Genomic DNA, 57,671 nt, shown 5'->3' with positions numbered 1-57,671 from the left:
CAAAACAGCCACCTGGTCGAACCGGCCGAGCGCGACGGCGGCCTGAGCCACCTTGACGAGTGCCCTGGGGCGTCTGACCGGCTCGATCTGGTCGACGTGCTGTGCGGCACGGTCGAGGGCGGCGCCCGCCCGGTCGAGATCGCCTGCACCGGCCAGCACACCCGCCATCACGGTCAAGGCACGCAGCTGCCCGCCGGAATGTGCCGCCTGGGCACGTGCTTCGGCAACTCGCACCACGTCGGCCACGATGTCCGGCCTGTCGAGTGCGCGGGCAGCATCGACCGCCGCGATGTGCACTTCTGCCGACGCGCACGGACTGCCCCACCAGGCAACGACCTGCTCCGCCTTGGCCAAGGCGCTGGCGGCGCGCTCGGCCTGGCCGGCCCCTGCTGCCGCGATCGCGATCGACAGCAACGCTCTCGCCTTTTCCCTGCGGAGATATGCGGCATCGATCAGCTGCCCGCCACGTCCCATCGCCGCCTCGGCGAAGTCGAGGTGACCCGCCTCCGCCGCCGATCTGATGAGCCGCGTCCATGTCGTCGCCCGGGTGTGTGGGTCGGCGATGGAGTGAGCGATCCGCTCGGCGCGGTCATGCCGTCCCACGAGTGCCGCCACCACCGCCACGGCCGGCAGTGTGCCCGTCTCGTTCAGCACCGAACCGGGCATCGCGGAGGGAGCGCACTGTTCAGCACTGTCGAGCGCCTCGTCGACAAGACGGGTCCGACCGGCGCGCTCAGCGGCTTTCGCGATGGCCAGCAGCGCGGCGGCCCGGTGGCCGCCGCTGACGACGGACTGAACAGCCGTCTCCGCGAGGTCGAGCCGGCCGACAGCGGCGGCGGCGGCCGCCACTGACGCCAGCGCCGACTCCCGACGGCCGGGATCACTGATACCGCGCGCGATCTTCTCCGCACGGGAGAGCTGTCCAGGCACACGATCCGCCTGCCCGCTCTCCGCGCAGGACACGGCGACCAACGACAGCGCTCTCGCACGGCTGCGGAGGTCCGTGATCGAGTTCGCGACGGACTCGGCCTTCTCCGTCCGTCCGATCCTCGCCCAAGCCGCGGGCAGATCGGCCGGCGTGTTCGCGTTGCGACCGCTGACGTGATCCCGGTGGACGGCCAGCCTGGCCATCGTTACCAGGTCAGGTTCGTCCTGGACCGCGACGGTCTCCAGCGCTGTGGTGATCTCCGCGAGCGCGGCTGCGTCCGAGCCGGTGGCCTGGAGCATCCGCTCGCGTCGCGCGGGGTCGGTGGCACAGCCGACCATGCGAGCGAGACCGTCCGAGGTCGTGAGCATGCGGAAGTACCCGCGCAGTAAGAACTCCGGCGTGTCGGACGGCCACTGACGCTCCCGGTACCCCTTGGCCCACGCGTGCAGCCGCTCGCGGTACACCGACAGCTCAGGCCCGAGCATCTCCTGGGCCATGACCTGTAGTTCTTCGTGTCCCAGCAGGTAGGCGTCAGTACCGGACCGGCGGAAGCTGCGTCCGGTCACGCCGTGCAGCCGCCGCTTGATCTCCCACTCCGCGCTGCCCGTCAGGTGCGCGAGGTCTGCCGCTGACAAACCGCCACCAGCCGCAGCCATCAGGCCTAGCAGATCCTTCTCGGCCGGGGTGCCGGTGAGCAGGGTGACGAGTTCCTGTTCGCACAGGTCACGGATCCGGGCCGCGTGCTTGGACGGTTCGAGGGCGGTGACCTGGGCCCCGGTGCGCAACGGGTGGTGCGCGGGCACGTCGCCGGGAATCGGCGGGTCCGGCCGGCTCGCGACGACCACGCGCATGCCCGCCGGCGGGTTCGCGGGCAGCAGGGCGGCGATGCTGTGCCCGGCGGGCACGCCCCTGTCCTCGTCAAGACCGTCCACCAGCAGCACGAACTGTTCGCCGCGGGCCTCACACACGGCAGCGGCCTCCGCCAGCAGGCTGAGCAGGTGTGCCTCGCGGATGGCGGCGGTCAGCGGGCTCGGGGTCCTGCCGAGGACGGTGTGCAGCTGGTCCATCAGGTTGTCGATGAACGCGACACGATCGCTCTGGTCGGCCAGCCGCGCGGTGACGAAGAACGACACGACCCGCACCCCGGCGGGCGGCGCCAGCACGAACCTGGACATCAGTGCCGACTTGCCGGCCCAGGCCCCGGCACGCCACCACCAGTACGTGCCGGCGGTCGAGGGGTCGACGCAGAACGTCGCCAGCGCGGCGAGTTCGGGTTCGCGGTCCAGCAGCTGCGCGGGCGCGATCCGCTTCACCTGTTCGTGGTACCGCAGCGGTTCGGGCGGCAACACGGGGAGCGTCCCGAGCGGTCGCGGAGTGTGCGCTGGTTGCCTGGTCAGCATGCGCAGCAAGGGTTCCGCGCCGACGATTGTGCACTCCCGCACGTGGTAGACCGTCGTGCTCGCCGGAGCCAGGAAGTCGGGCACGCCGTCCACGGACTGGCCGGGCAGCACCACCGGCACGAATCGGTCGAGCGCGTCCTGGGCGGCGTAGAAGGCGTCGCGGATGAGCCGTGCCTCCCACTGCACACCACGGCCTTCGTCCGGCCCCGCCTGTCCCTGAGCGCGCACGCGGTAGGCCGGTGAGGCGATGACCAGCACGTGGTCGGCCTTGCTGATCTGGTCGCCCATCCACAGCGTCCAGTCCACCCTCTGATCAGCCACGTCCTGGTCGAGGTGCGCGTCGATGCCCTGCGAGCGCAGGAAGTCCGCCAGCTCTCGCACCGCGGCGCGGTGGTCTTCGCACTCGGGCTCGTGCGCGTAGGAGATGAACACCCGAGGTGATCTCACCTCAGCAGGGTGCCAGACGGGGCCTGCTCAGCACCCGAAGCGCACGGAGCGTGTTCCAGCGGCTGGGGCCACCTCGCGGTTCCAGTTCGAACCAGACCTTGCCGGGGTACGGGGCTGCGACCTTCCAACGGCCGTCTTTGCCGCGCTTCGACGTCAGCACGTCCAGCGCATCCGTCAAGCGTTCGTCATCCAGTTCGCCGACCGACCAGAAGTGGTCCAACGCGCGCAACACGTCATAACGCCACCGCGGCGGGAACACCGGCCGCAGGAACTCGGGCTTCACCACCTCGCCCGTCCGGTGCGAGCGGTACAGCCGGTGGACCAGCAGGAACTCCCTGGCCCTGGCCGCCGCCGCGACGTCCGGCACGCCTTCCAGCACGTTGATCGTCGTGTGGAACGAACTGTGCTGTCCCGACTGGCAGTTCCAGCCGCCATCGGGACGCTGCCCGGCGAGGACGAACTCCAGCACCTCGTCGTGCGGCAGGCCGGCCCAGGTCAGCAAGGTCAGCGCGAATCCAGCGATGCACATGTCCGCACGCCAGATGTCGTCGGTCAAGAACAACGCGCACGAGTCGCGCACGACCTCGCCCTGCAACCCGTACTGCCGCAACTCCAGCAACGAGTACGTCGTGGAAACCCACTTCTCGCCGTACAGCTTTCGGGTCCACCGCCCGGAGGTGTCCCGGTGCGACAGCAACTCGGCACCCCAGCCCTCGCGAGCCACCCGAGCGCGTTCGGCCTCCCACTCGGCCGCGGGCGCGCCGCACAGATCGCGCAACACCTGCCACCGAAGCGCCGGATCCGAGTCCAGCAACCAGGAAAGGACCTCCTCGTCCACCGCCGCAACGGTAGTCGAGGAGGCCCTTCGAGGCCCAGCGATCAGTCGGCGACGATCAGTCGACGGTGACCAGCTGCTCCCGCGCCGGCCCGACCGGCTGACGCGACTTCACGAAGCGCCACCCGAGGAACAACACCAGCGCCAGCACCGGAATCGACCAGAACGCGATCTTCTCCGCGGTCCCGGCGAACGCCATCTGCCCGATCACCAGCGCGAGGAACGCCAACGTCCCGTACGAGGTGTAAGGCGCACCGGGCATCCGGTACGAAGGCCGCTGGATCTCGCCCGCCAAAGCCTTACGGCGCAACCGGAGCTGGCAGATGATCAGGGTGGCCCAGGTGGACACCACGCCCAGCGACGCCACCGCGATCGCGATGTCGAACGCCTCCTTGGGCACGATGTAGTTCAGCACCACGCCGAACAGGTACGCGACACCGGTGAACAGGATGCCGCCGTACGGCACGTGCCGGGAGTTCATCTTGCCGGTGAAGGCTGGAGCCTCACGCTTCTGCGCCAGCGAACGCAGGATGCGGCCGGTGGAGTACAGACCCGAGTTGCACGAGGACAGCGCGGCCGTCAGCACCACGGCGTTCATGATGTCGCCTACCACCGGGATTCCCAGAGCCGAGAACACGGTCACGAACGGCGACTCGGTACCGGTGAAGTGGTCCCACGGCAACAACATCGTCAGCAGCAGCACGGAACCGACGTAGAAGATCGCGATCCGGTACACCACGCCGTTGATGGCGCGCGGCATGATCTTCTCGGGGTTCTTCGTCTCGCCGGCGGCGATACCGACGAGTTCAATGGCCGCGTAGGCGAACACGACCGCCTGCAACGTCATCAGGGCGACACCGATACCAGCCGGGAACAGGCCGCCGTGGCCCAGGGTGTTCGAGACGGAAGCCGTTGTGCCGCCGATGTCCGCGTTGCCGATGACCAGGGCCGCACCGACCACCAGGAAGACCACGATCGCGGTCACCTTGATGACGGAGAACCAGAACTCCAGCTCACCGAAGAGCTTGACGGACAACATGTTGATGGCCACCAGCACCACCAACGCCACCAGGGCGGTGATCCACTGCGGCAGGTCGGGGAACCATTTGTGCATGTAGATCGCGATGGCGGTGATCTCGGCAATGCCTGTCATCGCCCAGTTCAGCCAGTACAGCCAGCCCGAGGTGAAGCCAGCCCACGGACCGATGAACTCGCGGGCGTACTCGACGAAGCTGCCGGACACGGGCCGGTGCAGCACCAGCTCGCCCAGCGCGCGCATGACGAAGAACGCCGCGAGGCCGCACACCGCGTACGACAGGATCAGCGACGGCCCCGCTGTGGCGAGGCGTCCGCCCGCACCGAGAAAGAGGCCGACGCCGATCGCGCCACCGATTGCGATCATCTGCACCTGACGCTTGCTCAGCGCCTTGGTGTAGCCGTCCGCATCAGTTTCCACAGAACTCACGAGGAGGTTCCTTCCGAAACGGAAAAATGCTCGCGTCGGAACCTCCCGCGCCCCGACGCGCTGATGCGTTGGGACCTTAGTGAGTGGCGGTCATCACCAAGTAATCAGTTGGGGAAGGCTTAACGTAAGCGACGTCACAGAGCGCCGCGTTTAGATCGTCCCAAATGTCCTCGACGTGCTCAAGCCCAACTGAAATGCGCAGCAAATTGTCCGGAACTCCCGATGCACGCAGTTCTTCTCCGGGCACCAGGCGATGGGTCAAAGCCGAGGGATGCTCGATCAGGGTGTCGACCGAACCCAGCGACACGGCCGGCGTGACCAGCCGAAGCCGCCGCACCACCGACGTCGGATCGCCGTGGACGCCGAACGCGATCATCGCGCCCGTTCCCCGCATCTGCAGCGACGTGGACGGGTAGCGCACGAACTCGACCGCGTCGTGCTCAGCCAGCCGCACCGCCAGGACCGCGGCCGAACGCTGTGCGGCCTCGACGCGCAACGGCAGGGTGGCCAGCCCGCGGTGCATCAGGTAGCCGCCCAACGGGTGCAGCACGGCGCCCGTGATGATCCTGACCTGCCGCAACGCCGCCGCGCGTTCCTCAGAACACGCCACCACGCCACCCAGCACGTCGCCGTGCCCGCCGAGGTACTTGGTGCCCGAGTGCAGGACGTAAGAAGCGCCGTGCAGCGCCGGGTTCTGCAGAATCGGGGTCGCGAACGTGTTGTCGACCATCACCGGCACCGACCCGGCCTGGCGCACGACGTGCTCGATGTCGACCAGGTCCAGGTTCGGGTTCGCCGGCGTCTCGACGACGATCAGCCCGGTGTCCGGCCGGATCGCGGAGGACACCAGGCCTGCTTCGACATAGGTGGTGGAAACGCCCAGGAGACCGGACGACAGCAGGTGATCCGTGCCGCCGTAGAGCGGCCGCACGGCCACGACGTGCGGCTTTCCCGCCAGCACGCACGCTGCCTGGATCACCGCGGTCACCGCCGCCATGCCGCTGCCGAACGCCACGGCGGCCTCGGTGTGCTCGAGCCCCGCCAGCGCCTGCTCGAACCGGGCGACCGTCGGGTTGTGCAGCCGCGCGTAGACAGGCGAGCTGGCCCGTGCGGCGCCGGTGGCCCACTCACCCAGTGCTTCCCCGCCGAGCGCCTGGTCAGGCACGGGGTAGGTGGTGGACAGGTCGATCGGGGGTGCGTGCACGCCGAGCTCCGCGAGGTCGCCGCGGCCGCCGTGCACTGCGATGGTCTCGATGCGCGTCATGGCCCGAATGGTGGAGACTTCCTCGACAGAACGGGCGGACAACCGCAGCAGATTCGGCAGAGCGGAGAAGAGCCGTGCTGGATTCGATCGACGAGGCCATCGTGCGGGAGCTGCGGAAGGACGCGCGGCTGCAGAACAAGGACCTGGCCGAACGCGTCAACGTCGCGCAGTCCACGGCGGTGGTCCGGCACCGGGCGCTGCGGGACCGCGGCGTGATCACCGGCTACCACGCAGAGGTGGATCCCAGCGCGATCGGGCAGCACGTCCAGGCGATGCTCGCGGTGAAGATCCGGCCGCACACCAAGGAGATCGTCGACCCGTTCATGGCGTACGTTCTCTCGCTACCCGAAACGCTCGCGCTCTCGCACGTGACCGGCCCAGAAGATTTCCTGGTGCACGTCGCGGTATCGGACGTCGGTCATCTGCAACGGCTCGTGCTGGACAAATTCACCAGTCGGCGAGAGGTGACAGAGGTTCACACAAACCTCCTCTTCTCGCACGTTCGCAAGCATTAGTGCGGCACTAACTCGCCAGTCGCAATGCGGGTGCGAGCTGGTCGCGCCCGTCAATGCCGAGCTTGCGATAAACCTTCGTCAGATGGATCTCGACGGTCCGCAGCTGCACGAACAGCGCGGCGGCGATCTCGCGGTTCATCTTGCCCGCGGCCGCCAGCGCGGCCACGCGGCGTTCGGACTCGGTCAGCCCCGCGGGACCGGCGGCCAGCTCCTGCCGGATCTCCTCGGCCAGGTCCTCGACCCCGCAGTCGTCGGCCAGGTCGACCGCCACCCGCAGCTCGGCGCGCGCCGGCTTGACCCGCCCGGCCAGGTGCAACGCGCGACCCAACGCGAAGTGGCTGCGCGCCCGTTCCAGCAACGCACCCGTCGAGGAGAGCAGCCCGACCGATTCCTCAAGCAGCGCAATGCCTTCCACGCCTCTGAGGACGCCCTGTACACGCAGAACCGCCGCCAACGGCAGCACCGCACCCGTCGCGCGCGCCAAGAGCTCCTCCGCCAGAAGGTGGTCACCTCCGAGGTGCAGCCGCCACGACGTGTTGTCACGACCGCGCGCACGCAGGCGTTCACCGCAGTCCAGCAAGTCGCGCACGCCGTCCTTGCGCCGCTCGGCCGCGATCCGCACCTGTCCGCGCGCGGCCAGCAACGCCGGTGCGCCGAACAGGTCTGGCACCTCGCCCGGCACGACCTCGAACACCTGCGACGCCACCTCGATGTCGCCCATCTCCAGCAATGCCAGCGAAAGCTCGGTCAGCGCCGCGAAGGCCGGCGTCGACACCCGCGCGGCGCCGCAGTTCTCCAGCACCGCCAACGCCTCGCGCGCGTCGGACTCGGCGCCCACCAGTCGTCCTAGATCGCGCAGGCACGCCGAACGCGCCGTGAGTGCCGCCGCCACACACGGCCGGTGCTGCCAACGACGGGCCACGGTCAACGCACGGTCCGCACGCGCGTACGCGGCCGTCAGTTCGCCACGCACACGAAGAAACCCGATCGCCCGCAGGTACGGGTCGAACTCCCCAGGCGTGGCCGGCACGACGTCCGGGTCGCCGACGGCGTCCGGCTCGAACTCCGGCTCCTCCCCCAGCAACGCCAGCAGGCCCGGCAGCGCGGGGTGCGCGGGATCGGCCTCGCCCAGGTGGTCCACGGCCGCCGGTACGTCCACATAGGACTCAACCTCGCCGAGTTCCGCGAGCAGGTCCCGGGATCCCGGCTCGCCCATCGCCCGGCGCAGGTACCGGACCGCGTCCACGACCCGGTTGCGCGCACGGGCCCGTCCGGCGGCCGACACCAGCACGTCGGTCGCCCACTCCTCGCCCAGCGGCCGGGTCTCGACCAGGTGCTCGGCCACCGCCTCGGCCGACGCGCCCGTCTCGGTCAGCAGCCGGGCGGCGGCGGTGTGCAGGTCCTGCCGTTCGGTGATGGTCAGCTCTTCGCGCAAAGTGTTGCGCACCAACGGATGCACCAGCGAACCCTGCGCGGACAGCAGGCCCATCCGGTGCAGCGCGGCGATCGTCCCGGCCAGCTCGCACGGCTCGGTGCCGATCAGCTCGGCAACGCGCGGCAGCGTCACCTCGCCGCCCAGCACGGCCAGCGCGTGCAGCGCGTCGGGGGCGTGCGGGGCGAGGCGACGGAGGCGGACGTTGACAGTCGGCAGCAACGCCGGTGCGGTGAGCCCTTCGATGTGGTCGTCGTACGCGCGCACGAGGTTCAGCAACAACAACGGGTTGCCACCGGCTTCCGCGCGACAAAGCGACACGAAGTCGTCGTCGACCCGGTGCCCCAGCTCGTGCTCGACCAACGCGCGCGAGGCGTCGAACGACAGTTCGTCCAGACGGATCTCGGTGGTGCTGGCGGCGAGCAGTTCCTCCAGCGTCTGGGGCCCGGCGCACACCTCGCCCGCCCCGATCCCCGCGAGCGCGAACACCGGCAGGTGCTCGATGCGGTGCGGGAGAGTGCTCAGCCACTGCAGCGACGGCTGGTCGGCCCACTGCGCGTCGTCGACCACGACCGCGATGGGACGTTCGGCGGCCATCCGCGCCAGCGCCCGGTGCAGGACGTGCAGCTCGGGCAACGTCACCGGCCCCGGTTCGGCCAGCGAGTCCGACTGCCCCAGAGCGGCGGCGATGCGCGGCAGGTGCTGGACCTCCTCGCCCGGCTGCACGCAGACGAACAGGCGGCTCACGACCCCGAACGGCAGCTCCCGTTCCAGATAGCTGCCGCGCGCCGCCAGCACCACGAACCCGTGCTGCGCGGCCAGTTCCCGCGCGGTGGTCAGCAATGCCGTCTTGCCGGCTCCGAGTCCCCCGGTGGCCACCACGAGGTGCCCGTCGCCGCCCGCCGCCGCGGTCAGCGCGTCCCTCAGCTGGGTCGTCTCCCGGTCCCGCCCGACCAGTCCAGGTTTCGCAGCCATGGGTCCATCTGAGGCCTGTCCCCCATCGGTCCCCTATCGCGGAGGCATCGCCCCCTATGCCACCCCGACGAGCCTGAGCCCCGCGGTGGTGGCCGCGGCCAGCACGATGACGGCCACGAACGGCAGCTTCCGCCACGCCGCGAGCCCTCCGACGACGACGCCGATCGCGAGCGCCCAGCCGCCGAACTGCTTGCCGTTGGTCAACGCCGAGACCGCTACCAGCGCCAGCAGCAACACGGTCGCACTCGCGGAGATGATTTCGCGGGCCTTGTCGGGCAACGTGAAGCGGTCGCGCAGCAGCGGACCGGCGATCCGGATCGCGAACGTGCCCGCGGCCAGGATCAGGACTGCGGTGACGGGCACGGTTCCTCCTTTTTCGTCCTGAACACGAACAGTCCGGCCAGCGCGAGCAGCACCGGCAGACCGGCGGGCAGGAACGGTGTGGTCGCGAGCGCTGTCGCGGCACCGGCGAGCGCCGCGTTGCGCGTGGCCGCGTCTTTCAGGGCCGGGAGCGTGAGCGCGAGCATCGCCGCCGGGAACGCCGCGTCCAGCCCGAACGTCATCGGGTCGCCGATCGCCTGGCCGACGAGCGCGCCGATGAGCACACCCGTGTTCCAGCTGAAGAACAGCGACACGCCGCACGCCCAGTAGGCCGCACGTGCTCTCGCGGGGTCCTTCTGCGCCATCGCGAAGGCCGTCGACTCGTCGATGAGCAGGTGGCTGCCGACGATCCGCGCCAGCCACCCGTTGCCCAGCACGTCGCCGACCGCCAGCCCGAACGGCAGGTGCCGCGCGTTGAGCACCAACCCGGCCAGCACGGCCGCCGCAGGGCTGCCACCAGCGGCGACGATGCCGACGGCCATGAACTGCGAGCCGCCCGCGAAGATCACCACCGACATCAGCACCGGCATCCACCACGGCAACCCCGACCCGACCGAGATCGCGCCGAACGAGGCGCCGGTGACCGCGGCACCAAGCGCGACCGCGGCCACGTCACGCAGAAGCACACCATCAAGGGTTCGCCATATCGAACGCATCACCCATTACGATGAACACCTGAACGGGTGTTCGTCAAGCCGAACGGATGGACTTCTGTGTCGAACGCACCACTCGACCTCATCGCGGCCAACCTCCGCCGCGAGCGCGAACGCACCGGCCTGTCGCTGACCGAGCTGGCCAAGAAGGCCGGAATCGCGAAGTCGACGCTCTCCCAACTGGAGTCCGGCGCCGGAAACCCCAGCGTGGAGACCCTCTGGGCACTGGGCGTGGCGCTCGGTGTCCCGTTCAGCCGGCTCGTCGAACCCGCCGTGCCGCGCGTGCAGGTCATCCGCGCCGGCGAGGGCCCGGTCATCCACTCCGAGCGCGCGCACTACTCCGCCACCCTGCTGGCCGCCTGCCGTCCGGGAACCAAGCACGACATCTACTGGCTGGCGCTCGAACCCGGCGGCGCCCGCGAGTCCGAGCCGCACGTGCCGGGCAGCGTCGAGCACATGATCGTGGCGTCCGGGCGGTGTCTCGCGGGACTGGCAGAGGACCCGGTCGAACTCGGGCCGGGCGACTACATCGTCTATCCGGGCGATCTGCCGCACATCTGCAAGGCGCTGGAGCCGGGGACCACGGCGATGATGGTCATGGAGCACACGGCCTGACCCGCCGTTTCTTCCCACTCAACCGTATAGCAGAGAGGGGGCCTTGCCACAAGACCCCGTGCATCGTTCACACTCATCGCCTCATGCCAGAACACAGGCGCACTGGGGAGCACGTGGGGTACGAAGAAGAACTGCAGTCCGAGCGTGAATACGTTGCCGATCTCTACGCACGGCTCGATGCCGAACGTGCGCGTGTGAAAGCCGCATATCAGGCTGCGCTGGGTGGCACCGGCGAGACGGTCATGGAACGTGACAACGAGGTGCGCGCCCGGCACCGCGAGATGAAGCGGCTGAACGTGGCCGACTACGGGCTGTGCTTCGGCCGGCTCGACAGCGTCGACGGTGACGTGTCCTACATCGGCAGGATCGGTCTGTTCGACGAGTTCGACGACTTCGAGCCGGTGCTGCTCGACTGGCGGGCACCGGCGGCGCGGCCGTTCTACACCGCCACCGGCGCCAACGCGGAGGGCATGGCTCGCCGCCGGCAGTTCCTCACCCGCCGCCGTGCGGTGGCCGCGTTCACCGACGAGGTGTTCGGCAGGCTCGGCGAGGAACAGGGCGACGTGGCTCTGCTGGAGGCGTTGAACGCGCCGCGCGGCGAGGGCATGCGCGACATCGTGGCGACCATCCAGGCCGAGCAGGACGCGATCATCCGGCTCGACCACCCCGGCGTGCTGGTGATCGAGGGCGGCCCCGGCACCGGCAAGACCGTTGTCGCGCTGCACCGCGTCGCGTACCTGATGTACACGCAACGCGAGCGCATGGAACGCCACGGCGTGCTCGTCGTGGGCCCGAACCCGGCGTTCCTCAACCACATCGGGCGGGTGCTGCCGTCGCTGGGCGAGTCCGACGTGGTGTTCTCGACCGCCGGCAGCCTCCTGCCGGGGCTGAACGCGGTCCTGGAGGACACGCCGGACGTCGCGCGGCTCAAGGGCTCGCTGAAGATGCTGGACGTGCTCACGGCGGCCGTCGCGGACCGGCAGCGGCTGCCGGAGCGGCCGATCCCGATCACGATGAAGGACGTCGTGGTGCAGATCGGCCCGGACGTCGCCGAGTGGGCCCGGCAGGAGGCGCGCGACAGCGGTCTGCCGCACAACGAGGCCCGCAAGGTGTTCCGCGAGATCATCACGTACGTCCTGACCGAACGGGCGCTCGGCCGGATCGGCAAGGGCTGGCTGTCCCGGTCCGACAAGCAGGGCTGGGAGGACATGCGGTCCGGCCTGGTCAAGGAGCTCGCCGACGACGAGACGTTCACCGGGGCGCTGGACTCGCTGTGGCCCGTGGTGACGCCTTCGGAGCTGCTGGGCTCGCTGTACTCGTCACCGGAGCGCCTGGCGGCCGCCGGCGGCGACCCGTTGCTGCGGCGGGCCGACGGCGAGGCGTGGACGGTGTCCGACGTGCCGTTGCTCGACGAGCTGCACGACCTGCTCGGCCGCGACGGCACCGTACAGGCGCAGGACCACGCGCTGTCCGAGGAACGCAGGGCCGAGGCGCGTTACGCCGCCGAGGTGCTGGACAGCATGGTCGGCCGCCAGGACCACATGGACGACGAGGACCACCTCTTCGCCACGGACATGCTGGAGGCCGAGGACCTGGCCGAGCGGTTCGAGGAGCACGACCAGCGCACGCTCGTCGAACGCGCCCAGGCCGACCGGAGCTGGACCTACCGGCACGTGGTGGTCGACGAGGCCCAGGAACTGTCCGAAATGGACTGGCGGGTGCTGATGCGACGCTGCCCGGGCCGTTCCTTCACGGTGGTGGGCGACCTCGCGCAGCGTCGTTCGGAGGCGGGCGCCAGGTCGTGGGGCGAGATGCTGGAGCCGTACGTGCCGGGCCGCTGGGAGTACCGTTCGCTGACGGTCAACTACCGCACGCCCGCCGAGATCATGGCCGTCGCCGCACGGGTGCTGGCCGAGTTCGCGCCGGACGTGCAGGCGCCGGAATCGGTGCGCTCCAACGGTGTTCAGCCGTGGTCGCGGCAGGTTTCGGAGTCGGATCTGCCTGCGGCGATCGAGGAGTTCGTGAGCGCGGAGGCCGGTTTCGAGGGCACCAGCGTCGTGATCGGGCCGCCCGGCGTGCCCGGCACGGTGCCCGCCTCGGAGACCAAGGGCCTGGAGTACGACTCGGTGCTCGTCGTCGCGCCGGAACAGATCCTGGCGCTCGGCCCGCGCGGCGCGGCGGAGCTGTACGTGGCGCTGACCCGTGCCACGCAACGCCTCGGCGTGCTGCACCACGGTCCGTTGCCCGCAGCCCTGTCCGGACTGGCGGAGCCGGTGCCTCTGACCAGCTAGGATGGCCCCCGGAACTTCTGGGGGGAACCATCCGATGAGCACACCGAACGACCCTGCGCGGCCCAAGTCCGCCGATCTGTACGAGCCGTCCGCCGCCGACCCGTTCTCGGCGTTCGCTCCGCCACCCGCGGAGCCGCCGCCCAGCACGGGCGGCGGGCGGCCGATCGGCGTCTACGACGTGCCGGAACCGATCCTTCCCGTGGCGCCGCACCGCGAATCCGGTGCGGGCGTGAAGATCGTCGCTGTGCTCGCGGTGTTCGCGCTGGCGTTGGGCGGTCTGATCTTCTGGCTGTCCACGAAGGACACGATCAAGTTCGGCAGCGGCAGCGCGCCGACGTCGGCCGCCGTTCTCACCACGACCCCGCCGACGACCACGTCGAAGCCGGCGCCGTTCGCGACGGTCGGCGACTGCGTGCTGATGACCGGCTTCGCGGCCAAGCCGGACTACCAGAAGGTTCCGTGCGGCGAGAACAACAACTACACGGTCAGCAAGGTCTCCTCGTCGTCGACTGAGAAGTGCGGTGAACCTGCCGACGGGTACATCGAGTTCCGCAGGCTCAGCGTTCGGGAGTCCATGACGGTGTGCCTGATCCCGGTGTTCGTCGACGGCCAGTGCTACGACTTCACGCTCGCCGAACTGAAGGCCGACGTCCCGAAGGCGGCGTGCGGCGGCGGACTCCAGGTGTTCAAGGCGACGGTGCTGGCGAACACCGTGGACAAGGCGGCGTGCAAGGTGAACCAGGCGCTGGCGCTGGCGTATCCGGAGATCAGGACGACGTACTGCTTCTCGCAACCGTCCTGACACGACGAAGGGGCGCACCCGTGGCGGGTGCGCCCCCATTTCGTTCCGAGCCTTACCAGCCGCGCTCGGCCAGGCGGTGCGGCTCCGGGATCTCGTCGACGTTGATGCCGACCATGGCCTCGCCCAGGCCGCGCGAGACCTTGGCGATGACGTCGGGGTCGTCGTGGAAGGTGGTGGCCTTCACGATGGCCTCTGCTCTCTGGGCCGGGTTGCCGGACTTGAAGATGCCGGAACCGACGAACACGCCCTCGGCGCCGAGCTGCATCATCATCGCGGCGTCGGCCGGGGTGGCGATGCCGCCCGCGGTGAACAGCACGACGGGGAGCTTGCCGTTCTGCGCGATCTCCTTCACGAGCTCGTACGGCGCCTGGAGCTCCTTGGCGGCGACGTAGAGCTCGTCCTCGGGGAGGTTCTGCAGGCGGCGGATCTCCTGGCGGATCTTGCGCATGTGCGTGGTGGCGTTGGAGACGTCACCGGTGCCGGCCTCGCCCTTGGAGCGGATCATGGCCGCGCCCTCGGTGATGCGGCGCAGGGCCTCGCCGAGGTTCGTCGCACCGCACACGAAAGGCACGGTGAACGCCCACTTGTCGATGTGGTTGGCGTAGTCGGCCGGGGTGAGCACCTCGGACTCGTCGATGTAGTCGACGCCGAGCGAGGCGAGGACCTGGGCCTCGACGAAGTGACCGATGCGGGCCTTGGCCATCACCGGGATCGAGACGGCGTTGATGATCCCGTCGATCAGGTCGGGGTCGCTCATGCGGGCGACGCCGCCCTGCGAACGGATGTCGGCGGGAACGCGCTCGAGCGCCATGACGGCGACGGCGCCGGCGTCCTCCGCGATCTTCGCCTGGGTGGCGTCGACCACGTCCATGATCACGCCGCCCTTGAGCATCTCGGCCATGCCGCGCTTGACGCGGGCGGTACCCGTGACCTGATCAGTGCTCACCGGGGCAACCTTTCACGAGGGGAAGTCTTGGTGAACTCATCCTACGTCTGACGTGGCCCTCTCACCCAAGCCACTGGAGCCCGGAACCAGAAGGCCACTTCACGATCAACCGCAGGTCGTGGCTGCGTTCATGGCCACTCCTTCGGAGATGGCGGCTCGGTCGCCTGGCAGTCGGTCGTCCGGCCGAATCGCTCGCGCCGAATTGGGCTTCGCCGAATTCGGCGCGAGCGGTTGACCGGACGACCGACGCGACCTCGCGGAAGGAAAACGCCCTGCCCACGAGCGCGGAGGCGTCCGGTCGGGTCTCCGGGGTTGTACCGGGAGGTGAACGGGTGTGAGATCGAACACTACGACTTGACGGAGGTCGACATGGGAAGCAAGAACTCCGACAACGGGACATCGGCAGGCGCGGTCGCTGTAGACGACCCGGCCAAGGTCCGCAACGTCGTTCTCGTCGGTCCGTCCGGCGCGGGCAAGACAACGCTCACCGAGGCCCTGCTCGCCGCCTCCGGCGTGCTGACCCGCGCGGGGTCGGTCACCGAGGGCACGACCGTCTGCGATCACGATCCGGCGGCGGTGCGACAACAACGATCGGTCGGCCTCGCCGTAGCCCCGATCCAGCACGGGGACATCAAGATCAATCTGATCGACACCCCCGGATACGTCGACTTCGTGGGTGAGCTCAGGGCAGGACTACGGGCCGCGGACGCGGCCCTTTTTGTTGTCAACGCTTTCGAGGGCGTCGACGCCGCCACCATCGCGTTGTGGGAGGAGTGCGCTCTCGTCGGCATGCCGCGTGCCGTCGTCATCACACGCACCGACCACCACCGCGCGGACTTCATGACCGAAGTCATTGCCTGCCAAGCCGCTTTCGGCGCGGGCGTGGTGCCGCTGTACATGGCGGAAGAAGACCAACTGGTCGGATTGCTCACGTCAGGTGATGCCTACCCGGACGAACGCGCCGCGCTGATCGAGGGAATCATCGCCGAGAGCGAGGACGAGACCCTCATGGACCGCTACCTGGCGGGCGAGGACATCGACCAGGACACGCTGATCACCGACCTGGAGACCGCCGTCGCACGCGGTTCGTTCCACCCGGTGATGCCCGTGTGCGCCGCAACCGGCATGGGCCTGACAGAGCTGTTGGACGGCATCGCGCGCGCGTTCCCCTCACCGCTGGAGCACGAGCTTCCTCTCGTGACATCAGTTGACGGCATCCCGCAGCCCCGCCTGGCCGCCGACCCCGACGGGCCACTGGTGGCCGAGGTCGTCCGCACGGCCGTGGACTCCTACGTCGGCCGCGTGTCGTTGGTCCGCGTCTTCTCCGGCACGCTGCGCCCCGAACGCCCCGTGCACGTCTCCGGCCACGGCATGGCCGACCGAGGACACGAGGACCACGACGCCGACGAACGCGTGGCCCACATCTACTCCCCGCTGGGCGCGTCGCTGCGCGAGGTCCCCTACTGCGTGGCCGGCGACCTGTGCGCGCTGACCAAGCTGACCACCGCCGAAACCGGCGACACCGTCTCCGCCCCGGAGAAGCCACTCCTGATGGTCCCCTGGGACATGCCGGAGCCGCTGCTCCCCGTGGCCGTGGTCCCGCGCACCCGCAGCGACGAGGACAACCTGGCCCGCAACCTCAACCGCCTCGTGGCCAGCGACCCGACCCTGCGCCTGGACCGCAACGCCGAAACGCACCAAATGGTCCTGTGGTGCATGGGCGAGGCACACGCCGACGTGGTGCTCGCCCGCCTGCGCGCAGGCGGTGCCGAGATCGACACCGAACCCGTCCGCGTAGCCCTGCGCGAAACCTTTGCGGGCTCGGCAAAAGGTCACGGCCGGCACGTCAAGCAATCCGGAGGTCACGGCCAGTACGCCGTGTGCGACATCGTCGTCGAACCGCTCCCCCGCGGCTCCGGCTTCGAGTTCGTCGACAAGATCGTCGGCGGCTCGATCCCGAACCAGTTCATCCCGTCCGTGGAAAAGGGCGTGCGCGCCCAACTCGAACGGGGCCTGCACGACAACACCCCCGTCGTCGACGTCCGGGTCACTCTCGTCGACGGCAAAGCACATTCCGTCGACTCGTCCGACGCGGCCTTCCAGACCGCCGGCGCCATGGCTCTGAAAGAAGCCGCCGCCGCGGGCCGCACCACCCTGCTGGAGCCCACGGACGAAGTGGCCATCCGACTGCCCGACGAACATCTCGGCACCGTGCTGGGCGACCTGTCCGGCCGGCGCGGGCGAGTGCTCGGCACCGAGGCCGACGAGGGCGGGTGGACGATGATCCGCGCCGAGGTGCCTTCGTCCGAGCTGCTCCGGTACGCGATCGAACTCCGGTCGCTCACTTCGGGCACCGGCACCTTCACGCGCCACTTCTCCCGCTACGACCCGCTTCCGGAGGCCTTGGCGGCACGCGCCAGCAGGTAGCACCGGTCACTCGGGTGCTCGGCCCGCGGGTCGGGGACGCGGTCGAGGCGGGCCGTCACGGTGAGGCCCGCCTCCGCCAACGCCTGCGTCTCCACGCCGGGGTCGAGGAACCGGAAGGTCAGGTCGACCTCGTTCCCCCACCACTCGGTCAGCGTCTTCGCCTGCCCCGCCTCGGTTTCCGCGTCCCGCACGTGGAACGCCACCAGCGCGTGCCCGCCGGGCCTCAGCACCCGCGCGAACTCCGCGTAGGCCGCCGCGCGTCCTGCCACGTCCAGGTGGATGACCGCGTACAGGCACACCAGCGCTGAGACCGAGTGTGAACGGAACGGGAGCGCCGTCATGTCGCCCGCGCACACCGGTACGGAAGCGTGCGCGCACATCTGCGGTGACAGGTCGACGCCGACGACGGGCACGCGGTCCGCCAGGTAGGCCGCCACATGGCCCGGCCCGCAGCCGACGTCGAGCACCGGACCGTCCGCCAGCTCGGCGACCACGCCGAGCAGCGCACGGTCCAGCGGCTTCCCGGCGAGCTCGCCGCTCAGTTCGGACGCGTAGCGCGCGGCCACGCGGTCGTACGAGCGTCGAGTGGTCACCGAGCCACTTTAGGTGTTCTGCGGGAAACCCAGGTTCACGCCGCCGTGCGACGGATCCAGCCACCGGGAGGTGATCACCTTCGAGCGGGTGAAGAAGTGCACGCCGTGCGGTCCGTACGCGTGGGTGTCGCCGAACAGCGATTCCTTCCAGCCACCGAACGAGTAGTAGGCGACCGGTACCGGGATCGGCACGTTCACGCCGACCATGCCGACCTCGATCTCGTTCTGGAACCGGCGCGCCGCACCTCCGTCGTTGGTGAAGATGGCGGTGCCGTTGCCGTACCGGTTGGAGTTCACCATCTCGACGGCCTCGTCGTAGCTGTCCGCGCGCACCACCGACAGCACCGGGCCGAAGATCTCGTCGGTGTAGATCGTCATGTCGGTGCCGACGTGGTCGAAGAGCGTCGGGCCGAGCCAGAAGCCGCTCGCCTCACCGTCGATCGGGTGGTTCCGGCCGTCGACGACCAGCGTGGCGCCGGCCTCGACGCCGGCGTCCAAATAGGACGTGACCTTGTCCCGGTGCACGCCGGTGACCAGCGGGCCCATCTCGCACGAGGGCCCGGAACCCACCTTGACGTCGGCGATCCGGGACTTGATCTTCGAGACCAGCTCGTCGCCGACGGTGCCGACGGCCACGACGACGGAGATCGCCATGCACCGCTCCCCCGCCGAGCCGAACCCGGCGGACACCGCGGCGTCCGCGGCCAGGTCCAGGTCGGCGTCGGGCAGCACGACCATGTGGTTCTTGGCGCCGCCCAGCGCCTGCACGCGCTTGCCGTGCGAGGTACCGGTTTCGTAGACGTACCGGGCGATCGGCGTCGAGCCGACGAACGAGATCGCCTTCACCGTCGGGTGCTCCAGCAAGCGGTCGACGGCCACCTTGTCGCCGTGCACGACGTTCAGCACGCCGTCCGGCAACCCGGCCTCCGCGAACAGCTCGGCGAGGAAGACCGACGCCGACGGGTCCTTCTCCGACGGCTTCAGCACCACCGTGTTGCCGCAGGCGATCGCCGTCGGCACGAACCACAGCGGCACCATCGCCGGGAAGTTGAACGGCGAGATCACGCCGACCACGCCGACCGGCTGCTGGATCGAGTAGACGTCCACGCGCGTCGAGGCGTTCTCGCTGAACCCGCCCTTGAGCAGCTGCGGGATCCCGCACGCGTACTCGACGCTTTCCAGCGCCCGCTGGATCTCGCCGCCGGCGTCGGACACCACTTTGCCGTGCTCCGCGGAGACGATCCGCGCGAGATCACCCTTGCGGTCGTTCAGCAGCTCGCGGAACTTGAACATCACCGTCGAGCGCTGCGCCAGCGAGGCGTTGCGCCACGACGCAAACGCTTCCGCGGCGGCCGTGACGGCAGCGTCCACTTCGGACACCGACGCGAACGCGACCTGCGAGGCGACCTTGCCGGTCGCCGGGTCGTAGACGTCACCGACACGTTCGGAAGCGGATTCCCAGGGCTTGCCGTTGATGCGGTGTTTGATCAGATTCTGGGCGTTGATCACGCGATCTCCACCGCCTGAGCGAGAATCCCCAGAGCCTCTTCGAGTTCGTCCTCGGTCAGCGTCATCGGGGGCGCCAGCCGGATCACGTTGCCGTACAGGCCTCCCTTGCCGACGAGCAGCCCGCGCGCCTTCGTCTCGCTCAGCACCGTGGCCGCGGCACCGGCGTTCGGCTCGCCCTCCGGACCGACGAACTCGATGCCGACCATCAGGCCCTTGCCACGCACGTCCCCGACGACCGGGTGCTTCTCCGCGAGTTCGCGCAGGCCCCCGAGCAGCCGCGAGCCGAGCTTGGCCGCGTTGGCCTGCAGGTCGTGGTCGAGCAGGTAGTTCACGGTGGCGAGCGCGCCGGCCGTGGAGACCGGGTTGCCGCCGAACGTCGAGATCGAGTTGGCGTTGATCGAGTCCATCAGGTCGCCGCGCGCGACCACGCCGCCGATCGCGAGACCGTTGCCGAGGCCCTTGGCGAACGTCATCGCGTCCGGCACCACGTCGTGCGCCTGGATGCCCCAGAAGTGCTCGCCGGTGCGGCCCCAGCCGGTCTGCACCTCGTCGGAGACGAAGAGGATGCCGTACTCGTCCAGGACGTCCTTGAAGGCGCGGAACAGGCCGTCGGGCGGGGAGGTGAAGCCGCCGACGCCCTGGATCGGCTCGGCGATCATGCAAGCGACGTCGCCGGACGTGGTGGTCTCGATGATCTCGCGCAGGTCGTCGACGCACGCCTTGATGTAGTCGGCGTCGGAGAACGTCTTGAACGGCGAACGGTAGCGGTAACCGCCGTGCACCCAGCTGACCTTGATCGGGGACAGCGCCGACGCGGACCAACCGCGGTTGCCCGTGATGGCGACCGTGGCGAACGCACGGCCGTGGTAGCTGTTGCGCAACGCCAGCACCTGCTCGCTGCGACGCGCCGTGGTGGCGAGCATCAGCGCTGTCTCGTTGGCCTCGGTGCCGGAGTTCGTGAAGAACACCTTGGCGTCCGGGATGCCGCTCAGCTCCGCGATCTTCTCGGCGAGCTCGACCTGCGAGCGGATCAGGTAGAGCGTGGAGCTGTGCAGGACGCCGGTGTCGAGCTGCGACCGGATCGCGTCGCTGATCTCCGCGACGTCGTAGCCGATGGCGTTGGTCAGGATGCCCGCGAAGAAGTCCAGGTAGGTCGTGCCCTCGCGATCTGTCACCCGACGCCCGTTGGCGCTCGCGATCTCGATGGGCTCGTCGTAGTAGAGGGCCAGCCACTCCGGCATCACCGCGCGGTGTCGTGCCAGCAGCTCTTTGTGGGCCATCACGTCCTCCAGGGGTCTACGCCTGCCCTCGGAGTCTGGTGCCGCGCCAGGTCCACCGCCATGCACAACCTGTACCCGGATCGGCTGGTTGGCATTACGTTGTGTCCATGTACCCGACCGTCGCCGAAGTCGTCGCTCTTCCGGTGATCCGGCAGGGAAAGCCGCGTTTGGTGGCCGGGTCGGCCGGACTCTCCCGCCGGGTGCGGTGGGTGCATGTGGCGGAGATCGCAGACATCGCGCCGCTGCTGCGCGGCGGCGAGCTGGTGCTCACGACGGGCGTGATGCTGCCCGAGTCCGGCCTCGCCCGGTACATCGAGGAACTGGCCGCGGTGGGCTGCGCCGGGCTGGTCATCGAGCTCGGCCGACGGTGGCGTGACGACGTGCCTGCCGCGCTGGTCACCGCGGCGGAGCATCACGGGTTGCCGCTGCTCACGCTCGCCGAGGAGACGAAGTACGTGGCCGTGACGGAGGCGGTGGTGGCGTTGATCGTGGACGCCCAGCTGGCCGAGCTGCGGGCCGCGGAACAGGTGCACGAGACGTTCACCTCGCTGACCGTCGCCGGGGCCGAGCCCTCCGAGGTGCTGCGCGAGGTGGCCCGCACGTCCGGGCTGGCCGTGGTGCTGGAGACGCTGGGGCACGACGTGCTGGCCTACGACGCCGCCGGGCACGATCCGGTGACGCTGCTGGACGACTGGGCGGCGCGCTCGCGGGCGGTCACGGTGACCGAGCGGACCGCGTACCACGTCGGGTCCGGCTGGTTGATCACGATCGTCGGGGCGCGCGGGGCGGACTGGGGACGGCTGGTGATGGTGTCGCCGGAGCCGCCGCCGCACCGGCACGTGGTGGTCGCCGAGCGCGCTGCTTCTGCTCTGGCCGTGCACCGGCTGGTGGCGCGTGATCGTGAATCGCTGGAACGGCAGACGCACCGGACGTTGCTCGCACAGCTGTTGGGGCAGTCCGCCCAGTCGCCTGATCTTGGCGCACGAGCAGCTGCGTTGGGTGTGCCGCTGGAACGCCGGCAGCTCATCGGGGTGGCGATCCGGCCGGTGTCCGTGCTGCAGGGGCAAACGCTTGCCACCCAGGAAGTCCTGCGTGATCTTGCCGAGGCGACCGCGCTGGCCGGGCGGCGGGTGACGGTCGCGGCGCTGGTCGGCGTCGTGGACGACACGTCGGTGCGGGCGCTGCTGTCCGTGCCGATGACCGTTGGTGTGGAAGGTGTGTTGCGCAAGGTCGCGCGCGAGATCCACCGCACGGCGGCCTCTCCGGTGGTGATCGCCGTCGGCACCACCGTCACGTCCACAACGGACGTTCGCCGGTCGCTCGGCGAGGCCGCGCACGTGGCCGGTGCGGCGTTGCGGGCGCCGGGATCGCAGCTCTACCACCGGTTGGACGACGTGCGGTTGCGCGGGCTCCTGCACCTGCTGCGCGAGGACGAGCGGGTGCGGGCGTTCGCGGACCGCGAGCTGGGGCCGTTGCTGGCGCGGGACTCCGCGCAGGGCTCACGGCTGGTGGAGCTGTTGCGGTGCCTGTGCGAGAACGGCGGCAACAAGTCGGCGGCCGCGGGCGCCGCGCACCTGTCGCGGACCGCCTACTACCAGCAGCTGGCACGGATCGAGCAGGTCCTCGGGGTGTCGCTGGAAGACCCGGAGTCCGTGCTGTCGCTGTACGTCGCGCTGCTCGTGCACGAAATGGGCCCGTGAGGTTCCCACGGGCCCATTTTCGGCGTGCGAATCAGCCGTTGATCGTCGGCAGCGTGCCCGACAGCACGTTCGGGTTCGGCACGACACCGTTGGTCGGCAGGTCGGACAGGCTCGGGGCCTTGACGTCACCGACGTGCGCGTTGCCGGCCAGCGCCTCCGGGTTCGGCAGGGTCGGCAGGGTGCCGAGCTCCGGCGCGATGGGGTTCGGCGCGGTGCGCTCCTGCGCGCCCGGCACGGCCGGGACGGCGGGCAGCGGCAGGTCACTGACCACGGGGGCCTGGAAGTCGCCGAGGTGGACGGCGCCGACCGACTCGAGCGGGTTCGCGTGCTGCGTGGCGTCGGTGATCACGTTGCCCGCGCCGACCTCGGGCAGGCCACCGGGCAGCTGCGGCGCCTCCACGGCGTTGGCCGAGCCCGCGAGCAGCGGGGCAGCACCGGCGGCGAGAAGAGCGGCGGCGCGGAACAGTCCGGAACGAGACACAGTTTTCCTCAATCTGGTTTTGGGGACCGATCTTCGTATTCATCGGCTGGTTTGGTTCGCCGATTAATCCGCTCGATCGGGTGTTGAGGGACTTGAACCTCACGCAGCGAGAGGTCCTACGGTCGTGATGTGACCCGTTGGAGCATCGGTGACCTGGCCAAAGCGAGCGGACTGACGGTCCGCACGCTGCACCACTACGACGAGATCGGCCTTGTCGCCGCGTCCGAGCGCACGGCATCCGGTCACCGTCGGTACACACCGGACGACGTCCGGCGCCTCTATCAGGTGAGATCACTGCGCCAGCTCGGTCTTTCCCTGGAAGAGGTCCGATCGGCACTGTCCCGATCGGACTCGCTGCGGCCGCTCTTCCAGGCCCAGCTGGCCGCGTTGACCACGCAGGCCCGGCAGGTGGAGGCGCTGCGGTCGCGGCTCACCTCGCTGCTGGACGGGCACACCACCGAGTCCCTGCTGTCCACTTTGGAGATGATGTCCGTGTACGAGAGCTACTTCACCGCAGATCAGCTCACCGATCTGCGGTCCCGCGCCGCCGCGATGGGCCCGGAGGCGGTGGAGGCGTTGAAGACCTCCTGGCTGGAGCTGGTCAAGCAGCTGCGTCAGCACATGGCGGACGGGACGCCCGCGAACGACCCACGCGTCGTTGAGCTGTCACGGCAGTGGGACGCCCTCGGCGCCAAGTTCACCAACGACGATCCTGCGATCAAAGCCGCGGCGCAGCGTTCGTGGGCGGAGAACAAGACGTCGATCAGCACCCAGATCGGGTGGCCTGCCGACGACGGCCTGGTCGACTACGTCAATCAGGCACGCACCGCTCAGTGAGATGAAAAAATGTCGTCATGTCAGCTGATGACGACACACGCCGCCTGCAAGCCGCCAATCCGACCGGTTGGTTCGAAGATCTCTACGCGGAGGCCGACGCCGGCACGGCCTCCGTCCCCTGGGACCAGCCCCACCCGCAGCGACACCTCGTCGAGTGGGCCTCCGGCGTCGACGGCACCGGCCGCCGCGCGCTGGTCGTGGGCTGCGGGTACGGCCGCGACTCGGAGTTCCTGGCCTCGCTGGGTTTCGAGGTCGTCGCGTTCGACATCTCCCCCACCGCGATCGCGGCCGTTCAGGCGCGCTACCCGGACTCGAAGGTCTCCTACGTCGTCGCCGACCTGCTCGACCCGCCCGCCGAGTGGCACCACGCGTTCGACCTCGTCGTGGAGAACATGACCGTGCAGGCACTGCCCGTCGACCTGCACGCTCGAGCCACCGAACGCGTGGCCTGGCTGACCGGATCGACGCTGCTGGTGCTCGCCGTCGCCCGCGCGGAGGGCCCGGCTCCCGACGGCCCGCCGTGGCCGCTGACGCCCGCGGAGATCATGGCGTTCGAGACGGACGGGTTGCAGGCGCTCAAGGTGCACCGTGACGAGGCCCGCTGGACCGCGGAGTTCGTGCGCTAACTGGCCATGAACTGGCCACTTATGCCGGACTTCCGGCGCATAGCGTGAATCATGCTCGTTCGTCGGCTGATCGCCCGCCTGCTCGACTGGCTTCTGGTGCTGGTCGTGGCGTGGCCGTTGGTCCACGAACCCATGCTGGTGGTGCTCTGTGCAGCCGTGTACGACGCACTGCTGCTGCGCCTGAACACCCTCGGCAAAGCCCTCACAGGGCTACGGGTCGTGGGCCCCGCGTCCGGCCTGCGTCACCGACGAGCACTGGCCCGCACGCTCATCACGACCGCGCTCCCCGGCGCGGGCGCGGTGCTCGTGCTGACCGGCCTGGGCTGGCGGGAACCGGCGCTGATGACGAGCCTCGGCTGGCAACAGCCGTGGGTCGTCATCGGCGAGCACGTCTCGGTGGCGTCAGCGGGGTGGCTCGCGTCGTTGCTACTAGTGAGCGGCCTCGTGATGCTCGTCCTTTCCGCCGTGGAGTCCTTGGACCTGCGCGGGACACGAACTTGGCACGACCGCAAAGCAGGCACGGCCGTGATCCGCGTTCCAATGGCAAAATCCCGTTTGTGAACAACGAGATCCACGACAATCGCGGCAACGCGGTCCAGGCGGGTCACGTCGGTTCCATCCACCTCAGCGCACCCGAGCCACCTCCGACCGCGCTGAACGGCCTGCGGGACGCGACCGAGTCGTTCACCGGCCGGGAAGCGGAACTCGCCGAACTGTCCGGTGCCACCGGCCTGACCGTCGTGTCGGGCCTGGACGGCGTCGGCAAGACAGAACTGGTGCTGCGCCTCGCCGCGAGCCGGGAGTTCCCCGGCGGCAAGCTCTTCGTCGATCTCCAGGACTACGACGACAAACGCCGTGTCACACCCGCACAGGCGTTGGAGGAGTTCCTGTCCGCGCTGGGCGTGCGGCAGATCCCGCCGACCGAAGCGGCGCGCGCGGCGTTGTTCCGCACCATCACCGCTTCTCGTGAGCCGATGCTGGTCGTCATCGACAACGCTCGGTCCGTGCAGCACGTACGGCCGTTGCTGCCCAACAAGCACCGCACGATCGTCACCAGCAGGCACCGGCTCACCGCCCTCGACGACGCCCACCACCTCGAACTGGGTCTGCTGTCCGCCGGCGAGGCCACTTCGCTGGTAGGTGATGCAGAGCTGGCCGAGCTGTGCGGACGGCTGCCGCTGGCGTTGCGGATCATGGCGGCACTGCGGCGCACCGACCCCGGCCACGACTGGGCGGCCGAGCTGCGCGAGGTGAAGCTGGACCTGCTGGACGACGGCGACGAGCGATCGGTGCGCGCCGCGTTCGAGCTCTCCTACCGGGCCCTCACCGAGGAGCAGCGCCGGTTGTTCCGGATCTCGATCAGCTGGTCAAACGCGATTCCCGATGAACCGCAACGCTTCCGGCAGCACCCGGCGCCAGTAGCCGCCATCGTGGAACGGATCCTCCTGCCCGCACCAGATGCCGACAGGTGACGTGGTCGCGGACGCGTGCCGCAGCGGTTCGTGCCGCGCCCAGACCTCCTCGGAGGCGAACCCCTTGATCCGCCCATCGACACGCCCAGAGCAGCCTCGAACGGCACCGGCGGCGTGAGGTTCACCCAGTAGTCCTCGCCGCCTGGGCCCGTCCAGCCGAGGAGACGGCGGCCGCGCGGGGTCAGCGCGCCGTACGTTCCCGCTGCCCCGGCACGCCCGCGCCGCCGAGCAAAACGGCTCGCCGCGAGATCCCCGTGCAGCTGAGCGAAACACAATGTGCGCGGATCATGACAAGCGTGGACACTCTGACACTGCCAGACCCGCGAGCCCGGACCCAGGATTCTCCGATGGAACCGACCGCGTTCGCGTTGTTTCAGCAGCGTAACAGGGGGTTGAACGATGGCAGTTGAGTCCTCACCGCCCCAGGTCACACCTGACGGCCGCGTCGAACTGAGCGACGTGGGTCCCATTGAAGACAGCCGGTTCTACAACCCCGAGCTCGCGCCCGTGCCCATCGAGCAGCGGACGTGGACGACGTACAACTTCTTCGCGCTGTGGATGGGCATGGCGCACAACATCCCCAGTTACACGCTCGCCGCGAGCCTGATCGCGCTGGGCATGGACTGGATCCAGGCGTTCCTCACGATCACCCTGGGCAACCTGATCGTGCTGGTCCCCATGCTGCTCAACAGCCACGCCGGCACGAAGTACGGGATTCCGTTCCCGGTGTTCGCCCGCGCTTTCTACGGCATCCGGGGCGCCAACCTCGTCGCGTTGCTCAGGGCGTTCATCGCGTGCGCCTGGTTCGGCATCCAGACGTGGGTCGGCGGCAAGGCGCTGCACGTGATCATCGGCCGGCTGGCGGGTGACGGGTGGACGAAGGCGTCCGTGGTCGGCGGGCAGCCGTGGACGTTGTGGTTGTGCTTCTTCGGGTTCTGGGTCGTGCAGATGCTGGTGATCTGGCGCGGTATGGAGGCGATCCGGCGGTTCGAGAACTGGACGGCGCCGCTGGTGAGCGTCGGGTTCCTCATCCTGCTGGGCTACGTGCTGGTCAAGGCGGGCGGGTTCGGACCGATCCTGCACCAGGGCAGCACGCTCGGCTGGGGTCCGGACTTCTGGAAGGTCTTCTTCCCCTCGCTGATGGGCATGATCGCGTTCTGGTCCACGCTGAGCCTCAACATGCCGGACTTCACGCGGTTCGGCGGCTCGCAGAAGAAACAGGTGACCGGGCAGATCCTCGGTCTGCCGACCACCATGTCGTTCATCGCGATCGTGGCGATCCTGACGACGTCCGGCGCGCAGGCGCTGTACGGCGAGGCGATCTGGGACCCGGCGGATCTGGCGTCCAGGTTCGACAACACGCTGCTCGTCCTCATCGCGCTGATGTCGCTGGTGCTGGCCACCATCTCGGCGAACCTCGCGGCGAACGTCGTCAGCCCCTCCTACGACTTCTCGAACGCGTTCCCCAAGCGCATCACGTTCGCGATCGGCGGCCTGATCACCGGTGTGGTCGGCATCCTGATCCAGCCGTGGCGGCTGATCTCCGACCCGAGCATCTACATCTTCGCGTGGCTCGGGTTCTACGGCGGTCTGCTGGCGAGCGTGGCCGGTGTGTTCGTGGCCGGGTACTGGGTGATCAAGAAGACCGAGCTCGAGCTCGCCGACCTCTACCTCGACGGGCGGGGCGCGTACTGGTTCAACGGCGGCTGGAACTGGCGTGCCGTCGTGGCGACGCTCGTGGGCTCCGTGCTCGCGGTCGGTGGCGCCTACGGTGGACCGTTCCCGGCTGATGGCTTGATTCCGTTCCTCAAGCCGCTCTACGACTACAACTGGGTGATCGGTTTCGCGGCCGGTTTCCTCGTTTTCTTTGCTCTCAGGGGCAACACGGAGAACACCGCAAAGGAGAAGACCAGGTGAGCAACATCATCCGAGCGGCGCTCGTCCAGCAGAAGTGGACGGGCGACAAGGAGTCGATGATCGCGAACGCGGTCGAGCACATCCGCAACGCCGCTTCCCAAGGCGCGCAGGTGTTGTGTCTCCAGGAGCTCTTCTACGGCCCGTACTTCTGCCAGGTGCAGGACGCGGACTTCTACTCCTACACCGAGTCGATCCCCGACGGCCCCACGACGGAGCTGATGAAGGAGGTCGCGGCGCAGAACAACATCGTGCTGATCGTGCCGATGTACGAGGTGGAACAGCCGGGCGTCTACTACAACACCGCGGCCGTGATCGACGCGGACGGCACCTACCTCGGCAAGTACCGCAAGAACCACATCCCACAGGTCAAGGGGTTCTGGGAGAAGTTCTACTTCAAGCCCGGCAACCTCGGTTACCCCACGTTCGACACGGCGGTCGGCCGGATCGGCGTCTACATCTGCTACGAACGCCACTTCCCCGAGGGCTGGCGTGCCCTGGGCCTGGCCGGCGCGAAGATCGTGTTCAACCCCTCGGCCACCAGCAGGTCGCTGAGCGAGTACCTGTGGAAGCTGGAACAGCCCGCCGCGGCCGTCGCGAACGAGTACTTCGTCGGCGCGATCAACCGCGTTGGCGTGGAGCCGTTGGGCGACAACGAGTTCTACGGGCAGACGTACTTCGTGTCGCCGCGCGGGCAGCTCGTCGGAGAAGCCGCGTCCGACACCGAGGAAGAGCTCGTGGTGCGCGACCTCGACCTGGACCTGCTGACCGAGGTCCGCGACACGTGGGCGTTCTACCGCGACCGCCGTCCCGACACCTACGAGGGCCTGGTGACGCCGTGAGTGTTCTGATCCGCAACGGCCTGGTCGTCAACGCGACCGGCTCGCACGCGGCCGACGTGCTGATCGACGGCGAGCACATCGCCGCGCTGGTCACGCCGGGGTTCGAGGTGCAGGCCGACGAGGTCATCGACGCCGCGGGGAAGTACGTGATCCCGGGCGGCATCGACGTGCACACGCACATGGAGATGCCGTTCGGCGGCACCCAGTCCGCGGACACCTTCGAGACCGGCACGACCGCGGCGGCGTGGGGCGGCACCACCACGATCGTCGACTTCGCCGTGCAGCCCAAGGGCAGCAGCCTGCTGTCCACTCTGGACAAGTGGCACACCAAGGCCGACGGCAACTGCGCCGTCGACTACGGCTTCCACATGATCATCTCCGATGTGAACGACCAGTCGCTCAAGGAGATGGAGTCCTGCATCGCGCAGGGCGTGAACAGCTTCAAGATGTTCATGGCCTACCCCGGCGTCTTCTACGCCACGGACGGCGAGATCCTGCGCGCCATGCAGAAGGCGCGCGAGACCGGCGCCACGATCATGATGCACGCGGAGAACGGCATCGCGATCGACCAGCTCGTCGCGCAGGCGCTGGCGAACGGCCTGGGCGACCCGGTGCAGCACGGCCTGACCCGGCCGCCGGAGCTGGAGGGCGAGGCCACCTCGCGGGCCATCCAGCTGGCGAAGGTGACCGGTTCCCCGTTGTACATCGTGCACCTGTCGGCCGCCCAGGCGCTGGACGCGGTGACAGCGGCACGGGACACGGGCCAGAACGTGTTCGCCGAGACGTGCCCGCAGTACCTGTACCTGTCGCTGGAGGATCTGGCCAGGCCGGGCTTCGAGGGCGCGAAGTACGTCGCCTCGCCTCCGTTGCGCCCCAAGGAACACCAGTCGTCGCTGTGGCGCGGCCTGCGGACCAACGACCTGTCCGTCGTGAGCACCGACCACTGCCCGTTCTGCTTCAAGGACCAGAAGCAGCTGGGCGTCGGCGACTTCTCCAAGATCCCCAACGGCATGCCCGGCGTCGAGCACCGCGTCGACCTGCTGCACCAAGGAGTCGCGAAGGGCGAGATCACCCGCGAGCGCTGGGTCGAGATCGTGTCCACGACCCCGGCGCGGATGTTCGGCATGTACCCCCGCAAGGGCGTGATCGCACCGGGCGCCGACGCGGACGTCGTGATCTACGACCCCTCCGCGACCCAGACGATCTCCGCCGAGACCCACCACATGGCCGTGGACTACTCGGCCTACGAGGGCTTCGAGGTCGCCGGCAAGGTCGACACCGTGTTCTCGCGTGGCCGCAAGGTGATCGCCGACGGCGCCTACCACGGCTCGACGGGGCACGGCCAGTTCGTGTCCCGCGACCTCAACCAGTACCTCGTCTGAGGAAGGGCGTCATCCGTGGACTTCGGCATCGTGCTGCAGACCGACCCGCCGGCGCGGGACGTGGTGGAAGGCCTCCGTGCCGCCGAGGACTGCGGCTTCCGCTACGGCTGGACGTTCGACTCCTGCGTGCTGTGGCAGGAACCGTTCGTCATCTACTCGCAGGTGCTGGCCGCGACCAAGGACCTGGTCATCGGCCCCATGGTCACCAATCCGTCCACTCGGGACTGGTCGGTGACGGCATCGCTGTTCGCGACGCTGAACGACATGTTCGGCAACCGCACGGTCTGCGGCATCGGCCGGGGTGACTCGGCCCGCCGCGTGATCGGCCAGAAGCCCGCCTCGCTCGCGACCCTGGGCGACGCGATGCACGTGATCAAGGAGCTCGCCGAGGGACGCGAGGTCGAGCACCACGGCACACCGGTGCAGATTCCGTGGGTGCGCAACGGAAAGCTCGAGATCTGGATGGCCGCGTACGGTCCCAGGGCGCTGAAGATGGTCGGCGAGCAGGCCGACGGCTTCATCCTGCAGACCGCAGACCCGGACATCGCGCGCTGGACGATCGGCTCGGTCCGCGAGGCCGCGGTCGCCGCCGGGCGCGATCCGTCGGCCATCACGACGTGCGTGGCGGCACCGGCCTACGTCGGGACTGATCTCCCCCATCAGCGGGATCAGTTGCGCTGGTTCGGCGGGATGGTCGGCAACCACGTCGCGGACCTCGTGGCGCGGTACGGGGATTCGGGCGCCGTGCCCAAGGCCCTGACCGACTACATCAAGGACCGCGAGGGCTACGACTACTCCCACCACGGCAAGGCGGGCAACCGGTCGACCGACTTCGTGCCGGACTCGATCGTCGACCGCTTCTGCCTGGTCGGGCCGGAGTCGGCGCACGTCGAACGGTTGCAGGAGCTCAAGGAGATCGGCGTCGACAACTTCGCGTTGTACCTGATGCACGACGAGAAGGACAAGACCCGCGACGCCTACGGCTCGTCGGTGATCCCCGCCGTCTAGCACCCCGAAAACTGTCAGACCCTCCCCGTAACGTGCTCCGCATGACCGATTCACTGGCAGTGGTGCACTGCGAGGGGTGGGATCCCGTCGAGCGGAAGATCGTGGGTCTGCTCCCGGTCGCGGTCGCGCGGCAGCGTGACCGCGCCGGGGAGCAGTACGCGTTCTGCTTGGTGGAAATCGAATCCAGACGTGTCGTCAGAGTCGGCGAGATCGCCTGGGCCGCGGGCTTCGCGCGCCTGTGGTTCGTCGACGCGGAGGGCAGACGCGAGCAGGTGGTCGAGTACCGCGTGCTCGACGGCCGGTTGTTCCGTCTGAACAGTCACGTGTGGACGTACGCCTCCCCAGAGCAGCCCGAGTTCGACGACAGCGCGGCGCACTCGTCGAAGTCGCACCAGCCGAGCGGCTGGACGGAGTTCGTCTCGGAACCGCAGGGCAAGCGCGGCGGCGCCTTCTACCACCAGTCCGCGGTCGACGTCGCCGAACTGTTCAGCGAGGTGCCGCGGTTACCCGACTGGGCGACGTTCGCCGAGGTGCCGCCCGGCATCGCCCTGGTGCTGGAGGACCCTGCCGAGGAGTCCGCCGAACCGCCGTGGCGTCCTTCCACACCCCTGGCGGCCGACGGCGCCGAAGCCGCGTTCGTCCCCGGCCGTCGCTGGAGGGTGTCGGACCGCGAGGTGGTGACCGAAGTGGCGCACGCGGGCACGGTGCGGATGCCGAGCGGCCAGGTCATCGCGGCCGAGCCCTCGTTCCTGAACGAGGACCTCAAGCCGTTCACCGTCTCCGTTCCGCCCGGCGACTACCGCGTCGAACTGGGCCTGATCCGGTTCGAGGACGACCCCGCGCACGTCCGCGTCACAGCGGCCAAGCTCGTCGTGTCCGCCGAGCCCGTCGCGACGTGGGAACCGGCACTGGAGGCCGGCCTGGACCCGCGCTTGCTCGGCCACGACGAGTACTACGGCTTCGGTGTCGACGCCGGCACGGGCTGCTTCCTCGACGCCGCCGCCCGCGAGGCGTTCGAGCGCGTCCTCGACTGGGAGAACGACGAGGCCGCCCTGCTCGACGACATCACGGGAGCCCACGCGGTCGAGGTGCCCGACCCCGGATCGGGAGCCACTCTGGTCGCCTACGCCTCGGGCTGGGGCGACGGCTCGTACCCGACCTGGATCGGCCGCACGGCGAGCGGCGAGGTCGCCTGCTTCGTCTCGGACATGCTGATCCTGCGCCACTGCGAGCCCGTCGCCGAGGAGATGATGAGCTGAGCTGACTGCTCCGTCCGGGGTACCTTCGCGTTGCTCTCGCCGGAAATCGCGGGCGGCGAACCGATAATGCTTCGATGCCGCACGACCACGTGTCCAACCGCACCGAGGCCGTTTCGGGGCAGGTCGTGCAGGCCGGTGTCGTCAAGGGCGACGTCCACCTGCACCAGCACTCCGCGCCACGTCCCGCGGCCCAGCTGCCGTTGAGGGTCGGGCTGGTGCCGCAACGGGCGGCGTCGTTCCAGGAGCGCGCCACCAGCGAGCAGCTGACGGCCGCGCTGGACAGCGGCCACACCGCGATCCTGACGTCGGACGGCGCCCAGGCCACCGTGCTGTCCGGGCTGGGCGGGGTCGGCAAGACCCAGCTGGCCGCGGACCACGCCGAACGCACCTGGGCAGCCGGAGAGGTCCAGCTGCTGGTCTGGGTGACCGCGGGCTCGCGGGAAGCCGTCATGTCCAGCTACGCCGACGTGGCCACGAGGCTCACCGGGCAGGAGCAGGACGCGCGAGGCTTCCTGGAGTGGTTGGCGGGCACCGACGTCCGCTGGCTCGTGGTGCTGGACGACCTGCAGTCCCCCGCCGATCTCTCCGGACTGTGGCCGCCCACAACGGACACCGGCAGGGTCGTGGTGACGACCCGGCGCCGGGACGCGGCACTGCGCGGACATCGGCGACGCCTCGTCGAGGTCGGTGTCTTCAGCGAGGCTGAGGCCGTCGCCTACCTGCACACGGTCCTGACCGACGAGCCCCGCCTCCTCGACGGGGCCGTCGAGCTGGTGCGGGATCTGGGCTGTCTGCCGCTCGCGCTGGCGCAGGCGGGCGCGTACCTGCTCGACAACCAGCTCTCGTGCGCCCACTACCGCGTGCTCTTCGCCGGGCGCCGGCTCACGAAGGTGCTGCCCCACGACGACTGCTTGCCCGACGAGCACCGGACCACGGTGGCCGCGACCTGGTCGTTGTCGGTGGAACAGGCCAACGGCATGGCGCCGGAGGGACTCGCGCGCCCGCTGCTCGACATCGCGAGTGTGCTGAGCCCCAACGGAATCCCGATCGGTGTCTTCACCACACCGGCGATGCTGCGGTTTCTCGGCGATGCCGCTCAGCGGGAGATCGACGAGCACGACGCTCGCGACGGGCTCGCGTGCCTGCATCGGCTGAGTCTGATCGACCTGGACACCGGCTCGGAGTTCCGGGAGGTCAGGGTGCACGCGCTGGTTCAGCGCGCCACCCGTGAAGCGGGGGCGGAGGAGCTCCCCGCACAGGTGGTGCGCGCTGCCGCTGACGCACTGGTGCAGGTGTGGCCGGAGATCGAACGGGACCCGGTGCTGGGGCAGGTCCTGCGCGCGAACACCGAGGCGCTCGCCGAAACCGGTATCGAGCACCTGTGGCGGCCGACCACACATCTGGTGCTGTTCCGCGCCGGGCAGAGCCTGGGAGACAGCGGGCTCCCGGCAGCCGCCAAGGCGTACTTCGACCAGCTGCGGGAATCCGCCGCCCGGTTTCGCGGACAACACGACACCACCATGGTGGCGCTCCTCGGCAACGCCGCCTTCTGGCAGGGCTTCGCCGGCGACCCCACCGGCGCGGCGAGCACCTTCGAAGAGCTTCTCGCCGACCAGCTTCGCCTGCGCGGCGAGGACGACAGCAACACGCTGTCGATCCGCTTGAACATCGCCTTCTGGCGTGCGGACGCCGGCGACACCGCAAACCTGATTCCGGTGCTCGAGCAGTTGCTCGCAGATCAACTGCGGGTGCTCGGGCCTGACCACTCCGGCACGCGCTCCACTCGTCAGAAGCTCGCCCAGGCGCGGAGCGAAACAGGCGACTTCGCCGGTGCCCTCGCGGAGCTGGAGCACCTGCTCGCCGACGAGCTGAGGGTGCACGGACCTGATCATGGCGACACGCTGATCACCCGCCAAAGCCTCGCCTGGGCACAGGCGAGAACCGGTGACGTCACCGGTTCCATCGCCGCGTTGAAGCAGCTGATCGCGGACGATCTGCGAGTGCTCGGCCCCGACCACCCCCACACGGTGAGCGCCCGGTACAGCCTGGCGTGCCGCCACGCCGAAACCGGTGATCCGGCCGCGATGGCCGAGATGGAACAGGTGCTGGCCGACCGGATGCGGATTCACGGGCCCGATGACCCGCGGACGCGGAACACCCGATCGTGGCTGGACTGGCTGAAGAAGCAGTCGGGCTGACGTCAGCGGACCGTACGGGTCTGGCCGTCCCATTCGGAGGTCAGCGCGGGCAGCAGTTCGGCCAGCTGCACCGGGTACACGGTGTCATCTGTGGACTCCAGCTCCTCGGCGGTCCACCAGCGGTAAGCCGAGATGCTGTGTTCCTCGACGTCGTTGAACCCCGAGGTGTCGACGGCCGGCTCACCGTCGACGGAGGCGTGGAAGAACCACTCCTCCGCGTCGAAGGTCTGGCCGTCGAAGCTGAAAACCGCGCGGCGGCGCCAGATCGGGCCGACCAACTGCTCCGGCGCGAGCTTCACGCCGGTCTCCTCGAACGCCTCGCGCACGGCCGTGTCGCGCAACTCTTCGCCGTCCTCGACCCCGCCGCCGACGGTGAACCAGAAGAGTTCCTGGGGGCGTGCGGGGTCGAAGCCCTGGAACAGCAACACGCGGCCCGCGGTGTCGGTCAGGACGATCCTGGCCGACGGGCGGGGGGTGAGCATCACGGCGGCGGACGGGGCGGCGGGCTCGGCGATCTCGAAGTACGACGGCTGCGGCGCGGTGCCGGCGAGGCGCAGCCAGCGGACCATGCGGCGGCGTCGCTGCAACAACGTGTCGCGCACGGCGTCGTTGTGCACGCGGCGGGCGAGCATGACGCGTTCCTCGGCGTCGGACAGTTCCGCGGCCAGTGCCGGGGGCAGGGTCGAACGGTCCACCACGCCCAGCAGGCCGGAGAGTTCGTTCTCGGCGAGCTCGCGTTCGGCACGGGTCGCGGATTCGGCTTTGGACGCCGCCGCGGACAGTTCGGGGTCGAGCAGGGCGCGGGTCACGACGGCGCGGCGGGCCAGCGCGGCGTCCAGGGCGGCCCAGGCGGCGTCGGTGCGGACGTGCAGGCGGTCCAGGCGGTTCGCGATGGACAGGATCCAGGCGGCCAGCAGGAGCGCGACCAGCACGATGATCAGCGCGGTGGTCACGCCTCGCTCACCCGGCGCGGGTCGGCGGCGATGGCGGTCTCGTAGACGCGCAGCACCTGGCTCGCGACGACGGACCAGTCGAAGGCTTGCACGCGCTGGGAAGCGATGTCGACGTACTCGGCGCGCAGAGCGGAGTCGCGCAGCACGGAGCGGAGTGAGTCGGCGAGGGCCTTGGCGTCGCCGACCGGGAACAACGCGCCCGCCTTGCCGTCGTCCAGCACGCGGCGGAACGCGTCGAGGTCGCTCGCCACCACGGCGGTGCCGGCGGACATGGCCTCGGTGAGGATGATGCCGAACGACTCGCCGCCGGTGTTCGGGGCGACGTAGACGTCGACGCTGCGCAGCATCCTGGCCTTCTCGACGTCGTCGACCTGGCCGAGCAGGTCCACGCGATCGGCGAACGGCCCGTCGAACGCCGTCTCACCGCGGCCCACGACCAGCAGGCGCAGGTCCGGGAACTCCTCCGCGATCAGCCCGAACGCCTCCCACAGCAACGGCATGCCCTTGCGCGGCTCGTCGTAGCGGCCGACGAACCCGATGGTGCCGCCCGGTCGCGGGTAGCCGTCCAAAGTGGACGCCGAGGCGAAGAAGTCGACGTCGACGCCGTTCGGGATCTCCACCGCGTCCCCGCCGAGGTGCTCGACCTGGACGCGCCGGGCCAGCGCCGACACGGCGATGCGGGCGGTGACCTTCTCCAGGAACGGCTGCAGCACGCCCTGGAAGGCCGACAGCATCTTGGACCGCGGCGTCGAGGTGTGGAAGGTGGCGACGATCGGGCCGTCGGCGACCACCAGCGCCAGGAACGACAGCGACGGCGCCGTGGGCTCGTGCAGGTGCAGGACGTCGAACTCGTGGTCGTCGATCCAGCGGCGGACCCGCGCGTACGAGACGGGGCCGAAGCTCAGCCGCGCCACCGATCCGTTGTACGGGATGCCGACCGCGCGGCCGGCGGAGGTGACGAAGTCCGGCAGTTTCTGGTCGTCGTCGGCGGGAGCGAGGACGTTCACCGAGTGCCCGAGACCGATGAGTGCGCGCGCGAGGTCGACGACGTGGGCCTGCACGCCCCCCGGCACGTCCAAGGAGTACGGGCAGACGATACCGATCTTCACCTGGCCACGACCTTCACCCGACCACGACCTTCACCGCGAGAGCCTCCTGGCGAGCGCGGCACGCCGGCTCTCCGGCAGGTCGGCGAGCCAGAGCTGCTGCAGCATGTGCCAGTCCGCCGGGTGGGCGGCGATGTCGGCGGCGAACACGTCCGCGACGGCCTGGGTGGCGGCCTGCACCGTGCTGACCTTGATCGGCGGGTGGATGCGGAAGTGCCAGCCGTCCTCGGTGAACCAGCAGCCGACCGGGAGCAGCGCGGCTCCCGTCGTGGCGGCCAGGTGTGCGGGACCGGCGGGCATCAGCGTCTGTTCGCCGAAGAACGTCACGGGCACGCCGGACGACGTCAGGTCGCGGTCGGCGAGCAGGCACACGACCTTGTTGGCCCGCAGGCGTTCGGCGAGCACCGTCGCGGGTGGACGCTCGCCGCCGTTGAGCGGCAGCACCTCGAACCCGAGGGTCTCGCGGAACTCCACGAACTTGCGGTACAGCGACTCGGGCTTCAACCGCTCGGCGACGGTCGTGAACGTGCCGGAGTGCCCGACCAGCCAGACACCCGCCATGTCCCAGTTGCCGCTGTGTGGAAGGGCGACGACCGCGCCCGTGCCTTCTTGCAGCGCCGCGTCGAGGTTCTCGACGCCGGACACCTGCGAATCGCACTTCTCGTAGGCGGCGCGAAGGTCCATCGACGGCAGCCGGAACGCCTCGCACCAATAACGCGCGTACGACCGCAGCGAATCGCGCACGAGTTCGTCGAGCTCTTCCTCGCCCGCCTGCGGCACGACTCGGCGCAGGTTCGTGCGCAACTGCTCGACGCTCGCGCCCTTGCGCTTCGCCGCGTAGTCGGCACCGGCCTGGAACAGCGCACGGGCCCACGACTGCGGCAGCAGCCGGATCAGCCGCCACCCGGCCGTGTATCCGAGGGTCGCGAGGTTCACGCGGCCTCCCGCGCCGACTTCGCCACGGCGAAGATCCGCTGCAGCACCGTCGCCACGGTCATGACCGCGAGCAGCCACAACGAGATGTCCATCAGGTACGGCACGCCCAGCCCCTGCACGCCGGCCCCGACCAGGGCGACGATGAACCGCTCCGCCCGCTCGGCCAGACCACCGTCCGCGCTCAGCCCGGACGCCTCGGCGCGCGCCTTCACGTACGAGATGACCTGTGAGGCGACCAGGCAGATGAACCCGGCGGCGGCGGTCCAGCGGTTGCCGGTGTCGAACGCGTACCAGGTGAGCGCGGCGAACAGCGCCCCGTCCGCGATGCGGTCGCAGGTGGCGTCGAGCACGGCACCGAACCTCGTGGGCCCCTGCGCGCGGGCCATGGCCCCGTCGATCAGGTCGAGCAGCACGAAGAACGTCACCAGCGCGCAGCCGAGGAACAGCTGCCCGCGGGGGATGAACCACAGCGCGCTGGCGACGGCACCGATCGTGCCGACCACCGTGACGGTGTTGGGCGTGAGGCCACGCGCCAGCAGCCACGCCCCGATCGGATCGGTGACGCGCGAGACGGACGCGCGGGCAAAGATGTTCAGCATGGCGTGTCGCAGCCTAGCTGGACTGCTGAAACGCGCTGCTCGCGGGTGAGGGGCGAGCTCCGTGCCTTGCGGAAGAAGGCCGGGTGAGAAACAGGCGCGGCGACGTGTCCGCCGAACCGCGCGAGCCCCCTGAGACATCCCCCAAAGCCGAGAAGCTGGCCGGCGAGCACTGTCCGGTGATTGACAGCACCCGCGAGCGAACCCTCTCTAACCGAGCCGGCGGTGGTCCTCGGCGATGCGTTTCAGCAACGCCTGCAACTCCTCTCCCCTCACCGCCAGCCTCTCCAGCCGACCGAACAACGCGAGGTACTCCCGCACGTCGAGCGGATCGGTGATGGTGGCGTTGCCGGTCAGCACGCTGACCGTGACAACGCGCTCGTCGTAGATGTGGAAACCGTGCAGGGCGACGACGTTCGCGTCGGCCGACCACGGCACAACGCCGAGGCGCACGTTCGGGCGGCGCTGAATCGCGGCCAGGTGTTCCACCTGTTCCGCCATCAGGTCCGCCGAACCCATTCGCCAGCGCAGCGCGCTCTCCGAGAGCAAGAACACGAACTGCTTGGCCAAGTCGTCCATCCGGGATCGCCGGATGCGCAGGGCGGCCACCGCGGCCTCCTGCTCCGACTGCGGCATCGTCCCCAGCACCACCCGCAGGTAGGACTCGGACTGCAACAACGCGGGAACCAGGTTGACCTGGAAGAACCTCGACGTCGCCGCCCGCGCCTCCACGCGGCTGATCGTCTGCTGGTGGCGGTGCGCCCCTCGGTGCAGCACGACGCGGCGGGTTTCCGCCTCCGCGTGCAGCGACCTGGCGAGTTCGACCAGTTCGATGCGCGTCTCTCTCGTCGCGGAGAGTTCCGCTACGAGACGCTCCACGTCGGTGACGGACGGGAGCAGCATGCCGTTCTCGATCTTCGACAGCTTGGACTGGCTCATCCCGGTGGCACGGGCGGTGGCCGTGCCGGTCATCTTCGCCTCGGTGCGCAACCGGCGTAACTCACGCGAAAGCCGTTCTCTCGCTAATCGCGAACGCTCAGGTGCGGTCATGTTCGCACCGTAACCATCTGCACACGTTGAGACGATCGGCCATCGGCGGGGACTTGACTCGCAGTTGACACCTCCAGGTGGGTGATCTCACGCACCTGGAATCGTTTTGTGCTCGCGTTACGTCTCGATCGGTTGACCAGAAACACCCGAAAGTTGTAACCCTGCCATTCCCTGTGACGTGGAAACTGGCCGGATTGTCCTACCCGGACAACCAGGCGTGGCTTTTGTCACTCTTTTGTCCAGGAATTGGTACGGATTTCAATCACACCACTGGCTAAACGCTGCGTTTAGTCAAACAGACTTACGTCCGCGCAATACCGCACGCACACCGAACCCGATGGCGCCGAAGATGAGCAAGAAGCCGATGAGCCCGAGTCCCGGCGCGTCGTCGGCATCGGCGTACATGATCGCGCCGACGCCCAGCGCCACCACGAGGACACAGCAGACCAGAGGAAGCAGCAGTCGAGGCATAGATCGACTATCACTTGCCATCTATCGAAAGTCAACAGATAGCGAGCGTCAGTCGATCAACGCGGATCGGCTCAGCTGACGGCCTTCCAGCCGTCGGCCAGCAGCTGACGGGTCTCCCCCAGCAGCTGCGGCAGCACTTTGGTGTGCCCGATGACCGGCATGAAGTTCGCGTCCCCGCCCCACCGCGGCACGACGTGCTGGTGCAGGTGCGCGGCAATCCCGGCGCCCGCCACGACACCCTGGTTCATGCCGACGTTGAACCCGTGCGGCGCCGCCACGTGCCGCGCCACCCGCATCGCCTTCTGCGTGAACGCGGCGAACTCCGCGGTCTCCGAGAGAGTCAGGTCCGTGTAGTCCGGCACGTGCCGATACGGCAGCACCATCAGATGACCGGGGTTGTACGGGTAGAGGTTCAAAACAGCGAAGACCTCGGCGCCGCGAGCGATGATCAGCCCGTCCGAGTCGTCCAACTCGACAACACGGCAGAACGGGCAGCCGGAAGGTTCGTCGCCGTCCGCCTTGCCCTCGCCCTTTACATAGGACATGCGGTGCGGAGTCCACAAACGCTGCAAAGCGTCGTGGACCCCGACACCGTCCTGTTCCGAGAACTCGGACGTCACGAGAGCAGTTCCGCCGTGGGCGAGGAGTTCTCGCGACGACCGACCCACTCGACGATCTGCTCCACGGCCCGTTCCACCGGCACGCCGTTGATCTGCGTGCCGTCGCGGAACCGGAACGACACCGCGTTCGCCTCCACGTCCTTGGCGCCGGCCAGGAGCATGAACGGCACCTTCTGCATGGTGTGGGTGCGGATCTTCTTCTGCATGCGGTCGTCGGACGCGTCGATCTCGACCCGGATGCCCGCCTTCTTCAGCACCTCGCGCACCGCGAACAGGTGATCCGCGTTCTCCGAGGTCACCGGGATGCCGACGACCTGCACCGGGGCGAGCCACGCCGGGAACGCGCCCGCGTAGTGCTCGGTCAGCACGCCGAAGAACCGCTCGATCGAGCCGAACAGCGCACGGTGGATCATGATCGGCTGCTGGCGCGAGCCGTCCGGCGCGGTGTACTCGAGCTCGAACCGCTTGGGCTGGTTGAAGTCCAGCTGGATGGTCGACATCTGCCACGAGCGGCCGATGGCGTCCTTCGCCTGCACGGAGATCTTCGGCCCGTAGTACGCGGCGCCACCGGGGTCCGGGACCAGCTCCAGGCCGGAGTCGACCGCGGCCTGGCGCAGCGTCTCGGTCGCCTCCTCCCACTCCGCCGGGTCGCCGATGAACTTCGGCGAGTCGTCGCGGGTGGAGAGCTCCAGGTAGAAGTCGCTCAGGCCGTAGTCGGCGAGCAGGTCCAGCACGAACTTGAGCAGCGACCGCAGCTCACCCGGCATCTGCTCCTTGGTGCAGTAGATGTGCGAGTCGTCCATGGTCAGGCCGCGCACGCGGGTGAGGCCGTGCACGACGCCGGACTTCTCGTACCGGTAGACCGTGCCGAACTCGAACAGCCGCAACGGCAGCTCGCGGTACGAACGCCCGCGCGACCTGAAGATCAGGTTGTGCATCGGGCAGTTCATGGCCTTGAGGTAGTAGTCCTCGCCCTCGAACTCGATGGGCGGGAACATCGTGTCCGCGTAGTACGGCAGGTGGCCGGAGGTGTGGAACAGCCCGCTCTTGCTGATGTGCGGGGTGTTCACGAACTCGTAGCCGGACTCCTCGTGCCGGACGCGCGCGTAGGTCTCCAGCTCACGCCGGATGATGCCGCCCTTGGGGTGGAACACGGCCAGGCCGGAGCCCAGCTCGTCCGGGAAGCTGAAGAGGTCCAGCTCGACGCCCAGCTTGCGGTGGTCGCGACGCTCGGCCTCGGCGATGCGCTCCAGGTACGCGTCGAGGGCCTCCTGCGACTCCCACGCGGTGCCGTAGATGCGCTGCAGCTGCGGGTTGTTCTCGTTGCCGCGCCAGTACGCCGCCGCGACGCGGGTCAGCTTGAACGCCGGGATGTGCTTGGTGGTCGGCACGTGCGGGCCGCGGCACAGGTCGCCCCACACCTGCTCACCGGTGCGCGGGTCGAGGTTGTCGTAGATCGTCAGCTCGCCGCCGCCGACCTCCATGATCTCGCTGGTGTCCACGTCGCTCTTGATGTCGACGAGCTCCAGCTTGAACGGCTCGGAGGCCAGCTCGGACTTCGCGGAGTCGATCGACTCGACGACCCGGCGGGAGAACCGCTGCGAGGACTTGATGATCTGCTTCATGCGCTTCTCCAGCGCCTGCAGGTCCTCTGGCGTGAACGGCTTCTCGACCTGGAAGTCGTAGTAGAAACCGTCCTTCACCGGCGGGCCGATGCCGAGCTTGGCCTCGGGGAACTGCTGCTGCACCGCCTGCGCCAGCACGTGCGCGGCGGAGTGGCGGATGACGCTGCGGCCGTCCTCGGTGTCGGCCGCGATTGCCTCGACCTCGACCTCGACCCGCGGGATCCACGACAGGTCGCGCAGGTGGCCCTCGGCGTCCTTCACGACCACGATCGCGTCGGAGCCCTTGCCGGGGAGACCGGCCTCGCGCACGGCCGTGCCCGCCGTAGTCCCCGCCGGAACCACCACGCGGGGCGGGTTCTGGGCGACTGCTGGGCTCGACTCGGACACGGTGACTCCTAGCTGGAAGTTTGTGATTGCGGATCAGATGTTATCGGTGCTCAAGATGGACATGACGATGGCGTCGTAGAACTCCCCGTCCCAGAGCAGGGCGTCCCTCAACCGGCCCTCCTCGCGGAAGCCGAGCTTCTCGTACACGTGGATCGCCCGGTCGTTGAACTCGTACACCTCCAGGTCGACCCGGTGCAGGTTCCGCTCGCCGAACGCGTGGTCCAGGACGTGCCGGATCGCGATGGTGCCGTAGCCCCTGCCGAACCCGTCCCACAACGCGATCCGCAGGCCCGCCGACCGGTTGTGCTCGTTGATGGTCAGCACGACCTCGCCGAGGAACCGGCCGTCCTCGGTGATGGCACGGGTGTAGCGGTTCGGGTCGTTGAGCGTCCGCTCGATGTAGGCCTCGTAGTCCGCCAGCGTGAAGGTCCCGTGCGTGCCCGTGAACCGGTTGACCTCGTCGTTCTTCGGGCCACCTGCGAGCATCTGCGGGGCGAACTCCGGTCGGAGGGGTACGAGTTCCATGCCTCCATCGAACCGCGCGGGAGCAAGCGGTTTCCGCTCGCGGCACATACGTAGACGCTTCTGAGTGGTTTTTCGGATGCGTCTCGATGGGCCGGGCGAGCACTCTGGGTGCCGTGACCGCTGAATGGAGCACCGACATGCACGACCAGGTCGTTGAATGCCCGGTTCACCTCACTGAGTCCAACCGGGGCGAGTTGCGCCTGCTGTACGTCGACCTGCGTGACCACTACGCACGGCGCGACGCCCGCGACGGCACCCGCACGACGCTGCACTTCGTGTGGTCCGGTGTTCTCGATCCTGAGCTTTTCGGTGCGACCTACGCCGACCAGCGGCACGTCTTCGTCGGCTCCCGGCCCGTGATCAACTCCGCGCGAGGCGCTGACCTGCCGGAATCGCTGCGCCACGGCGTCTGCACGGCCTGATCCACCGGCTTCAGGAAACGAACAGGCGGCTGTCAGGCTCAGCTCAGCCGAACGGCGCATCGTTGAGGACATGAGCGAGCAGGGACAGACGCCTCCACCGCGGGAGCCGTCACAGGATCGGGCACAGAACGAACCGCGGGCGGGCCAGCCCGCACCGGACCAGGCCACCACCCCGCTGCCGGCCGACGCCGCGGCCACGCCCGGCCAGCAGCCCGCCCCGGAGCAACCGGCGGCGACGGCGGCAGAACCACCACCCGCGGCACCGGCGGCCGAGACGCCGGCGGCGCCGATCCCGCCCGCCCCGGTCCCCGTCGGCCGCGGCCGCGCGAGGCGTTTCGCGGGGCACCGCGCCACCCAGCTGGTGGCCGTGGGACTCCTCGGTCTCGTCCTCGGCGGCGGCATCGTGGGAGCGATCGCGGCCAACCGCGGCGACCACCGCGGCGGCGGCCCCGGCCACGTCCGGATGTACGAGCGCGGCGACCGCGGTCCTGACCGCGGTGGCGACAGGTTCGAGCAGCGCGGCCCGTTCGGTGAGGGCCGCGGCGGCGACCGCTTCGAGCGGTAACCCCGACCGAGCGCGCGACTCACGTTTCTGCCCGAGTCCCCGACGACGTGAGTCGCGCGCTCCCCAAGAACAGGAACGCGCGCCACCGCTGGATTAGTCCCCCTCGTTCTGCGGTGGCGTGCGTTCCGTCGTGATGCCCAGGTTCGTGTTGTCCTGGTTTTCGTGTTGTCCTAGTTGGAGTGCGGCTGCGGCCCGAGCCGGATCGCCAGCAGCTGGCGCCGCAGCACCTTCCCGGTCGCGTTGCGCGGCAGCTTCGGCACGACGACGACCTCGCGCGGGACCTTGTGCCGCGCGAGCCGGGTCCGCACGAACTCGCGCAGCTCCCACACGTCGATCCGGGCGCCCGCGACCGGCACCACGAACGCGCGCAACCGTTGCCCGTACTCGGGATCCGGCACGCCGAGCACCGCCGCGTCACGCACCCGGTAGTGCGTCATGAGCAGGTTCTCCACCTCGACCGGGTACACGTTCTCGCCGCCGGACACGATCATGTCGTCCTCGCGGCCGTCGAAGTACAGCCGGCCGCTCGGGTCGAAGTGGCCCAGGTCGCCGGTCGCGACGAGGCCGTCGATGCGTTCCTTCTGCGAGCCGTCGGTGTACTCGTCGACGGTCAGCGAGCCGCGCACGAAGATCCGGCCCGTCACGAACGACCGGGTGATCCGGTTCCCGTCCTTGTCGTAGATCCGGACGATGCAGTTGTGCGGTGGCATGCCGACACTCGACGGCGAGGCCTCCAGGTCCTCCGGCGTGGCCACGGTGGCGACCGCGACCTCCGTTGAGCCGTAGAGGTTGTAGAGCACCGGTCCCAGCACGGCCTGGGTGCGCTGCACGAGATCCGTCGCGATCACGGAACCGGAGCAGAACACGACGCGCAGGTGGCTCAGGTCGAACGAGTCGATCACGGACCGGTCCAGCTCCATGATCCGTTGCAGCATCGTCGGCACCATCACGATCGTCGTGCAGCGCTGGCCCTGCACCGACCACAGCGTCTTGCGCGGGTCGAACCGGCGTTGCAGCACCGCGCGCGAGCCCAGCGACATGGCGAGCGTCAGGTGCGAGTAGCCGACCGAGTGGAAGATCGGCGCGGCGATGAACGTCGATTCGTTGGAGCGCATCGGGATGCGGTCGAGGAAGTCGGACGCCGTCAGCACCGACTTGATCTCGCGGGCCGTGCCCTTCGGTACGCCGGTCGTTCCGGAAGTCAGCTGGATGACCACGCCCGGTTCGCGCGGCGGCTCCAGCTCGCCGCGCGGCGCCTTGGCCACCAACTGGTCCAGCGTCGGCGTGCGGCGGTCGAGTCCGTCGCGCGACCACGCGAGCCAGCGCGGGATCGACGGCGGCAGCTGGTGGAACAGCGGGGTGAACTCCTCGTCGTGAATGACGAGGGACGCGCGTTCACGTTGCAGGAGATCCAGAACGACCGGCGCGGCGAATCCCGTGTTCACCAACAGCACGCGCACGCCGAGCTTCGCGCACGCCAGCAGCGACTCGACCATCCCGCGGTGGTTGCGGCACATCAGCGCGACGATGTGGGTGTGCTGCACCCCCAGCGAGCGCAGACCCTGTGCGATCGCGTTGGAACGCCGGTCGAGCTGCCGGTAGGTCACCGAGCCGCGTTCGTCGACGATCGCGACGCCGTCCGGGTTCAGCAGGACGGACCGGCGCAGTGCTGTGACGTTCGGTCCCCAGACCTTGACCTCTTTCAACGCCTGCATGGACATCTTGAAGTTCGTGAGACTGACCATGCCCGCGGCGGACAAGACACGGAGTGAGTGCACCCGGCCCATGGCGTCGCGAAACACCTTGCGCAACCTTGGCATCAACAGCTCCTCGCGCTGCAAGTCCCCGAGGTATTCGGACGGTAACTGTCCGCAAGGCTCACGCCAAGTGTTGTTCCATGCGGAATTCGCATGACAACGGGACATTTGGAACTGTAAACGTTTTCACGCCACTCCTCCCCGGCAGCGCTCCGTCCCACTGGTGCGTTCGCGGGAGTCTGACCGGTCAGACCAAGAAGCCACGCAGCAGCGACGCCGTTCCGTCGAGGTGCTCGGCCATCGCCTGGCGCGCCGAGACCGGGTCTCCGTCCAAAATGGAGGCGATGATGCGCTCGTGCTGGGCGTTGGAGTGGGCGAGGTTGGGTTCGAGCAGCGGGATGCCGTCCAGCAGCTCGTTGGCGCGCATCCGCGACTCGGCGACGGCCGCGGTGAGCGACGCCGACCCGGTGGCCTCGGCGATCGCGAGGTGCAGCCGGGAGTCCTTGCGCCGGTACTCCCCCAGCGACGCCGTAGAGGCCTCTTCCAGCCGGGCCCGCAGCCCGCGTCGTTCGGCGGGCCCGAGCGAACGGCCAGCCGCCGTTTCCGCGGCGCCCGTCTCCAGGACCTTCCGCAACGTCAGCGCGTCGTGGATGTCGCCGAACTCCTTGCCGGGAGCGGGCTTCGGGATCACGGCGTTGACGAACGTGCCGCCGTACCGTCCCCTTCGGGACTCGACGTAGTGGTTCTCCTGCAGCGACCTGATGGCTTCGCGCACGGTCACCCGGCTCACGCCGAGCCGGGTGGCCAGTTCCCGTTCGGACGGCAGCCGTTCGCCCGGCGCGACGACGCCGAGCCGGATGGCCTGCATGAGCCGTTCGACGGTCTCCTCGAAGGCGTTGCCCGCCCGCACTGGGCGGAACAACGCCTCCTGCGCGTGTTCCATCATGTCGTTAGAGCGGTGTCACGTACGCGCCGGCGATGCCGCCGTCCACGAGGAAGTTCGACGCCGTCATGAACGACGAGTCGTCGGACGCCAGAAACGCGACCGCGGCGGCGATTTCCTCGGGTTCGGCGAACCTGCCGAGCGGTACGTGCACGAGACGCCGTGCGGCCCGCTCCGGGTCCTTCGCGAACAGTTCCCGCAACAGCGGGGTGTTGACCGGCCCGGGAGACAACGCGTTGACGCGAATGCCCTCGCGTGCGAACTGCACACCGAGCTCACGCGACATCGCCAGCACGCCGCCCTTCGACGCCGTGTAGGAGATCTGCGACGTCGCCGCACCCATCGTCGCGACGAACGACGCGGTGTTGATGATCGAGCCCTTGCCGTTGGCCTGCATGTGCGGCAAGGCGTACTTGCAACACAAATAAACCGACGTGAGGTTCACCTTCTGCACGCGCTCCCACGCCTCGATGCCTGTCGTCAGGATCGAGTCGTCGTCGGGCGGCGAGATACCGGCGTTGTTGAACGCGATGTCCAGCTTGCCGTAAGTGTCCACAGTGGTCTGGAACAGCGCTTTGACCTGTTCCTCGTCGGTCACGTCGACCTGGACGAACAGTCCGCTGACCTCGTCCGCGGCCGCCTTGCCCGTCGCCGGGTCGAGATCGGCGACGACGACCTTCGCGCCCTCGCTCGCAAATCTGCGCACGGTTGCGAGTCCGATGCCGCTGCCGCCACCCGTCACGACGGCCACGCGGCCCTCGAGTCGCTGCACCATCTCTGTTCTCCTTGCTCAGGTTTGCCCGGAATCAGGTAGCGATGAAGACGTTCTTGACGTCGGTGAAGGAGTCCAGCGCGTCCGGACCGAGTTCCCGGCCGAGACCCGACTGCTTCACGCCACCGAACGGCGTCCAGTAGCGAACGGACGAATGTGAGTTGACAGACAGGTTTCCGGCCTCGATCGCCCGCGAGACGCGGATCGCGCGGCCGACGTCGTTCGTCCAGATCGAACCGGACAGGCCGTACTCGGAGTCGTTCGCGATCCTGATCGCGTCGGCCTCGTCGGTGAACGGCAGCACCACGACGACCGGTCCGAAGATCTCCTCGGTGACCGTCCGGTCGCCGGGTTCAGGAGTGAGAACCGTCGGCGGGAACCAGAATCCCGGTCCGTCCGGCGCGCTTCCCCGGAACGCGACAGGGGCGTCGTCTGGTACGTAAGACGCGACCTTGCCGAGGTGCGCCGCGGTGATGAGCGGCCCCATCTCGGTCGCCTCGTCGCCGGGCTCGCCGACCTTCACGCCCTTGACCGCGGGCTCCAGCAGTTCCATGAACCGGTCGTATACGCTCGCCTGCACGAGGATTCGCGATCGGGCGCAGCAGTCCTGCCCGGCGTTGTCGAACACGCCGTACGGCGCCGTCGCGGCCGCCTTCTCCAGGTCTGAGTCCGCGAAGACGACGTTGGCCGACTTGCCGCCGAGCTCCAGGGTCACCCGCTTCACCTGGTCCGCGCAGCCGGCCATGATCTGCTTGCCGACCTCGGTCGAGCCGGTGAAAACGACCTTGCGCACCAACGGATGCGTGACGAACCGGTGGCCGACGACGCTGCCCTTGCCCGGCAGCACCTGGAACACGCCCTCCGGCAGCCCTGCCTCCAGCGCGAGCTCGCCGAGGCGGATCGCGGTCAGCGGCGTCACCTCGGCGGGCTTCAGCACCACCGTGTTGCCGGCGGCCAGCGCGGGCGCGAACCCCCAGCCGGCGATCGGCATCGGGAAGTTCCACGGCACGATCACACCGACGACGCCGAGCGGTTCGTGGAACGTGACGTTCAGCCCGCCGGGAACCGGGATCTGCTTGCCGAACAACCGTTCCGGCGCGGCCGAGTAGTACTGCAGCACGTCCCGGACGTTGCCCGCCTCCCAGCGCGCGTTGCCGATGGTGTGCCCGGAGTTCTCGACCTCCAGCTGGGCCAGTTCCTCGTTGTGCGCGTCGACCAGCTCGGCGAACCTCCGCAGCAGCCGGCCGCGATCGCCGGGGGCGACGTTCCTCCAGCTCTCGAACGCCTTCTGCGCCCGGACGATCGCCGCGTCCGTCTCTTCGAGAGAGGTGTGCGGCACAGACCGCACGACCTTCTCCGTGGCGGGGTTGATGACGTCGAACGTCACTCGTTTCTCCTCACGGCGCTCTGTTGGGCAACCTCGACGAGAGCCTCGAACAGCCTCAGGTCCTCGATGTCCTGCTCCGGGTGCGACTGCACGCCGACGACGAACCGCGCGCCTTCCAGCTCAACGGCTTCGACCGTCCCGTCGGGCGCCTTCGCGGTGACCCGCAGGCCGTCCGCGACGCGGTCCAGCGACTGGTGGTGATGGCACTGCACGGTCGTCGCGTCGCCGAGAACGTCGTGCAGCCGGGAGTCTCCGACGACCTCGATGTCGGTGTGCCCGAAGACGCCCGGCGCGGGGTTGTGGCCCTCGATGTGCTGGTGCAACGTGCCGCCCAGCGCCACGTTGAGCACCTGCATGCCGCGGCACACGCCGAGCACCGGCAGGTCGAGCTTGAGCGCGGCGTCCACCAGGGCGAACTCGGCGTCGTCGCGGTCGCGGCGCGGTTCGCCGGTCATCTCGTGCTTGTCGGCACCGTAGGCGGCGGGGTCGATGTCCGCGCCGCCCGCGATCACCAGTCCGTCCAGGAACGCGATGCTCTCGGCGGTCCAGGTGCCGACCGGCGGCAGCATGACCGGGTTGCCGCCCGCCTGCACCACGCAGTCGAGGTAACCGCGGTAGAGCACCGCGGCTTCCACGTCCCAGTGCCCGAAGCGCGTGCGCTCCAGGTACGTGCTGATGCCGATGAGTGGCTTAGAGGCGCTCAAACCCGCGTACCTTCTCCCAGTCCGTGACCGCCGCCTCGAACGCTTCGAGCTCGACCCTCGCCGCGTTCAGGTAGTGGTCGACGACCTCCTTGCCGAACGCCTCCCGCGCGATCTCGCTGGCCGCGAAGAGATCCGCCGCCTCCTTGAGCGTGGTCGGCACGGTCGGCCGGTCCGAGGCGTAGGCGTTGCCGACGAACTCGTCCTCCAGCTCCAGCTTCTGCTCGACGCCGTGCAGGCCGGCCGCGATCAACGCCGCCACCGCGAGGTACGGGTTCACGTCGCCGCCGGGCACCCGGTTCTCGAACCGCAGCGACTGCCCGTGGCCGACGACCCGCAGCGCGCACGTGCGGTTGTCCCGGCCCCACGCCACCGCGGTCGGTGCGAACGAGCCCTTCACGAAACGCTTGTAGGAGTTGATGTTCGGCGCGAGGAAGTAGGTGAACTCGCGCAGGGCCGCGAGCTGGCCGGCGAGGAAGTGCTTCATCATCTCCGACATGCCGTGGCCCTCGGCGAACACGGGCTCGCCGTCCTTGGAGCGCAACGACAGGTGGATGTGGCAGGAGTTGCCCTCGCGTTCGTTGTACTTCGCCATGAACGTGAGCGACTTGCCCTGCTGTGAGGCGATCTCCTTGGAGCCGTTCTTGTAGATCGCGTGCTGGTCGCACGTCCGCAGCGCCGTCGTGTACCGGAACGCGATCTCGTGCTGGCCGGGGTTGCACTCGCCCTTGGCCGACTCGACGACCATGCCCGCGCCCGTCATGCCGTTGCGAATGGCCCGCAGCAACGGCTCAACACGCGCGGTGCCGAGCAACGAGTAGTCGACGTTGTACTGGTTCGACGGCGTGAGGTTGCGGTACCCGGCGTTCCAGGCCTGCTCGAACGTGTCGTCGAAAACGATGAACTCGAGCTCGGTGCCGACGTAGCACTCCAGCCCGAGCGCGGCCAGCCGGTCGAGCTGCTTGCGCAGGATCTGCCGCGGCGAGGCGACGACGGGATCGCCGTTCTCCCAGACGAGATCGCACATGACGAGCGCGGTGCCCTCCTGCCACGGCACCCGGCGCAGCGTCGCGACGTCCGGCTTCATCACGAAGTCGCCGTACCCGCGGTCCCAGCTGGACATCTCGAAGCCGCTGACCGGGTTCATCTCGACGTCGACGGCGAGCAGGTAGTTGCAGCCCTCCGCGGAGTGGCCGAGAACCTCGTCGAGGAAGTACTGCGCGGCACACCGCTTGCCCTGCAGGCGGCCCTGCATGTCCACGATCGCGACCAGCACGGTGTCGATCTCACCGGTGTCCACGGCCTCGCGCAATTCCTCGACGGTCAGCATCTCGGCGTTCCTCCAAAGGTATGCCTGCGAGCCATTGGCGGGACCATCTTGACACCACCAGGTGCCGAGCGCCACCCTCAACCACCGGTTTAAAGGACTAGTAGGAGTCCATATGGCCAAGCACGTCGAGTACGAGAAGGTGAGCAGCGACTACCTGGAGCATCGTCAGCTCAAACGTGGTGCGGCAGGGTGGGTCCTGCTGGCCGGGCTGGGTGTCTCGTACGTGATCTCCGGCGACTTCGCCGGGTGGAACTTCGGCCTCGCCCAAGGTGGCTGGGGCGGCATGCTGGTCGCCACGATCCTGATGGCGACGATGTACACGTGCATGGTGTTCGGTCTCGCCGAACTGGCCTCCGCACTGCCCGTTGCGGGTGCCGGCTACGGATTCGCGAGGCGCGCGCTCGGCCCGTTGGGCGGGTACGCAACAGGTATCGCCATTCTGATCGAGTACGCCATCGCACCCGCGGCGATCTCGGTTTTCATCGGCGACTACATCAAGGCTCTGGGTCTGCTCGACGCGACATGGCCGGTGTACCTGGCGTGCTACATCGTCTTCGTCGGCATTCACCTGTACGGCGTCGGCGAGGCGTTGCGGGTCATGTTCGTGATCACCGGCGTCGCGGTCGTCGCCCTGGTCGCGTTCGTGGCGGGCATGATCCCGAAGTTCGATTCCAGCAAGCTCTTCGACATCGGCGACGGCTCGTTCCTGCCGATGGGCGTCACTGGTGCATGGGGCGCGATCGTGTTCGCGATCTGGTTCTTCCTCGCGGTCGAAGGCGTGCCGCTGGCCGCGGAGGAAGCCAGGGACCCGAAGCGCGACATGCCGCGGGGCATCATCGGCGCGATGGTGGTGCTGCTGGTGTTCGCCGCGGCCATCCTGCTGGTGGCACCGGGTGGTGCGGGCTCCAAGGTCCTGGAGGCGTCGGGAAACCCGTTGCCAGAGGCGGTCCGCGCGGCCTACGGCGGCGACACCTTCCTGGCGCAGCTGGTGAACTACGTCGGCCTGGCAGGCCTGGTGGCGTCGTTCTTCTCGATCATCTACGCCTACTCGCGGCAGCTGTTCGCCCTGTCCCGCGCCGGGTATCTGCCGCGCTGGCTGTCCAAGACCGGCAAGCGCAAGACGCCGTACCTGGCCCTGATCGTGCCGGGCACGATCGGGTTCGCCCTGGCCACGATCATGAAGACGGTCGACCCGGTGACGGGCGGCGCACGGCTCATCAACATCGCGGTGTTCGGCGCTGCTCTGTCCTACGTGCTGATGATGGTGTCGCACATCGTCCTGCGTAAGACCGCGCCGGATCTGCCTCGGCCGTACCGCACCCCTGGCGGTGTCGTCACCACGAGCGTGGCTTTGGTGTTGGCCGTTGCTGCGGTCATCGCGACGTTCTTCGTCGACGAGATCGCTGCTGCGGTGACTGCGGGGATCGTGTTGATCGCCGTTGCCTACTACTGGTTCTACAGCCGTCATCACCTGGTCGCGAACGCTCCGGAGGAGGAGTTCGCGGCGATCGCGAAGGCGGAGGCCGAGCTCGACTGACCGAGCTCCAGTACACGGCACAGCCTCAGAAGCTGTGCCGTGTGCTGCCCCACTTCATGGAATCCGCACCCGCAACAATGGCCAACTCGGCCACACCGATCTGTGCCGCGGCCGGCACGACTTGCGAGTTCGCCATCATCGACAGAAAGCTCATCACCACGGCCGCGCCGCGTACGTCTTTGAGTCTGTGGCACGCCCTCAACGCGCTGCGGTACTGCCGTTTGGCCTTGCGCAGCTCACCGATCTCACGACGGGCGTGCCCGAGCTGAACGTCGGCGACGATCCCGGCGGAGGGGTCGATGAAATTCGCCTTCCCGACGAGCGGCTTCAGGATCGCAATCGCTTTGGCTGGATCGCCGAGTCCGCGATGCGCCGCAGCCATGTTGATCAACACGCGCTGCTTTCCCAGCTCGTCACCGAGCTTGCCACGGATCGGCAATGCCAGCTCGTACAGTTCGATCGCTTCGTGCAGGTTGCCCAGCAGCTGGTGCGCGTTGCCCAGGTTGAGCAACGCGGTGCACTCCAGGTTCAGGTCACCGACTTTTCGCGCATGAGCCAGAGCCATCACATGTTGCGGCACCGCCTTCTCAGGCTCACCCGCTGCGCGGTAGGCGCTGCCGAGCGACACGCGTGCTCGTGCCTCACCGTCGGCGTCCTTGAGGGAGATGCAAGCGTCAACCGCAGCGCGCGCCACGTCGCTCCAGTCGCCGGGTCTTCTCAGCAGGAGGTACGGCTTCATGGCCGCGGCCAGATCGCGTTTGAGCTGGCAGGTTGTGGCGGCGAACATGGCCACGAGATTCGGCCACTCGTCGTCCATCCACATCAGTGCGCTCTGCTCGTCCGCGAACCTCTCGCAAGGTGTGCCCGCCGGATCGAACCACTCCACTGCGTTCCGAACGCCTTCGAGGTAGTGACGGGTCAGTCGCCGAGCTGCCACCCGACACAGCTGATCGTCGTCCGCGAGCTCTCTGGCGAACAGGCGCAGCAGGTCGTGCATCACCCACCGGCCGCGCTGCCGATGCTCGATCAACGAGGCCAGTTGCAGCTTTTGAAGGACCCGACGAGCTTCACGTTCCCCGGTCCCGAAGAGGTGTGCCGCCGTTCTCAGGCTCAGGTCCGGCCCTCGATTCACCCCCAGCAGGCGGAACGCCCGTTGTTCGTCGGCGCTGAGCTGCTTGTAGGAGTGAGCGAAGGCCGCCCGCACGGAGCGTGCGTTCAGGTCCAGTTCGGCGAGGCGAGTTCGTTCGTCCTGCATCGAAGCGACGACATCGCCGATCGTCCGAACCGGATCGCCCTTGAGCCACGCGGTGACGATCCACAGCGCGAGCGGCAAACCGCCGCACAGCTCAACGAGCGTGTCTGTACCCGTCTCGCGGAGACGAGCAGCGTCCAGCTCCACGCTGAGCCAGTGCCGGAGCAGCTGGATGCAGGCGTCATCGGGCAGCACAGGCACGGTGATGTGCTTTGCACCCTCCAGCTCCGTGAGCCTGTGCCGGCTCGTCACCAGCAAGCGGTGAGCCGGGTTGCCCGGTATCAACTGCTGCAGCCTGGACGCCGACGAGACGTTGTCGACGATCAGCAGCGTCGGCGGCCTCTCGGCGAGCACCGTCTGCCACAGACTCACGCGACCCTGAACACTCGGCGGGATGTGCTTGACCGGCACACCGGCGGACACCAGCAAAGTGTCGAGCGCCTGCGCAACCGTGAGCTGCAGGTTCTCGTCGTCGTACCCCTGCATGTCGATCATCAGGAAGCCGCCGGGGAACTGCCCCCGGACCTGCCAGGCCACGTACGTGACGAGCGTTGTCTTACCGATCCCCGCCATACCGTCCACGGCCGCGACGGCGATCGATGAGCCCGGACGAAGCACGTCGAGCAGTGCCGTCACCTGGTCATCGCGGCCAACGCACAAAGGCTCCCGTGGTAAGCCTTTCGACGCGGTCATGGGTGGTGTGTCCACGTTCAGCGCGATCGTACCGGCCTGCACGACCTTGCCGAAAACTGTGCCGTGCGCATGGTTGGTCTGCTTGGACACCGAGGGAGTATGGCAGCACCACCTGGGATCGAGCACCTCATGGCAGGATCGGGCCTGTGAGTGACATTCAACGAGTGGGAGTCGTCGGTTCCGGCCTCATGGGTTCCGGAATCGCCGAGGTGAGCGCCCGCGCCGGCCTCGACGTCATCGTCGCCGAGGTCAACGTGGACGCGGCCGCCGCAGCGCAGGGGCGGATCGCCTCATCGCTGGCCAGGGGCGTCAAGTCGGGCAAGCTGAGTGAATCCGACCGCGAGGCCGCACTGGGCCGCATCCGGTTCACCACCGACATCGGCGAGTTCGCCGACCGGCAGTTCGTGGTCGAGGCGGTCGCCGAGAACGAGCAGATCAAGACCGATGTCTTCACCGCGCTCGACAAGGTCGTGAAGGACGAGGACGCCATCTTCGCGTCCAACACGTCATCCATCCCGATCATGAAGCTGGGCATGGCGACCCAGCGCCCCGAGCAGGTCATCGGCGTGCACTTCTTCAACCCGGTGCCCGTGCTGAAGCTCGTGGAGATCGTGCCGTCCCTGCTGACCGGCGCCACCACCCAGGTCCGCGCCGAAGCGTTCGTGCGCGCCACCCTCCACAAGGAGGTCATCCGCTCGCAGGACCGCGCCGGCTTCGTGGTCAACGCGCTGCTGATCCCCTACCTGCTGTCCTCGATCCGCATGCTCGAGTCCGGCTTCGCCTCGGCCGACGACATCGACAACGGCATGGTGCTCGGCTGCGCGCACCCCATGGGCCCGCTGCGCCTGACGGACCTGATCGGCCTCGACACCACGAAGGCGATCGCCGAGTCGATGTACGACGAGTTCAAGGAGCCGCTGTACTCGCCGCCGCCGTTGCTGCTGCGGATGGTGGACGCGGGCCTGCTGGGCAAGAAGTCCGGCCGCGGATTCCACAACTACGCCAAGTGATCTGACGCGAAAGGCCCGCTCTACGGAGCGGGCCTTTTCGCTCCCTGACCGCAGCACCAGTTGGCAGTAGAAATACGCTCGATGATCTTGAGTTGGTGGTACTTGCAGACGCCAGAAGCCGACGACGCGCGAGGCTAGACAGCGGCTTCCAGCCGGTTCATCGAGTGCTGGATCAGTCCGACCAGCACGGTCTTCGAGGACTCCCGGTCCCGCGCGTCGCACAGCACCACCGGAATCGCCTCGTCGATGTCGAGCGCGTGCCGGACCTCGTCCACCGTGTACAGCTGCGACCCGTCGAAGCAGTTCACGGCGACGACGAACGGAATCCCGCGGTGCTCGAAGAAGTCGATCGAGGGGAACGACGAGTCCAGCCGCCGCGTGTCCACCAGCACGATCGCGCCGATCGCACCGGTCGCGAGCTCGTCCCACATGAACCAGAACCGGTTCTGGCCCGGCGTGCCGAACAGGTACAGCACGACCGTCGTGTTGATGGTGATGCGCCCGAAGTCCAGGGCGACGGTCGTCGTGTCCTTGCCCTCGATCCCGGCGAGGTCGTCGACGTGCACGCCGGCCTCGGTGAGCAGTTCCTCGGTCCGCAGCGGCGGGATCTCGGACACCGACGCGACCATGGTGGTCTTGCCGGTGCCGAAGCCGCCCGCGATGACGATCTTGACCGCGGTCGGCACGGTCAGCTGGACGTCAGATCCCACGAACACCATCCAGTACGGCCTGCAGGAGATTCCGGTCGGGAATCTGGGGGGAGGAGTTCTGCACGATCACGTCACCGCGTTCGATCAGGTCCGACAGCAGGACCTTCACGACGATGAGGGGGACGTCGAGGTAGGCGGCGACCTCGGCCACCGACAGCGGGCGTGCGCACAGGGCCATGATCTCGCGATGTTCGACCGTCAGCGACGTCTGGTCGGACGCAAACGAGGAGGCACGGACCTGCGTCACCAGGTGCAGATCAGGCGCGTTCGGCCGGGTGCGGCCGCGCACCATGGCGTACGGCCGCACGAGAGGCCCCGCGGCCTCGTCGTACCACCAGTCCTCCCGCGCGGTCATCAGCGCGACTCACGCGCCGAGGGGACGGTCGCGGTCTCTGCGCGCGGGGCCGACGAGAGGTAGGTGCCGACCCGCTTGACCAGCATGTTCATCTCGTAGGCGATCATGCCCATGTCGGCGTCCTCCTCGCCCAGCACCGCGAGGCACGCTCCGTGGCCGGCCGCCGTGACGAACAGGTAGGCGTGCTCCATCTCGACGATGGTCTGCCGCACCGCGCCGCCGCCGAAGTGCCGGCCCGTGCCGCGGGCGAGCGACTGGAACGCCGACGCCATCGCGGACAGGTGCTCGGAGTCGTCGCGCGACAGCCCTGCCGAACGGCCCAGCAGAAGTCCGTCCGCCGACAGCACGACCGCGTGACGGGCGCCGACCACGCGCTGGATCAGGTCCTCCAGCAACCAGTTCAGTTCGCCGTGCTGGCTGGTGTTGTCCTTCATGACGAGGGGGCTCCTTCTGATCTCCAGTCGTCGGTCAGCCGAGCGTCACGGGTGCCGCGCTGGAACGCGGCGAGCCCGTCTCGGGTCCGCTCTGCTGACCTGTCGCTGCTCATCGGATCGACGGGCGGTGGCTCCTCAGAGGACTGCATGAGCTGCGGCGCGAGGTTCTGCCGCTTCTTCCTGCGGGGAAGGGGTGTCTTCCCGTCCGGCGGAGGTGCCGCGGGGGTTGGTTCGTCCACCGATGCGTTTGTTGCGGAAACGTCTGGGGGCGGCGTCGAGTTCACCATCGCGGTCAGCCCGGCGTGCAACGCCTCGTGCACCTCGGGCGTCACGGTCACCGGGAAGCTCGGGTGTTCCTCGACGTGGCCGTGGTGGTGGTCGTGGAACGACCGCACCGGCATCTGCGTGGTCTCGGTGATGTCGCCGGCGGCGCTGTGCGGGGCGACGATGTTCGGCGGCAGCACGCACAACGCGACCGTGCCGCCGTAGGGCGAGTCGCGCAGCTCCACCTTGATGCCCCGCCGCGCGGCGAGCCGGGCGACGACGAACAGGCCCAGCCGGGACTCCCCGCGAAACGCCATGGTCTCGAAGTCCGGCGGGTTGGAGAGCTTCGCGTTGGCCTGGAGGCGCTCCTCCTGCGTCATGCCGAGCCCGTGGTCCTCGATCTCGATCACGATCCCGTGCGGCACGGCGTTGGAGTGGACGATCACCTCGGACCGCGGCGACGAGAACGCCGTCGCGTTGTCGACGAGCTCCGCGAGCAGGTGGATGGTGTCGGCGACGGCCACGCCGACCAGCGCGCGGTCCGGCACCGGGTTGACCCTGACCCGGACGTACTGCTCGGTCTCGGCGACCGCGGAGCGGATGACGTCGCTCAGCCGCACCGGCTTGCGCCACTGCCTGCCCGGCTGCTCGCCGGCGAGGATGATCAGGTTCTCCGCGTTGCGGCGGGCCCGCGTCGCCAGGTGGTCCAGCTGGAAGAGCGAATCGAGCTGGTCGGGGTGCTCCTCCTCCCGCTCCAGCTTGTCGAGGATCTTGAGCTGCCGGTGGACGAGCC

General features: G+C 68.7%; 52 protein-coding genes (2 of these 52 cut by a window edge). 20 read left to right on the top strand and 32 right to left on the bottom strand.

Annotated elements, in window-relative coordinates; genetic code table 11:
* From SK803_RS37035 to SK803_RS37020, 4 genes are all read right to left on the bottom strand, one after another.
* Positions 1 to 2,775: the 5' portion of a TIR domain-containing protein gene (locus tag SK803_RS37035; RefSeq protein WP_319970851.1), read on the bottom strand. It extends 690 nt beyond the left edge of the window; the window shows 2,775 of its 3,465 coding nt (coding positions 1–2,775); the start codon lies at positions 2,773 to 2,775; the stop codon falls past the left edge of the window.
* A 1-nt stretch (position 2,776) separates the two neighbouring features.
* Positions 2,777 to 3,613 (bottom strand): hypothetical protein, encoded by an 837-nt coding sequence (locus SK803_RS37030; protein WP_319970850.1) that lies wholly within the window; start codon positions 3,611 to 3,613, stop codon positions 2,777 to 2,779.
* A 55-nt stretch (positions 3,614 to 3,668) separates the two neighbouring features.
* A complete protein-coding gene (locus SK803_RS37025; protein ID WP_319970857.1) occupies positions 3,669 to 5,012 on the bottom strand; it encodes an amino acid permease in 1,344 nt (447 codons plus the stop codon).
* Positions 5,013 to 5,151: 139 nt separating this feature from the next.
* Positions 5,152 to 6,339 carry a trans-sulfuration enzyme family protein gene (locus tag SK803_RS37020; protein ID WP_319970849.1) on the bottom strand — a complete coding sequence of 396 codons (1,188 nt, stop codon included), beginning with the start codon at positions 6,337 to 6,339 and terminating at the stop codon, positions 5,152 to 5,154.
* A 74-nt stretch (positions 6,340 to 6,413) separates the two neighbouring features.
* Between SK803_RS37020 and SK803_RS37015 the strand changes: the two genes are divergently transcribed.
* On the top strand, positions 6,414 to 6,854 hold the full coding sequence (locus SK803_RS37015) for an Lrp/AsnC family transcriptional regulator (protein WP_319970848.1): 441 nt from the start codon (positions 6,414 to 6,416) through the stop codon (positions 6,852 to 6,854).
* Positions 6,855 to 6,861: 7 nt separating this feature from the next.
* On the opposite strand, the gene SK803_RS37010 is transcribed toward SK803_RS37015, so the two are convergent.
* Genes SK803_RS37010 through SK803_RS37000 form a run of 3 tightly spaced genes read right to left on the bottom strand, consistent with a single transcriptional unit; the run spans position 6,862 to position 10,298 of the window.
* Positions 6,862 to 9,261 (bottom strand): helix-turn-helix transcriptional regulator, encoded by a 2,400-nt coding sequence (locus SK803_RS37010; RefSeq protein WP_319970847.1) that lies wholly within the window; start codon positions 9,259 to 9,261, stop codon positions 6,862 to 6,864.
* A 54-nt stretch (positions 9,262 to 9,315) separates the two neighbouring features.
* Positions 9,316 to 9,624 (bottom strand): AzlD domain-containing protein, encoded by a 309-nt coding sequence (locus SK803_RS37005; RefSeq protein ID WP_319970846.1) that lies wholly within the window; start codon positions 9,622 to 9,624, stop codon positions 9,316 to 9,318.
* Positions 9,603 to 10,298, bottom strand: coding sequence for an AzlC family ABC transporter permease (locus tag SK803_RS37000; RefSeq protein WP_319970845.1), 696 nt, complete (start codon positions 10,296 to 10,298; stop codon positions 9,603 to 9,605). Before SK803_RS37000 ends, SK803_RS37005 begins: the two co-directional genes overlap by 22 nt.
* 57 nt (positions 10,299 to 10,355) lie before the next feature.
* Here SK803_RS37000 and SK803_RS36995 point away from each other — a divergent pair, with 57 nt between their 5' ends.
* The 3 genes from SK803_RS36995 to SK803_RS36985 all read left to right on the top strand — a co-directional run bounded on the left by SK803_RS36995 (position 10,356) and on the right by SK803_RS36985 (position 14,003).
* Entirely contained in the window at positions 10,356 to 10,910 is a 555-nt protein-coding gene (locus SK803_RS36995) for a helix-turn-helix domain-containing protein (protein WP_319970844.1), read from the top strand.
* Positions 10,911 to 10,993: 83 nt separating this feature from the next.
* On the top strand, positions 10,994 to 13,201 hold the full coding sequence (helR, locus tag SK803_RS36990; protein WP_319970843.1) for an RNA polymerase recycling motor ATPase HelR: 2,208 nt from the start codon (positions 10,994 to 10,996) through the stop codon (positions 13,199 to 13,201).
* A 34-nt stretch (positions 13,202 to 13,235) separates the two neighbouring features.
* Positions 13,236 to 14,003 carry an LppU/SCO3897 family protein gene (locus tag SK803_RS36985; protein WP_319970842.1) on the top strand — a complete coding sequence of 256 codons (768 nt, stop codon included), beginning with the start codon at positions 13,236 to 13,238 and terminating at the stop codon, positions 14,001 to 14,003.
* A 52-nt stretch (positions 14,004 to 14,055) separates the two neighbouring features.
* Here SK803_RS36985 and pdxS read toward each other — a convergent pair whose 3' ends face one another.
* Positions 14,056 to 14,949: a pyridoxal 5'-phosphate synthase lyase subunit PdxS gene (pdxS, locus tag SK803_RS36980; RefSeq protein WP_090066984.1), complete on the bottom strand. Its 894-nt coding sequence runs from the start codon at positions 14,947 to 14,949 to the stop codon at positions 14,056 to 14,058.
* A gap of 369 nt (positions 14,950 to 15,318) precedes the next feature.
* Here pdxS and SK803_RS36975 point away from each other — a divergent pair, with 369 nt between their 5' ends.
* Positions 15,319 to 17,376 carry an elongation factor G-like protein EF-G2 gene (locus tag SK803_RS36975; RefSeq protein ID WP_319970841.1) on the top strand — a complete coding sequence of 686 codons (2,058 nt, stop codon included), beginning with the start codon at positions 15,319 to 15,321 and terminating at the stop codon, positions 17,374 to 17,376.
* Here SK803_RS36975 and SK803_RS36970 read toward each other — a convergent pair.
* The 3 genes from SK803_RS36970 to SK803_RS36960 are packed head-to-tail and all read right to left on the bottom strand — an operon-like array spanning position 17,331 to position 20,758.
* The gene (locus tag SK803_RS36970; protein ID WP_319970840.1) at positions 17,331 to 17,969 is read right to left on the bottom strand and encodes a class I SAM-dependent methyltransferase; all 639 of its coding nucleotides are present in this window, start codon (positions 17,967 to 17,969) and stop codon (positions 17,331 to 17,333) included. The genes SK803_RS36975 and SK803_RS36970 overlap by 46 nt on opposite strands.
* A gap of 9 nt (positions 17,970 to 17,978) precedes the next feature.
* Positions 17,979 to 19,478, bottom strand: a complete 1,500-nt coding sequence (locus SK803_RS36965) for a CoA-acylating methylmalonate-semialdehyde dehydrogenase (RefSeq protein WP_406601638.1) — start codon at positions 19,476 to 19,478, stop codon at positions 17,979 to 17,981.
* The gene (locus SK803_RS36960) at positions 19,475 to 20,758 is read right to left on the bottom strand and encodes an aspartate aminotransferase family protein (RefSeq protein WP_319970839.1); all 1,284 of its coding nucleotides are present in this window, start codon (positions 20,756 to 20,758) and stop codon (positions 19,475 to 19,477) included. The genes SK803_RS36965 and SK803_RS36960 overlap by 4 nt, the downstream gene beginning before the upstream one ends.
* Positions 20,759 to 20,865: 107 nt before the next feature.
* Between SK803_RS36960 and SK803_RS36955 the strand changes: the two genes are divergently transcribed.
* Positions 20,866 to 22,458, top strand: a complete 1,593-nt coding sequence (locus tag SK803_RS36955) for a PucR family transcriptional regulator (protein ID WP_319970838.1) — start codon at positions 20,866 to 20,868, stop codon at positions 22,456 to 22,458.
* A 31-nt stretch (positions 22,459 to 22,489) separates the two neighbouring features.
* Here SK803_RS36955 and SK803_RS36950 read toward each other — a convergent pair whose 3' ends face one another.
* Positions 22,490 to 22,939, bottom strand: a complete 450-nt coding sequence (locus SK803_RS36950; RefSeq protein WP_319970837.1) for a hypothetical protein — start codon at positions 22,937 to 22,939, stop codon at positions 22,490 to 22,492.
* Positions 22,940 to 23,068: 129 nt separating this feature from the next.
* On the opposite strand from SK803_RS36950, the gene SK803_RS36945 reads away from it, so the two are divergent.
* The 10 genes from SK803_RS36945 to SK803_RS36900 all read left to right on the top strand — a co-directional run bounded on the left by SK803_RS36945 (position 23,069) and on the right by SK803_RS36900 (position 34,477).
* A complete protein-coding gene (locus SK803_RS36945; RefSeq protein WP_319970836.1) occupies positions 23,069 to 23,776 on the top strand; it encodes a MerR family transcriptional regulator in 708 nt (235 codons plus the stop codon).
* A 17-nt stretch (positions 23,777 to 23,793) separates the two neighbouring features.
* Complete coding sequence (locus SK803_RS36940) at positions 23,794 to 24,402, top strand: class I SAM-dependent methyltransferase (protein WP_319970835.1); 609 nt, start codon at positions 23,794 to 23,796, stop codon at positions 24,400 to 24,402.
* A 51-nt stretch (positions 24,403 to 24,453) separates the two neighbouring features.
* Positions 24,454 to 24,963, top strand: coding sequence for a hypothetical protein (locus SK803_RS36935; protein WP_319970834.1), 510 nt, complete (start codon positions 24,454 to 24,456; stop codon positions 24,961 to 24,963).
* Positions 24,960 to 25,874, top strand: a complete 915-nt coding sequence (locus tag SK803_RS36930; protein ID WP_319970833.1) for a hypothetical protein — start codon at positions 24,960 to 24,962, stop codon at positions 25,872 to 25,874. Before SK803_RS36935 ends, SK803_RS36930 begins: the two co-directional genes overlap by 4 nt.
* A 399-nt stretch (positions 25,875 to 26,273) precedes the next feature.
* On the top strand, positions 26,274 to 27,791 hold the full coding sequence (locus tag SK803_RS36925) for an NCS1 family nucleobase:cation symporter-1 (RefSeq protein WP_319970832.1): 1,518 nt from the start codon (positions 26,274 to 26,276) through the stop codon (positions 27,789 to 27,791).
* Positions 27,788 to 28,630, top strand: coding sequence for a nitrilase-related carbon-nitrogen hydrolase (locus SK803_RS36920; protein WP_319970831.1), 843 nt, complete (start codon positions 27,788 to 27,790; stop codon positions 28,628 to 28,630). The genes SK803_RS36925 and SK803_RS36920 overlap by 4 nt, the downstream gene beginning before the upstream one ends.
* A complete protein-coding gene (gene hydA, locus SK803_RS36915; protein ID WP_319970830.1) occupies positions 28,627 to 30,012 on the top strand; it encodes a dihydropyrimidinase in 1,386 nt (461 codons plus the stop codon). The genes SK803_RS36920 and hydA overlap by 4 nt, the downstream gene beginning before the upstream one ends.
* Before the next feature lie 15 nt (positions 30,013 to 30,027).
* Positions 30,028 to 31,020: a TIGR03842 family LLM class F420-dependent oxidoreductase gene (locus tag SK803_RS36910; RefSeq protein ID WP_319970829.1), complete on the top strand. Its 993-nt coding sequence runs from the start codon at positions 30,028 to 30,030 to the stop codon at positions 31,018 to 31,020.
* 41 nt (positions 31,021 to 31,061) lie between these two features.
* Entirely contained in the window at positions 31,062 to 32,279 is a 1,218-nt protein-coding gene (locus SK803_RS36905; RefSeq protein WP_319970828.1) for a DUF4241 domain-containing protein, read from the top strand.
* A 74-nt stretch (positions 32,280 to 32,353) separates the two neighbouring features.
* A complete protein-coding gene (locus SK803_RS36900) occupies positions 32,354 to 34,477 on the top strand; it encodes a tetratricopeptide repeat protein (RefSeq protein WP_319970827.1) in 2,124 nt (707 codons plus the stop codon).
* Between the two features lie 2 nt (positions 34,478 to 34,479).
* Here the strand turns inward: SK803_RS36900 and SK803_RS36895 are convergent, their stop codons facing one another.
* The 9 genes from SK803_RS36895 to SK803_RS36855 form a co-directional block, all read right to left on the bottom strand.
* The gene (locus SK803_RS36895) at positions 34,480 to 35,430 is read right to left on the bottom strand and encodes an NUDIX hydrolase (RefSeq protein WP_319970826.1); all 951 of its coding nucleotides are present in this window, start codon (positions 35,428 to 35,430) and stop codon (positions 34,480 to 34,482) included.
* Positions 35,427 to 36,539 (bottom strand): glycosyltransferase family 4 protein, encoded by a 1,113-nt coding sequence (locus SK803_RS36890; protein WP_319970825.1) that lies wholly within the window; start codon positions 36,537 to 36,539, stop codon positions 35,427 to 35,429. The genes SK803_RS36895 and SK803_RS36890 overlap by 4 nt, the downstream gene beginning before the upstream one ends.
* A 30-nt stretch (positions 36,540 to 36,569) precedes the next feature.
* On the bottom strand, positions 36,570 to 37,472 hold the full coding sequence (locus tag SK803_RS36885; RefSeq protein WP_319970824.1) for a phosphatidylinositol mannoside acyltransferase: 903 nt from the start codon (positions 37,470 to 37,472) through the stop codon (positions 36,570 to 36,572).
* Positions 37,469 to 38,071: a phosphatidylinositol phosphate synthase gene (gene pgsA, locus SK803_RS36880; protein ID WP_319970823.1), complete on the bottom strand. Its 603-nt coding sequence runs from the start codon at positions 38,069 to 38,071 to the stop codon at positions 37,469 to 37,471. Before pgsA ends, SK803_RS36885 begins: the two co-directional genes overlap by 4 nt.
* Positions 38,072 to 38,278: 207 nt before the next feature.
* Entirely contained in the window at positions 38,279 to 39,118 is an 840-nt protein-coding gene (locus SK803_RS36875) for a helix-turn-helix domain-containing protein (RefSeq protein ID WP_319970822.1), read from the bottom strand.
* Between the two features lie 291 nt (positions 39,119 to 39,409).
* Positions 39,410 to 39,589, bottom strand: coding sequence for a hypothetical protein (locus SK803_RS36870; RefSeq protein WP_319970821.1), 180 nt, complete (start codon positions 39,587 to 39,589; stop codon positions 39,410 to 39,412).
* Between the two features lie 71 nt (positions 39,590 to 39,660).
* Positions 39,661 to 40,209, bottom strand: a complete 549-nt coding sequence (locus SK803_RS36865) for an HIT family protein (RefSeq protein WP_319970820.1) — start codon at positions 40,207 to 40,209, stop codon at positions 39,661 to 39,663.
* A complete protein-coding gene (gene thrS, locus SK803_RS36860) occupies positions 40,206 to 42,221 on the bottom strand; it encodes a threonine--tRNA ligase (protein WP_319970819.1) in 2,016 nt (671 codons plus the stop codon). The genes SK803_RS36865 and thrS overlap by 4 nt, the downstream gene beginning before the upstream one ends.
* Positions 42,222 to 42,254: 33 nt before the next feature.
* A complete protein-coding gene (locus SK803_RS36855) occupies positions 42,255 to 42,746 on the bottom strand; it encodes a GNAT family N-acetyltransferase (protein WP_319970818.1) in 492 nt (163 codons plus the stop codon).
* A gap of 113 nt (positions 42,747 to 42,859) precedes the next feature.
* Between SK803_RS36855 and SK803_RS36850 the strand changes: the two genes are divergently transcribed.
* Both SK803_RS36850 and SK803_RS36845 read left to right on the top strand, forming a co-directional pair.
* Positions 42,860 to 43,168 (top strand): hypothetical protein, encoded by a 309-nt coding sequence (locus SK803_RS36850; RefSeq protein WP_319970817.1) that lies wholly within the window; start codon positions 42,860 to 42,862, stop codon positions 43,166 to 43,168.
* 70 nt (positions 43,169 to 43,238) lie between these two features.
* Positions 43,239 to 43,733, top strand: a complete 495-nt coding sequence (locus SK803_RS36845) for a hypothetical protein (RefSeq protein ID WP_319970816.1) — start codon at positions 43,239 to 43,241, stop codon at positions 43,731 to 43,733.
* Positions 43,734 to 43,903: 170 nt separating this feature from the next.
* Here the strand turns inward: SK803_RS36845 and SK803_RS36840 are convergent, their stop codons facing one another.
* From SK803_RS36840 to SK803_RS36815, 6 genes are all read right to left on the bottom strand, one after another.
* Positions 43,904 to 45,553 carry an AMP-binding protein gene (locus SK803_RS36840; RefSeq protein ID WP_319970815.1) on the bottom strand — a complete coding sequence of 550 codons (1,650 nt, stop codon included), beginning with the start codon at positions 45,551 to 45,553 and terminating at the stop codon, positions 43,904 to 43,906.
* A gap of 184 nt (positions 45,554 to 45,737) precedes the next feature.
* Entirely contained in the window at positions 45,738 to 46,436 is a 699-nt protein-coding gene (locus tag SK803_RS36835) for a FadR/GntR family transcriptional regulator (RefSeq protein WP_406601637.1), read from the bottom strand.
* Positions 46,437 to 46,440: 4 nt separating this feature from the next.
* Positions 46,441 to 47,208, bottom strand: coding sequence for a 3-oxoacyl-ACP reductase (locus tag SK803_RS36830; protein WP_319970814.1), 768 nt, complete (start codon positions 47,206 to 47,208; stop codon positions 46,441 to 46,443).
* 31 nt (positions 47,209 to 47,239) lie between these two features.
* Positions 47,240 to 48,592, bottom strand: coding sequence for an aldehyde dehydrogenase family protein (locus SK803_RS36825; protein WP_319970813.1), 1,353 nt, complete (start codon positions 48,590 to 48,592; stop codon positions 47,240 to 47,242).
* Positions 48,589 to 49,296 (bottom strand): gamma-glutamyl-gamma-aminobutyrate hydrolase family protein, encoded by a 708-nt coding sequence (locus SK803_RS36820; protein WP_319970812.1) that lies wholly within the window; start codon positions 49,294 to 49,296, stop codon positions 48,589 to 48,591. The genes SK803_RS36825 and SK803_RS36820 overlap by 4 nt, the downstream gene beginning before the upstream one ends.
* Positions 49,283 to 50,623, bottom strand: coding sequence for a glutamine synthetase family protein (locus tag SK803_RS36815; protein ID WP_319970811.1), 1,341 nt, complete (start codon positions 50,621 to 50,623; stop codon positions 49,283 to 49,285). Before SK803_RS36815 ends, SK803_RS36820 begins: the two co-directional genes overlap by 14 nt.
* 112 nt (positions 50,624 to 50,735) lie before the next feature.
* On the opposite strand from SK803_RS36815, the gene eat reads away from it, so the two are divergent.
* Positions 50,736 to 52,160 (top strand): ethanolamine permease, encoded by a 1,425-nt coding sequence (eat, locus tag SK803_RS36810; protein WP_319970810.1) that lies wholly within the window; start codon positions 50,736 to 50,738, stop codon positions 52,158 to 52,160.
* A 25-nt stretch (positions 52,161 to 52,185) separates the two neighbouring features.
* Here the strand turns inward: eat and SK803_RS36805 are convergent, their stop codons facing one another.
* Positions 52,186 to 54,195: an ATP-binding protein gene (locus tag SK803_RS36805; protein WP_319970809.1), complete on the bottom strand. Its 2,010-nt coding sequence runs from the start codon at positions 54,193 to 54,195 to the stop codon at positions 52,186 to 52,188.
* 56 nt (positions 54,196 to 54,251) lie between these two features.
* On the opposite strand from SK803_RS36805, the gene SK803_RS36800 reads away from it, so the two are divergent.
* The gene (locus SK803_RS36800; RefSeq protein WP_319970808.1) at positions 54,252 to 55,115 is read left to right on the top strand and encodes a 3-hydroxybutyryl-CoA dehydrogenase; all 864 of its coding nucleotides are present in this window, start codon (positions 54,252 to 54,254) and stop codon (positions 55,113 to 55,115) included.
* A gap of 134 nt (positions 55,116 to 55,249) precedes the next feature.
* Here SK803_RS36800 and SK803_RS36795 read toward each other — a convergent pair whose 3' ends face one another.
* The 4 genes in view from SK803_RS36795 to SK803_RS36780 are tightly spaced (each overlapping or abutting the next) and all read right to left on the bottom strand, a layout consistent with a single transcriptional unit that may run on beyond the window.
* On the bottom strand, positions 55,250 to 55,834 hold the full coding sequence (locus tag SK803_RS36795) for a GTP-binding protein (protein ID WP_319970807.1): 585 nt from the start codon (positions 55,832 to 55,834) through the stop codon (positions 55,250 to 55,252).
* Positions 55,815 to 56,180, bottom strand: a complete 366-nt coding sequence (locus SK803_RS36790) for a DUF742 domain-containing protein (protein WP_319970806.1) — start codon at positions 56,178 to 56,180, stop codon at positions 55,815 to 55,817. The genes SK803_RS36795 and SK803_RS36790 overlap by 20 nt, the downstream gene beginning before the upstream one ends.
* A complete protein-coding gene (locus SK803_RS36785; protein ID WP_089913172.1) occupies positions 56,180 to 56,614 on the bottom strand; it encodes a roadblock/LC7 domain-containing protein in 435 nt (144 codons plus the stop codon). The genes SK803_RS36790 and SK803_RS36785 overlap by 1 nt, the downstream gene beginning before the upstream one ends.
* On the bottom strand, positions 56,611 to 57,671 hold the final stretch of the coding sequence (locus SK803_RS36780; RefSeq protein ID WP_319970805.1) for a sensor histidine kinase. It continues 1,294 nt past the right edge of the window; only the last 1,061 of its 2,355 coding nucleotides appear in the window; its start codon lies beyond the right edge, outside the window; the stop codon is at positions 56,611 to 56,613. The genes SK803_RS36785 and SK803_RS36780 overlap by 4 nt, the downstream gene beginning before the upstream one ends.

Source organism: Lentzea miocenica (genome assembly GCF_033949945.1).
Taxonomy (GTDB): Bacteria; Actinomycetota; Actinomycetes; order Mycobacteriales; family Pseudonocardiaceae; genus Lentzea; species Lentzea miocenica.
Note: the sequence above shows the minus strand (reverse complement) of the source record. Positions and strands in the feature narration are given on the sequence as shown.

What these genes read in the sequence shown, in the direction of transcription:
- SK803_RS36835 (WP_406601637.1), bottom strand. Translation starts at nt 46,436, where the DNA reads ATGATGGAACACGCGCAGGAGGCGTTGTTCCGCCCAGTGCGGGCGGGC.
- SK803_RS36870 (WP_319970821.1), bottom strand. Translation starts at nt 39,589, where the DNA reads ATGCCTCGACTGCTGCTTCCTCTGGTCTGCTGTGTCCTCGTGGTGGCG.
- SK803_RS36785 (WP_089913172.1), bottom strand. Translation starts at nt 56,614, where the DNA reads ATGAAGGACAACACCAGCCAGCACGGCGAACTGAACTGGTTGCTGGAG.
- SK803_RS37000 (WP_319970845.1), bottom strand. Translation starts at nt 10,298, where the DNA reads ATGCGTTCGATATGGCGAACCCTTGATGGTGTGCTTCTGCGTGACGTG.
- SK803_RS36840 (WP_319970815.1), bottom strand. Translation starts at nt 45,553, where the DNA reads ATGCCAAGGTTGCGCAAGGTGTTTCGCGACGCCATGGGCCGGGTGCAC.
- SK803_RS36975 (WP_319970841.1), top strand. Translation starts at nt 15,319, where the DNA reads ATGGGAAGCAAGAACTCCGACAACGGGACATCGGCAGGCGCGGTCGCT.
- pgsA (WP_319970823.1), bottom strand. Translation starts at nt 38,071, where the DNA reads ATGCTGAACATCTTTGCCCGCGCGTCCGTCTCGCGCGTCACCGATCCG.
- SK803_RS37010 (WP_319970847.1), bottom strand. Translation starts at nt 9,261, where the DNA reads ATGGCTGCGAAACCTGGACTGGTCGGGCGGGACCGGGAGACGACCCAG.
- helR (WP_319970843.1), top strand. Translation starts at nt 10,994, where the DNA reads ATGCCAGAACACAGGCGCACTGGGGAGCACGTGGGGTACGAAGAAGAA.
- SK803_RS36935 (WP_319970834.1), top strand. Translation starts at nt 24,454, where the DNA reads ATGCTCGTTCGTCGGCTGATCGCCCGCCTGCTCGACTGGCTTCTGGTG.
- SK803_RS36925 (WP_319970832.1), top strand. Translation starts at nt 26,274, where the DNA reads ATGGCAGTTGAGTCCTCACCGCCCCAGGTCACACCTGACGGCCGCGTC.
- SK803_RS36905 (WP_319970828.1), top strand. Translation starts at nt 31,062, where the DNA reads ATGACCGATTCACTGGCAGTGGTGCACTGCGAGGGGTGGGATCCCGTC.
- SK803_RS36815 (WP_319970811.1), bottom strand. Translation starts at nt 50,623, where the DNA reads ATGCTGACCGTCGAGGAATTGCGCGAGGCCGTGGACACCGGTGAGATC.
- SK803_RS36955 (WP_319970838.1), top strand. Translation starts at nt 20,866, where the DNA reads ATGTACCCGACCGTCGCCGAAGTCGTCGCTCTTCCGGTGATCCGGCAG.
- SK803_RS37025 (WP_319970857.1), bottom strand. Translation starts at nt 5,012, where the DNA reads ATGATCGCAATCGGTGGCGCGATCGGCGTCGGCCTCTTTCTCGGTGCG.
- SK803_RS36940 (WP_319970835.1), top strand. Translation starts at nt 23,794, where the DNA reads ATGTCAGCTGATGACGACACACGCCGCCTGCAAGCCGCCAATCCGACC.
- SK803_RS36845 (WP_319970816.1), top strand. Translation starts at nt 43,239, where the DNA reads ATGAGCGAGCAGGGACAGACGCCTCCACCGCGGGAGCCGTCACAGGAT.
- eat (WP_319970810.1), top strand. Translation starts at nt 50,736, where the DNA reads ATGGCCAAGCACGTCGAGTACGAGAAGGTGAGCAGCGACTACCTGGAG.
- SK803_RS36790 (WP_319970806.1), bottom strand. Translation starts at nt 56,180, where the DNA reads ATGACCGCGCGGGAGGACTGGTGGTACGACGAGGCCGCGGGGCCTCTC.
- SK803_RS36985 (WP_319970842.1), top strand. Translation starts at nt 13,236, where the DNA reads ATGAGCACACCGAACGACCCTGCGCGGCCCAAGTCCGCCGATCTGTAC.
- SK803_RS36900 (WP_319970827.1), top strand. Translation starts at nt 32,354, where the DNA reads ATGCCGCACGACCACGTGTCCAACCGCACCGAGGCCGTTTCGGGGCAG.
- SK803_RS36960 (WP_319970839.1), bottom strand. Translation starts at nt 20,758, where the DNA reads ATGGCCCACAAAGAGCTGCTGGCACGACACCGCGCGGTGATGCCGGAG.
- SK803_RS37020 (WP_319970849.1), bottom strand. Translation starts at nt 6,339, where the DNA reads ATGACGCGCATCGAGACCATCGCAGTGCACGGCGGCCGCGGCGACCTC.
- SK803_RS36875 (WP_319970822.1), bottom strand. Translation starts at nt 39,118, where the DNA reads ATGACCGCACCTGAGCGTTCGCGATTAGCGAGAGAACGGCTTTCGCGT.
- SK803_RS36855 (WP_319970818.1), bottom strand. Translation starts at nt 42,746, where the DNA reads ATGGAACTCGTACCCCTCCGACCGGAGTTCGCCCCGCAGATGCTCGCA.
- SK803_RS36830 (WP_319970814.1), bottom strand. Translation starts at nt 47,208, where the DNA reads ATGGTGCAGCGACTCGAGGGCCGCGTGGCCGTCGTGACGGGTGGCGGC.
- SK803_RS36795 (WP_319970807.1), bottom strand. Translation starts at nt 55,834, where the DNA reads ATGGTGTTCGTGGGATCTGACGTCCAGCTGACCGTGCCGACCGCGGTC.